This is a genomic window from Ruegeria denitrificans (assembly GCF_001458295.1).
In the GTDB taxonomy this organism is placed as follows: Bacteria; Pseudomonadota; Alphaproteobacteria; order Rhodobacterales; family Rhodobacteraceae; genus Ruegeria; species Ruegeria denitrificans.
Genome location: NZ_CYUD01000004.1, coordinates 280,275 through 336,807 on the forward strand (window position 1 = coordinate 280,275; position 56,533 = coordinate 336,807).

Consider the following 56,533-nt stretch of genomic DNA (forward strand, 5'->3'; position numbering starts at 1 on the left):
CGCTCAGCAGGTTACCGGAATACAGCGCCAGACGCAGCTCGGCCCGGTTACGGGTCGACTCGGTGAACCTGTCAGTCAGCAACCGGTTTGTGACCCAGATGGTCGCGACGGCAGCCACCAGCAGGGCGATGACAGCCAAACGCAGGCGCCACCCAAGGGGCGCGCCGCGAAAAGGTTTTGTCAGAATGGACCAGCCAGAGCGAACATCAGAACTCATCCCGGGAAATTACGCGGGCTTGATCGCAACCTCAAGTCACGCAGGAGCGAGAACGCCCGACAATGCGCGGAACAATGCCGTTCCGTCCGTGCCGCCATGACCTTCATCCGCTGCCCGTTCAGGGTGTGGCATCATGCCCAGCACCCGACGGTTTTCCGACAGGATACCAGCAATATCGCCAACTGAGCCGTTTGGATTCTCGGTATAGGTGAACGCGATCCGGTCCTGATCCCGTAACGCAGCCAGTGTGGCGTCATCCGCGAAATAGTTGCCATCGTGGTGTGCAATCGGAATACCGATCACGTCACCGGCGTTATAGCCTTGGGTAAAGGCGCTATCGCTGGTTTCCACCTTAAGGCCCACGGTCTTGCAGATGTATTTCAGCCCTGCATTGCGCAGCAGCGCGCCCGGAAGAACGCCGGTTTCGGTCAGGATCTGGAAGCCGTTGCAGACGCCTACGGCATAGCCACCACGATTTGCATGCTCGACAACCGCTTTGCAGATCGGCGATTGCGCGGCGATCGCACCGCAACGCAAGTAGTCACCATAGGAAAACCCGCCGGGGACGCCGACGATGTCTATGCCCTCGGGCAGCGCGGCATCCTTGTGCCAGACCATGTCGACCTGAAACCCCGCCTGTTCAAAAGCGACGGCAAGGTCCCGGTCACAGTTGGACCCTGGGAATACGATAACAGCAGCGCGCATGGCGAGGCCTCCGGAAAAAAGGGTCAGACCAGTTCGATTTCGTAGCGTTCGATGACCGTGTTGGCCAACAGCTTTTCGCACATATCGGTGATGTCCGCCTCGGTCGCGCCTGCGGCCAGTTCAAGGTCGATCACCTTGCCCTGACGCACGCCTTCGACCTGATCGAAGCCCATCGCGCCCAATGCGTGCCGCACTGCCTCACCCTGCGGGTCGAGGACCCCGTTCTTCAGCATCACATGCACCCGTGCTTTCATTCCTGCAACTCCAGCTGAGGGCCGTGGTTTCGGGCCCGTTCCGTTGCGCGGGGGATAACGTGCTTGTCGGCTTTGGACAACCCTTGTTGGAGCTCAGTTTGCCCTAACATCCTGAGTTTCAACTGCCCCCGCCCGCGCTTAGGCCGGGATAGCGCGCATCAATTGCATCGAAGGCACCGGTAAAGATCATCTCAACTGCAACGGCCACCAAAATAATGCCCATAATCCGGGTCAGCACGTTGATCATCGTGGCCCCAAGAAACCGAGAGATTGGAACCGCGAACAGCAACCCTACGCCAATGAGTGCGCAAGCGATCAGAATGGCAGATCCCAAAGTTACAATTTCGGCTCCATCAGACAGTGTGTGTGCGAAAACGATGGTGGTGGCAATGGTCGCCGGTCCGAAGGTCAACGGTATCGACAACGGAACTACGGCAATGTTTGCCTTTTTCTTATGGCCTTCTTCTGCAGCCTGTTGATCGCCCTGCGGACGGTTCGAGCTGTTCAGCATTGTCATGCCGATACCAAGGATAATCAGCCCTCCGGCAATACGGAAGGATGGGATATCGATGCCGAAGATGGCCAAAACTTCCTCGCCGACCAATACGACAACCATCGACAAAATGACGACCGACCCCGTGACGATCAGCGCAACGCGCTTACGCTCCGCATTCGTATAGCCTTCGGTCATACTCAGGAAAATTGGAATGCCGTAGAGTGGATTAAAAATCGCCATTAAGGCTGCAAAGAACTTTAAAAAAACGGCGTGATCGAACAGTTCGGCCATGGGATTAAATCACCTTGGTTGCAGGTCAGGCCGACAATGCGGGACAACGGCCCATTCTGTCAAACCACCAATTTCTAAGCAAAAAGCGCCACGTCTTTTCGACGCAGCGCTTTTACTCAGATTTTAGGTCATCAGTACGATCAGTTGATCAGCGTGGGTTTGGCCACATTGCTTTGCGGCAGAACGCCCAAGCGTCGCGCAACTTCGGAATAGGCATCGGTCAGACTGCCCAGATCGCGGCGGAACACGTCTTTGTCCAGTTTTTGGCCGGTTTCGATATCCCACAGGCGGCAGCTGTCCGGGCTGATCTCATCCGCGATGATCAGACGCTGGTAATCACCGTCATATACTCGACCGATCTCGATCTTGAAGTCGACCAGGCGGATACCCACTGCCAGCATTACGCCGCTGAGGAAATCATTTACGCGCAGCGCCAAACTCAGAATATCTTCCATGTCCTGTTGGCTGGCCCAGCCAAAGGCGGCAATGTGCTCCTCGGTCACCAGAGGATCACCCAGTGAATCATCCTTATAGCAATACTCCACAATCGGCCGCGGCAATTGCGTGCCCTCAGCGATGCCAAGACGTTTCGACATGGTCCCAGCGGCATAGTTGCGCACGATCACTTCCAACGGAACGATCTCGCAGCTGCGCACCAGTTGTTCGCGCATATTCAGACGGCGGATAAAGTGGGTCGGCACACCGATCTGGGCCAGACCGTTCATAAAGAACTCGCTCAGGCGGTTGTTGAGCACGCCCTTGCCATCGATCACGTCTTTTTTCTCGGCGTTGAACGCGGTGGCGTCGTCCTTGAAATACTGCACGATGGTTCCCGGTTCCGGGCCTTCGTACAAAATCTTGGCTTTACCTTCGTAAATTTTCTTGCGACGCGCCATCGTGGCCCCTTCCATATCGGCAAAACGCGATTACCGCGTTGTTGCCGCCCTCATAGTGCAAGCCCCCCGTTCCCGCAAGTTCACAGACCCGAGGGGCTTTGACGCAGCGCAAATAGCTTGCGCCCATACGTTGGTATAGTCATATCATAAGGAAAGAAGTTTCAATCCAAGAGGTCCCCAAACAATGACCACATTCGACGAACGTGAAGCCGCGTTTGAAAACAAGTTCGCGCATGATGAAAAAATGCAGTTCATTGCCCGCATGCGCCGCAACCGTTTCATGGCTGTCTGGGCCTCGACCCTGAAGGGTGAGACGGTCGAAAAAGCACGGGCTTACGGCCAGGAACTAGTACATACGGACCTTCAGAATGTAAGCGAAGATGACGTCGTCGAAGCCGTAAAAGGATATTTGGGCAATTTGGCCGATGAGGCAAAAATTCGCGAAAAGATGTCCGAACTTCTGATCGAAGCAAAAGAACAGGTAATGGCAGAGGCCGAAATTTAAGGTTTAAACTGCAAATCTCATGATCTTCATGAGAATTATGAGTTTGATTTGGCGTCCCTGTCATGAGACACGGGGCGCCTCTCTTATTATCAGGCCAATTGGGCCTTTTCCCGGATTACTCCAATGACAAATGCACTGACCCAGCTTCTCAAAACCACCGATGCCATTCTGGCAGATGGTGCAACGGGTACCAACCTGTTCAACATGGGTTTGCAATCAGGTGATGCGCCCGAGTTGTGGAACGTAGAAGCGCCGGACAAAATCCGCGCGTTGTATCAGGGTTCGGTCGATGCGGGCAGCGATCTGTTTCTGACCAACACTTTTGGCGGCACCTCGGCGCGGCTGAAACTGCACGATGCGCAAAACCGTGTCGCCGAATTGAACCGGATCGGTGCTGAACTGGGGCGTGAGGTTGCGGACAAAGCTGGACGTACGGTTGTCGTGGCCGGATCGGTCGGTCCGACCGGCGAGATTCTAGAGCCCGTCGGCAGCTTGACCCACGCCGAAGCCGTTGAGATGTTTCATGAACAGGCCGATGCGCTCAAGGCCGGTGGTGCCGATGTTCTGTGGCTGGAAACCATCAGCGCCCCCGAAGAATTCCGCGCCGCTGCTGAGGCGTTCGCCCTGGCTAATATGCCCTGGTGCGGAACCATGAGCTTTGACACGGCCGGACGTACCATGATGGGGGTCACCTCGTCCGACTTGGCGCAGCTGGTTGAAACCCTGCCTAACCCACCGATCGCCTTCGGGGCCAACTGTGGCACCGGCGCGTCGGATATCCTTCGCACCGTGCTGGGCTTTGCCGCGCAAGGCACCGAACGCCCCGTGATCTCGAAGGGCAATGCCGGTATTCCGAAATACGTCGACGGTCACATTCACTATGACGGAACGCCTGAGTTGATGGGTGAATACGCCGCCATGGCACGAGATTCCGGAGCTACAATCATCGGTGGTTGCTGCGGTACAATGCCAGATCACTTGCGTAAGATGCGCGAAGCCCTGGACACCCGGTCGCGCGGATCTCGCCCGACATTGGATCAGATCACCGATGCGTTAGGGCCGTTTTCCTCGGCTTCGGACGGCACCGGAGACGATGCCGCCGCACCCGAGCGGCGCACACGCCGCCGCCGCCGCGCCTGAACGGTTCAGCGCCCTTCAAATTTCGGGGGGCGTTTTTCCATAAAGGCCACGACACCTTCGGCAAAATCGCGGCTGCGCCCGCATTCACCCTGCAAATGCGCCTCTGACGCCAATTGCTGTGGCAAGGTATTCTCATACGTTCCGCGGATGGCCTGTTTGATCGCACCAAACCCTGCTGTGGGGCCATTCGCCAGATAGGCCGCACACTTGCGCCAATGGGCATCGAAATCGGCGTCGGGAACAGCCTCCCAGATCAGCCCCCACTCATCGGCCTGCCGCGCGCTGATCTTGTCGGCGAACAAGGCCGCCCCCATAGCCTTGGCAAACCCCATTTGACGCGGCATGAACCACGTGCCACCGGCGTCCGGCAACAGCCCGATCCGTGCAAAAGCCTGCAGGAAATAGGCGCTTTCCGTAGCAATCACCACATCAGCGCACAGCGCAAGGTTTGCCCCTGCCCCCGCCGCAGGACCGTTCACAGCCGCAATGGTGGGCACCGGGCAATCATAAATCGTTTCAAGCATCGGTTCGTATTCATCACGCAGCGTGCGTTCCAGATCGACCTTGCCTGTGCTGGACGCATCACCAAGATCCTGACCTGAACAAAAGGCACCCCCTGCCCCGGTCAGAACGATCGCTCGTGCATGACGCGCGGCATGCTTCATAGCGTGCGTGACCTCGGCCCGCATTTGCGCCGTCATCGCGTTCATCTTTTCGGGCCGGTTCAGGGTGACAACCGCTAAATCGTCCGTGATGTCCAACAGGATCGTTTCGTATTCCATGAACCTTCCCCCAATTCCAAGCTTTTCTGAACCCTGACCCAAATGGAGGGGAAGGAAAAGATGAACGCGGGGTCAGTCTTCAAGAATCTGGCGCAAACGCTCTTTCTCAGCCTCGCTGAGCGTACCCTTTTCGGCCTCGACCTGAACCTGAGACCGTTTGCGTAGAAAACTCCAGCCCATGACGGCGGCGATCAACAGCATAATCGGCCCGGCCAGCCACAGCATCAGGTTCGATCCCGAAGTTGTTGGCTTCAGCAGCACATATTCGCCATAGCGGTCGACGATGAACGCAATGGCCTCGTCATCTGTATCCCCGGCCACAAGCCGTTCACGCAGCAACAGACGCAGATCACGCGCCAGTTCAGCGTTGCTTTCGTCGATGCTTTCGTTGCGGCAAACCAGACAACGCAGACCAGTACTGAGGTCCCGCGCCCGCTGTTCCAACGCTGGGTCGTCCAGTACTTCGTCCGGCTGCACGGCAAACAGAGGCGACGCAATCAGCGTCAGGATCAGGATCAGACGTTTCATTCTGCAGGTACTCCGCCCGTTGGGGCCTTGCGCGCACCTGCCGCCACACGGAACCGGCGGTCCGACAGGCTGAGCAAACCGCCCAGAGCCATCAGGATACATCCACCCCAGATCCAGTTGGCCAGCGGCTTGATATAGGTCCGCATGACCCAGCCTCCATCCGCCTGCTGATCACCGATAACCACGTAGAGATCCCCCAGGAACCGGTAATCAATTGCAGCTTCGGTCGTGGGCATCCGTGCCACCGGGTAATCGCGCTTTTCAGGATGCAATGTTCCCATAGGCCATCCATGCTTTTCGATCCGAACGTCAGCAGTGGTCGAGAAATAGTTTGGCCCTTCAACAAGCCGGACGTCTTCCAAGGTCAGAGTAAACTGTCCCACCTCGAACGGTTGACCGGGTTGTGCAACGCGAATGTCCTCAACCTCCCACGCGGTTAGCCCGGCGATGGCAAACATAGTGACGCCCATACCTGTATGGGCCACGGCTTTGCCCCAATCCGCCCCCGGCAGACGGAACAGACGTTTCAGATTGCCTTTGCGGCCCGTACGGCTCCACAAATCAACTGCCGCGCCAAAGGTGATCCATGCGCCAAGGAACAGCCCAACCGGACCCAGTGCACTGCGCCCCGTCTGCATTGCCCAAACCAGCAACGCCAACGCAACAGCCAGCACAAAGGCATAGCGCAGCGAATAGGCGGTTTTCCCAAGCTTGCCGCGCTTCCAAGGCAACATCGCGCCCACTGGCAATGCGATCCCAAGCGCAACCATGAATGGCGTAAACGCCGAGTTGAAGAACGGTGCCCCAACCGAGAGTTTGCGGTCAAAGGCCATCTCAGCCACCATCGGCCACATTGTCCCGACGAAAACGACGAAACAGCTGACCGCCAACAGAATATTGTTCAGTATCAGCGCGCTTTCACGGCTGACCATGCCAAAGACGCCCTTGGCCTCCATCGCCTGTGCCCGCGCGGCAAACAGGGTCAGCGCGCCGCCGATGAAGATCACCAGAATAATCAGGATGAACACCCCACGCTCGGGGTCATTGGCGAACGCATGGACCGAGGTCAACAGACCCGAGCGCACGATGAACGTTCCGATCAGCGAGAAACCAAATGCAATAATCGCCAGCAGGATCGTCCAGCTTTTCAACGACTCGCGTTTCTCCACAACAATGGCCGAATGCAGCAACGCTGCGGCCAGCAGCCAGGGCATGAACGAGGCATTTTCAACCGGGTCCCAAAACCAGAACCCGCCCCAACCAAGCTCATAGTAGGCCCACCAGGAACCCAGTGCGATACCGATGGTTAGAAACACCCAGGCCGCCAGCGTCCAGGGCCGCACCCATCGGCCCCATGCGGCATCCACGCGCCCCTCGATCAAGGCAGCGACTGCAAAGCTGAACGCCATGCTTAGCCCTACATAGCCCAGATACAGAAACGGTGGATGAAAAGCCAAACCGGGGTCTTGCAGCAACGGGTTCAAATCGCGCCCGTCAAAGGGCGCCACGATAAGCCGGTCGAACGGGTTTGAGGTGAACAGGATAAACGCAAAGAACGCCACTCCGATTGCGCCCTGCACCGCCAATACGCGGGCCTTGAGTGTCGGCGGCAAGCCTCCCCCAAAAAACGCTGCCATGGCTCCAAACAGGGACACGATGAGAACCCACAACAGCATTGAGCCTTCGTGGTTACCCCATGTTCCGCTGATCTTGTACAGCATCGGCTTGGCCGAGTGGCTGTTTTCCACCACGATCCTCAGTGAAAAATCCGACGTCACAAACGCCCAAACCAGCGCCCCGAACGAAAATGCGACCATTGAGAACTGAATGATGGCTGCCGGTTCGGCAAAATTCATCCAACTGGGCCAGCGTTTGGCGGCACCTATCAGCGGAACCACCGACTGTACGATGGCAACCAAAAAAGCGAGGATCAGGGCAAAGTGGCCGAGTTCAGTAATCATGGCCCCGGGTATATTCCTGTTCCGGGGCGAGCACCAACCACTTTCGCCCCTTTGGGGCGAGCATAGTGTCGCGGGTCAAGCGACCCGTTTGCGCCGCCAATCCTCAAGCGCCGGATTCGCATCCGGGTGACCCGCTTTTTCCGCCAACACGGCGTTTGTCCCCGGATCAGCCACTCCGACGACGTCGCTGCGCAGCGCCTTCAGGGTCTGCAGATTTTCAACGACCTGAGGCGTGCGACTCATCGTGGCGGTGATCTCGCGTTGCAGGTCTTGCACCTTTGCCTGATGGCGCGCCCCGAAATAAAAAGACACGATCACCCCTAACAGCCACCACAAAGGTTCAGGAACCAGAGCAATCCCTTGCATGCGGGCCGCGAACCAAACCGGATCAACCATCGCCGCAACAAACAATCCCAATGTGCCCAATGCCATCGCCGGCCGAGGCAGACGGTTAAGCCCATCCATGACCCGATCGAACGCGCCCTTGTGCAGGGCTTTGAATTCATCGCCAAACTGAACCATCGCCTGCTGACGCAAAACCAACCCGCGCTCTGCCCCATTTTCCGCGTTTTCTCGAAATATTTCAGCGGTTTCGCGCAGGGCATTGCGACTACCACCAAACAAAAACGCCAATACGTCCGAAATCAAACCCATCCAGCAACCCTCGCTTGAAACTCTGCGTCACTTAGGTGGTAATTTGGCGAAAGGAACTCCTCGGCCCGGCGAATCCAGCCGCCTTTACCGCCTGCCCGGGTGCGGGCATATTTGCGGGATGCAGGGCGGTGATCGGCCATTCGAAAATAGTAGTTCCGCCGCGCAACGCCATACGCATCCCTGAGTGCATTCGGTTCTGGGTCAGCAGCATTGCGGCAGGCTTGCGCAGTTTTAGGACCAACAACCCCATCAACCACGACGGCAAACCCCATATCGCGCAGCAGACGTTGCAGGATTTTGACAGCGTTGCTCCCCGCGTTGACATACATGTCGAAAACCGAAGCCTGCAGTTCACGCGGCAACAAGTCCAACCGAGGTTGTTCAAAATAATGCTGCTCGAATATGTCTACGGCTTGAGACTTGCTCAGCATCCGCACATCCACACTATTGATCACTCCATCGCACGACAGATCAAGCCCAAGGCGACGCATCGTATGAATGGTCACCCCGTATTTAGTCGCTCCGCCGGGATCATCCGGATCATCAACGAAACCGCCTTCGCGCGCCACGATCTCAGTTGCAATCTGTCGCACCGTCTGCATTGGACCCTCCGCTTGTCGTTGAACAAACGCTGAGGCAATCCGGTTAAATCCAAACAACGAAAAAGGGCGCTGCTTGCGCAACGCCCGTCAATTTTGTCCTGCTAGCCGGCGACGATTAGCTTTCGCCAGCCTCTTTGTACACTCCCTGTTTTTTCAGTGCGTCGACCACCTCTTTCGGCATGTATGTTTCATCATGTTTTGCTAGAATTTCAGTGGCTTCGAACACACCGTTCACGTAAGAACCGGTCCCCACCATGCCTTGGTTTTCCGCGAACAGATCCGGCAGAACCCCGGTAAACGCCACTGGCACGCTTTCACCGCCATCGGTTACGACGAAACGCACAGTCTTACCCTGTCCGCGAATGATCGAGCCTTCTTCGACCAAACCTCCAATGCGAAACACTTCGGTCGGTTTCGGAGGTTCAGCAATCACCTGACTGGGTGAGCGGAAAAAGTTGATGCCGTCACGCATCGCAAACCCAATCAACCCCGTCGCCAAGACCAAAGCCACGACGGCCAGAAGAATGACTTGAACACGACGACGTTTCTTGAGCGTTTTCATACCGTCCTCACGGGAATAGTGGGGCCATCATCAGCCCCCGGGTTTCATCTTCACCTAACATCAGGTTGGCGTTCTGCAAGGCTTGGCCGCTGCTACCTTTTGTCAGGTTATCCAAAGCGCCGACTACGATAGCGCGGCGTTCTATCCGGTCGCCGACAACTCCGATATGGCAGAAATTCGAACCGCGCACATGGTGGGTCGAAGGTGTTTCGCCGAACGGCAATATCTGGACAAAGGGTTCATCTTCATAGGCTTTGGCAAGCGTCTCATATACGCTGGCCGGGTCACCCTTAACGTACGTCGTCGCCAGAATACCCCGGTTAGCCGGGACCAGATGCGGCGTAAACTGAACATGCACGGTACGTCCGGCCAGTGCCGAGAACTCCTGATCGAACTCGCCCAGATGACGGTGTGTTCCACCCACGGCATAGGCATTATAGCCCTCGCTAAGCTCTGCGTGCAGCAGGTTTTCCTTCAGCGACCGTCCTGCGCCCGATACGGCACATTTCAGATCCAGCACGATGTCGTCGAGATCAATAACTCCTGCCGAGATCAGCGGACGCAGCACATACTGACCCGTCGCCGCATTACAACCAGTGCCCGCCACCAGCCGCGCGTTGCGGATGTCATCCCGGTAGAATTCGGTCAGGCCATAGACGGCCTCTTCCTGCTGTTGTAGCGCCACGTGCGGGTTGCCGTACCACTTTTCGTATTCGTCCGGGTCCCGCAGACGGAAATCCGCGGACAGATCGACAATCTTCAGGTTTTTCGGCAGGTCACGAATGACCTCCTGGCTGGTTTTGTGCGGCAAGGCGCAGAAACACAGGTCGACCGCAGAAAAGTCGATCTCAGAGATTTTGCACAGGTCCGGTAAATCCATATGGCGCAGATGTGGAAAGACCTGCGCCATTGACATGCCTGCTTTCCGCTCGGCTGCCAGGGCGGTGATTTCCAGATTCGGGTGCTCGGCGATCAGCCGCACCAATTCGGCGCCGGTATAACCGGATGCGCCCAGAATTGCGATTTTATGGGTCATGTCAGACCTCTTGTTCCAGTGTGTCACATATCACGACCGCCGATGTGACGGTCTTCGAATAAAGGAGAGTGCGCAGCAGCGTCCTTGACCTAAGTCAGGCGGCCTCGAACGAAATTTGTCGTCGGAGGAACTGCGTTGCCCGGTTGCTTACGAAATCCGGCTTACCGGTGGTCAGAAATCCGCCCTTAGCATCGCCCTGCATATTCGGGTGGCGTTGCAAGTAATCCGCAAGGCTTTCGGCCACCAAGGCGCCCTGGCTGAATACCTGAACGTCCGGACCCAAAGCGGTTTGAAATGTTTCGGCCATCAAGGGATAATGCGTGCAGCCCAGAATGGCTGCCTGCGGTTCGGGCATTTTCCGTTTCAGCGCATCGACATGGCTGCGCACCAGTGCTTCGGCCAGTATCAGGTCGCCGTCTTCGATGGCATCGACCACTCCGCCACAGGCCTGCGCCTCGACATCCACTCCAATGGCGCGGAATGCCAGTTCTCGTTGGAAGGCACGGCTGGACACCGTTGCAGGCGTGGCAAATAGGGCCACGTGCTTGACGGCAACCTCGCGCGGGGGGCTGTTGTCGCCCCACTGCCGCTCGGTCAGTGCTTCGATCAAGGGCACAAAAACTCCCAGAACGCGCTTGCCCGCTGGCACACCCTCTTCCTGGATCCGACGCAGCGCGGCGGCACTGGCTGTATTGCAGGCCAGAATCACAAGATCACACCCACGGTCCCACAGGTTGCCAACAGCGTGCCGCGTCAGATCATAGATATTCTCGGCGTCGCGCACGCCATAAGGCGCATGCGCACTGTCCGCGTAATACAGAAAATTCACGTCCGGCAGACGTTTCTGCGCGGCGTCCAGAACGGTCAAACCGCCCAAACCAGAATCAAAAATGCCTACTGCCATTTGCCCCTTTAGGCGCGATGCCGTTCCTCGAATTCATAGCCGTAGTCATAAGACTTCAACGGCGTCGGAGACAGCTCATACGTGGCTTTGCGCAAGAAATCCATCATCTTGCGCGTATCCGTGGCCAATGGGTCCAGAACGTCGCGACCAATTGGCTCTCCGATGACGACTTTGACAGGCGTATCCACACGTTTTTTGAACTCTTTGATCAGCAGGCCCATACGCAATGTATTGTGCAAATGGCTGGCGATCTGGAACAAGCGCGACGTGTGCCCGTCAAAGAAAACCGGCACCACTGTGGCGTTGGATTTAGCCACCATCCGCGCCGTAAAACCTCGCCAACCCGGATCCATCGGGTGTGAGAATGGCTTTAGTCCGGTACTAACCGTGCCGCCCGGAAATATCCCGATGGCTCCTCCCTCACCCAGATAGCGCAACGCAGCTTTGCGTGTCTCAATGTTCTGTTTCATCGCATCTTTTGTTTCATCGAACGAAATCGGTAGGATGATATTGTTCAGATCCTCGGCCTTGCGAAACACGTGATTGGCCAGAATACGGAAATCGCCACGTGTCTGTGACAGGATGTGGCCCATCATCAACCCATCCAGGATGCCGTAAGGATGATTGGCAATCAGAATCACGGGCCCGTTCTTTGGGACATTCGTCAACGAACCGCCGACAATATCCAGCGACAGACCATAGCGGTCCACCATGACTGACCAAAAGTCACGACCTTTGGCGACTTCATTCTCATACCCGTCCGCACGCTTGATCAGGCGCATCCGGCCCGTGGTGTTCTCCATCAGTTTGATCACCATCCGTCCGCCCTTGGTTGAGGCGGAATAGGAATAGGAAATGTCACGAACAACATGGTGGCGCGAGGGCATACAACTCTCCAAGCTTTGCGGCCTGCAAGATAAGTATAAGCGGCAATCTTGCCTAGGTTTCGTGACAATCCCGTTACAGATTATTCGGCGGCGGCGCGCAGCTCTGGTCCTCCGTTCCGTATCGTGGCCAGCAATTCCTCACGGCGTTTGGCGGCCAGGGCCTCGTTGGCCTGCAACACAGGACCGAACCCGCGAATGTCCAACGGCAATTGCGCCAGCGCAATCACTGCGTCACGTGTTTGCGGTGTAACAAGAAGCTCTACCTCTTTGATATCAGTTTCATATTGCTTGATCAGAGCGCGTTCCATTCGCCGTTCAGCGCTGTAGCCAAAAATATCCAAAAGCGTTCCCCGCAGAGATTTCAATCGTGTGAGCAGCTTCATCGGCTTCAAAATCCACTCGCCGAATGAACGCTTACGCGGACGTCCGTCAGCGCCGGTTCCGCCAAGGATGGGCGGGGCCAGATGAAAGGACATTTTGAAATCTCCGTCAAACTCGGCCACCGCTTTTTCACGGCTGTCCAACATCAACCGGGCAACCTCGTATTCATCCTTATAGGACAACAGCTTATGATAGCCTTTTGCCACAGCTTCGCTGATGGTTTCATCTTCAAACTTATCCACCAGTTTGCGATAGCGTTTGGCCAAACGACCACTTTGATACGCGGTCAGATGCTGTGCCCGATAGTCGATTATCTGCTCCAGAGATTTCGGCATTTCAGCCACGTTAGGCTCCAGAATATCCGCTACTTCTTCCGGATGCAGAACCGCCCAACGGCCGATATCAAAGGCGCGTTTGTTGCGTTCGACTGCTGTGCCGTTCAGCTCAATAGCTCGCACAACGGCGTCATGGCTGATGGGCAGCAAACCCCGCTGCCACGCCGCACCAAAGACCATCATGTTGGAATAGATCGAGTCACCCATCACCGCGCGCGCCAATTCGGTCGCGTCAAACAGCGAAACGTCGTCCTTCAACCGCGCCTGCAGGGCCAGTTCAAGCCGGTCGCCCGGTATGCGGAAATCGGTATCGCGGGTGAAATCTCCGGTCACTGTCTCATGATTGTTGATCACGGCCCCGGTTTGACCGGCGCGGGTCAACCCAAGCGTCTTGGCCCCGGCAGATACCACCAGATCGCCGCCGATCAACGCGTGTGCCTCACCCGTTGCTACGCGAATAGCGCTGATATCCTCAGGCCGGTTGGCCAGCCGACAATGGATATGAACGGCACCGCCTTTTTGAGCAAGGCCAGCCATCTCCATCATTCCGGCGCCTTTGCCGTCGATCTGCGCCGCCTGCGCCAGGATCGCACCCAGTGTCACCACACCCGTGCCCCCGACCCCGGTAATCACCACGTTGTGCGTGCCCTTGATTTCGGGCAGAACAGGTTCAGGTAAGTCCGGCAGGTCGATATCGGTGGTCGCTTCCTTACGGATCTTGGCGCCTTCCAACGTTACGAATGACGGGCAAAACCCATTGAAACAGGAGAAATCCTTGTTGCAGCTTGACTGATCAATCGCCCGTTTGCGGCCCAGTTCCGTTTCTTTGGGCACAATCGAGACACAGTTCGACTGCACTCCGCAATCGCCACAACCCTCGCAGATATCGGTGTTGATAAAGACGCGCTTGTCCGGATCGGGAAACTCACCCCGCTTGCGCCGACGCCGTTTTTCGGCTGCACAGGTTTGGATGTAGACAATGACAGAAACACCCTCGGTCTCGCGGAACTGTTCCTGAACCCGCATCAACTCTACGCGTTCAAAGGTATCCACGCCAGCAGGCATTGCCTTGAAGTTCACATCTTCTTTTTCATCATAGACGACGGCCACGTTCTGAACGCCCATGGCTTTGACCTCGGCCACGATCCGTTCTGCTGACAGCCCGCCCTCGTTTTCCTGGCCACCGGTCATGGCCACGGCATCATTGAACAGGATTTTGAAGGTGATGTTGGTGCCCGCTGCCAACGCCGCGCGGATCGCCTGCACACCCGAGTGGTTATACGTCCCATCGCCAAGATTCTGGAATACGTGTTTGGTGGTCGAAAATGGCGCTTCGCCGATCCAATTCGCGCCTTCACCACCCATCTGCGTGAAACCTGTTGTTTCGCGGTCCATCCATTGCACCATGTAGTGGCAGCCGATCCCCGCATAGGCGCGGCTGCCGTCGGGCAACCGGGTGGAACTGTTGTGCGGACAGCCCGAGCAGAAATACGGTAGACGAGTCGCGATTTCCTCGGCGTTATCGGCCCGCCGTGCCTCAGAAAGTTTGGCCAGACCGGCGCGAACGCCTTCTGTGTCGTGGCCCTCTTCAATCAGAATCTCACCCAGCTTCTCGGCGATCATGTTGGGATCAAGCGCACCGCGGGTTGGAAACAGTTCCTCGCGGTGCAAGGTTCCAGCCCCGCCTTTGTACCAGCCGTAAACACGGCGACCCCGGCGGTCATCAAAGATAGCCTCTTTGACCTGAACCTCGATCAACTTGCGCTTTTCTTCAACGATAACAATCAGGTCCAACCCTTCGGCCCAGTCGTGGAACCCGGTCATGTTCAGCGGGAAGGTCTGACCAATCTTATAGGTCGTGATCCCCAGCCGTTCGGCCTCCTCCGCGTCGATGTTCAGCAGTGACATGGCATGGGCAAGGTCCAGCCAGTTCTTACCCGCCGCAACAAACCCGATCTTTGCACCGGGTTTACCCCACACGCGCCTGTCCATCTTGTTCGCGTGCGAGAACATCTCGGCCGCGAAACGTTTATGGTCGATGATCCGCCCCTCTTGCAGGTGCGGCGTGTCGCCCAGACGGATGTTCAACCCGCCCTCGGGCATGTCGAACTCGGGCACGACCAAGTTCATTCGGTCTGCACTGCCATCGACGACTGACGTGACCTCGATCGTGTCCTTCATCGTCTTCAGGCCAACCCAAAGCCCCGAGAAACGGCTGAGTGCGAACCCGTATACGCCATAGTCCAAAATCTCCTGCACGCCGGCAGGGCTGACAATCGGCATATACATATCAACCAGAGACCATTCAGACTGATGCAGCACGGTTGAGCTTTCCCCGGTGTGGTCATCGCCCATCGCCACCAGCACGCCACCATGCTTGGCCGTACCCGCCATATTGGCGTGGCGCATCACATCGCCGGACCGGTCCACGCCGGGCCCTTTGCCGTACCAAAGGCCAAACACGCCATCGAACCGCCCGTCCCCGCGCAGCCCGGCCTGCTGGCTGCCCCATAGGGCCGTCGCAGCCAGATCTTCGTTCAGCCCGTACTGGAAAGTGATGTCGCTTTCGGTCAGCGGTTTCTGTGCTCGCGTCATCTGCAAGTCCACTGCACCCAGCGGTGAGCCGCGATACCCAGTCACCAGACCTGCGGTATCCAGGCCCGCCCGTTTATCACGCGCCTTTTGCATCAGCATCAAGCGCACCAGCGCTTGCGTGCCGTTCAATAGAATTGGGTTCTTATCCAGATCGAAACGATCATTCAGCGATATTTGCGGCTGACTCATCAAACGCCTCCCCTCGTCAGATCAGTGTGCAACATATATCCACATTTTAGGTCATAATTTCTGACCTGTATAGAGTTTATCCCCTGAAAATTAAGGATTTCACCGTTTGAATGTGGAAGTTACTACCTATTTCATATAGGCAGTCTGAAAGATAACGAAAGTTGCGGCAATGGATTGGGACAAGCTTAGGATATTTCACGCAGTTGCGGATGCAGGCAGCCTGACTCATGCGGGTGACAAGCTGAATCTGTCGCAATCGGCCGTTAGTCGGCAGATCAGAGCGCTGGAAGAGTCGCTTGATTCGACTCTGTTCCACCGTCACGCGCGCGGGCTGATCCTGACCGAACAGGGTGAATTGCTGTTCGATGCAACCTCGGCCATGACGAAACGTCTGGATGCCGCCGCCGCCCGCATTCGTGACAGCGAGGAAGAAGTGTTCGGTGTCTTGCGTGTCACCACCACCTATGGTTTTGGCACGCTGTGGCTGGCCCCTCGCCTGCCGAAACTGTACGAACAGTACCCCGATCTCAATATCGATTTGATGCTGGAAGAGCGCGTGCTTGACCTGCCCATGCGCGAGGCCGACGTGGCCATCCGCATGAAAGAGCCCAGCCAGGCCGATCTGGTCCGCAAGCGTCTGATGACCGTGCAAATGCAGCTTTTTGCGACGCAGGAATATATTGATACCCACGGTGGTATGTTAACGTCGCTAGACGAAATCAAAAACCACCGGCTGATCTGTCAGACACCCTCGGCCCCGCAAGTTGGTGCGGGTGCTGCTATGGTGCGTCACCTGATGACGTACAATCCGGGTTCGCTGCTGACCGTAAACAACTATTTTGGTGTGCTACAGGGTGTGCTGCACAATTTGGGTATCGGTGTCTTGCCCGACTATGTGACCCAAGGACTTCCCAATGTGACACCGATCCTGTCGGATATCGAAAGCGCAGATGTTCCTGTTTACCTCGCCTATCCCGAAGAACTGCGCCATTCCAAGCGCGTCGGAGCTTTCCGCGACTTTGTTCAGGATGAGATCATTTCGCAACGTAAACAATTGAAGCAGATGGGAAAACTCTAGCTATGCACTATCAGCATAGCGGGATTGACCAGCAATCATTCTGAAATCTCTTGATCGTTCACGAACTGATCCCTAAATGAACTCTCGAAGGCGGTGATGCTGTAACGCTCATCATCTTCATACCTCCCTGTTGGACTATGGCCGAGCTTAGTGCTCGGCCTTTTTTTTTGGCCGTTTGGCAACGTGAATTTTGATCGGTTGGCAAAACATCTGGGAAACTCGGGCACTTAGACCTATGATCACGAAAAAATCACGAAGACTTGTGTTCGAGGACAGATTCGATGTTTCATCCCCTTCGCTTTTTATTGGCGATATTTTCCGTCATTTGCCTTTCCGGGCCGGTTCTTGCGCAGGATAGCGGCACAACCGGTTCCTCAACCACAATCAGCATTCCAGATGACCTGACACCCGAACAGGTGGACGATCTGGTTGCGCGTATGTCCGACGATCAGGTTCGCGCCATCTTGCTGGAACGATTGGATGCGGTCGCCGAACAACGCGCCGTCGAAGCTGAGGATCGAGAAGACCCGATCACCGAGTTAAATGAAATATGGGCCGAAATGGTGGCCTCGTGGACACATGTCGCTGTCACCTTGCCCAGAATTTTCAGCGTGCAGGTAGAGGCGGTCAAAAACTTTGTTGGCACGTTTGGAACAACCGGCACCTTTAGCCTGATGGGGCTGGTTCTCAGCGTTCTGGTCGTGGGTTTCATAGCAGAAAAACTGTTCGGGCTGCTTACCCGTAAATGGCACAACCAGACTGAACCCGCAGATGAAAACGATTTGTGGGGGGCTGTGAGCTATCTGTTCCGCCGTTTTTGTCACGAAATCGCTGGCCTGGTGGTGTTCTACGTCGTCATTCGCGCCTTCGGGCGCGGCCTTCTGACCCCTGAGCAGCTGACATATGCAGCACCCTTTGTTTTCTATCTGATCTGGATTCCCCGATTGGGTGCAGCGACATCTCGGTTCATTCTGGCACCGAACAAGCCGCACTTTCGTTTGGTGAACATTGAAGATCACTGGGCGAAATACCTGCACCGCAATCTGATCGGCCTTTTAATTCTGATCGGCTTTACGCTGTTCATTATCCATTTCAATGCTTTGAACGGCATTACTGGCGGTGAAACACGTATCGGTTTCTGGCTGAACGCAGCGATCCACATCTATATCGGCGTAATCGCCTGGAAAGCTCGCGAGGGTCTTTCACAGATGATGTTGGGAACAGATCCCGATCACACCAAATTCGATGAAGAAGTCGCACACTACTACCCGTATTTCGCCATCGGAGTTTCGGCGGTTATCTGGCTGCTGGTCGAATTCCTGTCGGCGCAGCGTGATCCGGTATATCGGGCTCTGCTACTGCAGGGCGCTCATTTCACTACCATGTTCTGGCTGCTCATCGCCCCTGCGTTGGACACGCTGATACGCGGCCTGGTTCGCCATTTGCAACCGCCCATGCAGGGCGAAGGCGCAGTGGCTGAGAAAGCCTACAAATCCACGAAACGCAGCTATATTCGTATCGGACGAGTATTGGCCGGCATTCTGATCATTCTGATGATTGCCAATGCGTGGGATCTTGACCTTCGCGAAATTGCGGGCGGTGGTGATGAATCCGGCAGCAAGCTGATCCAGTTCTTTATCATTATCGCGGTTGGTTACATCCTCAACGAACTTGTGTCGCTTTGGATCAACCGTCGCCTGGCCAAAGAGCAGGCAACAGATCAAAGCCCGGATGAAGAGGCCGGCGAAGGTGGCGGTGCTGGTGGATCCCGTCTGGCCACTGTCCTGCCGCTGCTGCGTGTAACCGCTCAGGTCGCTATCGCGGTCATCTTTGTACTGCTGGCGCTTGGGGCGCTGGGGATCAATATCACCCCCCTATTGGCCGGTGCTGGTGTTCTGGGTCTGGCCATTGGCTTTGGCGCGCAGAAACTGGTGGCAGATATCGTGGGCGGGATATTCTTCTTGGTCGATGATGCCTTCCGCGTCGGAGAATACGTCGATGTGGGAGGAACGACGGGAACGGTCGAGAAAATCTCGATCCGTTCGATGCAATTGCGTCACCACCGTGGACCGGTCCATACCATTCCATACGGCGAGATTCAGAAGCTGACCAATTATAGCCGCGACTGGGTTATCATGAAGCTGAAGTTCACCGTGCCGTTCGACACCGATCCCAACAAGGTCAAGAAAATCTTTAAAAAGATCGGTGCTGCGATGATGGAGGATGAGATTCACAAGGACGGCTTCCTGCAACCCTTCAAGTCGCAGGGCGTGTTTGATTTTGACGACGTTGGCATGATCATCCGCGGCAAGTTCATGGCCAAGCCGGGCAAGCAGTTCACCCTGCGCAAGGAAATCTTCAACCGAGTGAAGGCCGCGTTCAAAGAAAATGGCATTGACTTTGCCCGCCGCGAGGTACGCGTTGCGATCCCCGGTCTGGATGACGCGGACAATCTGAGCGAAGAACAAAAGGCCGCTATTGGCGCAGCTGCCGGAGAGGCCGCCAACCAACAAGCGGAACAGCAAGGTCAGAAACCGGGTTCCGAACACGGTGCTCCGAAATAGCGCTCTGACACTGCAAACAGCACAAAGGCCGCCCTCGAGGCGGCCTTTTTTGATCGGATCGCCAAGCGAAACCCGCCAACCCCGGTCTTAACCCTTTCCACCGACGCGCCCTTGCCCTAAAAGGCGCGCAATCTCGGCCACCTTGAGAACAGGACAGACGATGCAAGAGCCCGCCATCACACCGGATCTGATTGCCGCCCACGGACTGAAGCCCGACGAATACGACATGATCCTTGAGATCATCGGTCGCGAGCCGACCTTCACCGAACTGGGCATCTTTTCCGCCATGTGGAATGAGCATTGCTCGTACAAATCCTCGAAAAAGTGGCTGCGCACCCTGCCTACTTCGGGCCCTCAGGTGATCTGTGGTCCGGGTGAAAATGCTGGGGTCGTTGATATCGGCGACGGGCAAGCTGTTGTTTTCAAAATGGAAAGCCACAATCACCCGTCATACATCGAACCCTATCAGGGTGCTGCGACTGGTGTTGGCGGCATCCTGCGCGATGTCTTCACCATGGGCGCGCGGCCCATTGCGTCAATGAATGCGCTGTCCTTTGGCGAACCCGGCCATCACAAGACCCGTCAGCTGGTCAATGGCGTCGTCGAAGGCATTGGCGGTTACGGTAACTGCTTTGGTGTTCCCTGCGTCGGCGGCGAAGTGCGATTCCATCCCGCCTATAATGGCAACTGTCTTGTGAACGCCTTTGCCGCAGGTTTGGCTGACAGCGACAAAATTTTCTACTCGGCAGCGTCCGGTGTTGGCATGCCCGTCGTCTATCTGGGTGCCAAAACCGGCCGTGACGGCGTTGGCGGTGCAACTATGGCCTCGGCCGAATTTGACGACACAATCGAAGAAAAACGTCCCACCGTTCAGGTTGGCGACCCCTTCACCGAAAAGCGCCTGATGGAGGCGACGCTAGAACTGATGCAAACCGGCGCTGTGATCTCGATCCAGGATATGGGCGCAGCTGGCTTGACCTGTTCCGCCGTTGAAATGGGCGACAAAGGCGGCCTTGGTGTGCGCCTCGATCTAGAGAACGTCCCTCAGCGCGAAGAGGACATGACCGCATACGAGATGATGCTGTCTGAATCACAGGAACGGATGCTGATGGTCCTCAAGCCTGAGCTTGAGGCGGAGGCCCGCGCTGTGTTCGAAAAATGGGACCTCGACTTTGCCATCGTCGGCGAAACCATCGCCGAAGACCGGTTCCTGATTGTCCATAACGGTGAGGTCAAAGCCGATCTGGTGCTGTCGAAACTGTCCTCGACCGCGCCGGAATATGACCGCCCTTGGGTGGCGACACCTGAAGCTGAAGTCCTGGCCGAAGTCCCTCAGATTGACCCGATCGACGGTCTGCGCGCCCTGCTCGCTTCGCCAAATTATGCGGGCAAGCAATGGGTGTACGAACAATATGACACGATGGTCATGGCTGACACCGCCCGCACGCCGGGTTTGGGTGCGGGCATGGTCCGCGTGCATGGCACTGACAAGGCACTGGCCTTCACCAGCGATGTCACCCCCCGCTATGTCCGCGCCAACCCGATTGAAGGCGGCAAGCAGGCTGTGGCCGAAGCTTACCGCAACCTGACCGCCGTGGGTGCCAAACCACTGGCCACCACCGACAACCTGAATTTCGGCAACCCCGAAAAGCCCGAGATCATGGGCCAGTTCGTGGGCGCAATTCAGGGCATCGGTGCCGCAGTCGCCGCGCTGGACATGCCCATCGTGTCAGGCAACGTATCGCTTTATAATGAGACCGACGGTCAGGCGATCCTGCCCACCCCGACCATTGGCGCGGTGGGTCTTTTGAACCACACCGACGAAATCATCGGCAACGAGGTCCGCGAAGGCCACGTCGCGCTGGTCATCGGCGAAACCAATGGGCATCTGGGTCAGTCGGCCTTGCTGGCCGAAGTGTTCAACCGCGAAGACGGCGATGCGCCGCATGTCGATCTGGATGCGGAAAAGCGCAACGGTGAATTCATCCGAGCCAATCGCGAGATGATCAAAGCCTGCACCGATCTGGGTGACGGCGGTCTGGCGCTTGCCGCTTTTGAACTGGCCGAAGCCGCCGGCGTTGGCGTTCACCTCGACGAAGCCTCGACCGAGTTCCTGTTCGGCGAAGATCAAGCCCGCTATCTGGTCGCTTGCAACTTTGACCAGGCCGAGGCGCTGATGATCGCCGCCGGTCAGGCCGGGGTTCCCTTGGTCTCGGTGGGTCGCTTCACAAGTGACGTGGTCAAGGTCGGCAATTCCGAAGCTCCACTTGCCGAGTTGTCAGACACATTCCGCGGCAGCTTCGCCGCCGCCGTGGCCTGATCTCTTAATCCGTCCGACTTAAGAAACCTGCGCCCTTTCCGGCGCAGGTTTTGTCGTTTCAAGCCATTCATCACACCCTTGCGCCCCCTGTCCGGGCGCTCTACATCTTGGGAAAGACCTTCAGGAGTTACCTACATGCCGATGAGCGCCAATGATATCGAACACCTGCTGCGCGAAGCCTTTCCCGATGCGGAAATTCAGGTCGGCGGGCATGACGGTGTACATATGTCAGCTATGGTCGTGGACGAAAGCTTTCGCGGGAAAAACCGGGTTCAGCAGCAACGCGCGGTCTATGCTGCGTTGAAAGGTAAAATGGACGGCCCGGATGGAGAACTGCACGCGCTGGCGTTGACGACGAAAGTGCCTGAATAGTGGATGAACCGATCGGATGGGTTCTGCTACGGCTGACTTATTTGGTCTTTGATCTTATCAACTTCATAGTGATCTTGTTTTGTGATCTGCCAATGCTCTTGAAATACGGACCCAGATATTGGCGGGTCACAAGAAAGATGAGACACCGCGACTACGAACGTCGCCAAAGCTGAGTGACAAAAATGAACAGCTGGCTCTTCTGGATAGGTGTAATCGCAGCATTGATAGTTGCCGCCGCGCTGCTCGAAGCCTATGTGAAGCGCAACCGGAAACGTAACCTCGCCGATATGCGTCCGGACCCGGACAAGATCAGCAAGATCGGCGGCATTGAAAGATATGGGCTGGATCCGCTGGCTTTGGCCCAGGCCGAACATCGGCGGCTAGAAGAAGAAGGATGGGGGCCCGACCCGTCACAGGATGAAACGACTGCCCCGGATGCGGGTGAAAAGGACAAGCAAGATGAGCGACGTTAAAACCCAGATCGACGAAACCGTCAAAGCCAACGATGTGGTGCTGTACATGAAAGGCACCAAGGAAATGCCGCAATGCGGGTTCTCAAGCCGTGTGGCCGGTGTTCTGAACTATATGGGCGTTGAATATGCCGACGTGAATGTTCTGGCTGATGACGCAGTGCGTCAGGGTATCAAGGACTATTCCGACTGGCCGACCGTTCCGCAGCTATATGTCAAAGGCGAGTTCGTCGGTGGTTGCGACATCATCACTGAGATGACCCTTTCGGGTGAGCTGGACACGCTGTTCGACGACAACGGTGTCGGCTACAACAAAGACGCCGCCGACAAGATCCGCGAAGCGAACGCCTGATCAGCGGCTGACACAGTTTTCCAGAATGACCTGCTCACTGGCGGCATCCGTACCTGTCGCCAGATAGCTTACCGTTGCGTCCCACCCTTTTGAGCGCAGGATGTATGTCCCTGCCCCTCCGTCAGATTCGTAGCGAATTCCGGAACCGCTTTGAACCTGACGCATTGTGACCAATTGATTATCCACCATCATTGCCGCCGCGCTGGACCCGTCCGGCGCATTGAAATAGGCAACTTGCAGCGGCACGCCGTTCAGGCAGGTGAATGTTACCGGCAGAATATCAATCTCGGCCCAAGCCAAGCCACCGGGCAATGCCATTGCCGCGGCGCAGACAACCGTCTTCAAAGAGTTCATCCCGCTGATCTCTCCTCGATCACCGAAGCCAGCGCTTCGGCACGTGCAGCCAGCTCTGCCAGAGTATCCGTCACCGACGGAGGAACCACAGCCACCTCGATCCGTTCGGGCTCGGGTTGTGGCATGTTCCTGAGGGTTCGAAGTTCGGACTCAACCTCGGCCAGCTTGGCCTCAAGCGCTTTGATCTTATCATCGGTTCCAGCAGCTTTGTCGGCCAGCATCAGTCCGGCCATCAGCAACATCCGCGATTCCGGCATGCGCCCGATCTGGTCAGAGAGAACCTGCGCCTCATCGTCCAGCAACTTGGCCGCGGAATGCAGAAACGGCTCTTCCCCCTCCTGGCACGAGACATCAAAGCCGCGCCCACCGATTTGAATGGTCACTTCGGGCATTACTCAACCTCTCCTTCCGCCAGTTTCGCCTTCGACAGCAGCGGTTCCAGCCGGGCCAGAACCGCATGCGCTTCTGCTGCATCAGTTGCTTGCGCGGCGCGCGTCGCCTCAAGCTCGGCCACTGTTGCGCGGTTGAGCAGAGCGGCATCAGGAACGCCACCTTCGGTGGCAGCACGCAGCTCATCCACCGATTGCCGCAACTGTTCATTCGCTTTACGCATGCGCTGCAGATCGTCATCCAAACGGGACATCGCCGCCCCGTGACTGGCGCGTTCTGCACGTAGCATATCCAACTCAGAACTCAGTTCGGCAACGCGCTCGCTATCGGCCAGTTCTGACCGCAGGCGCCCATTTTCAGCTTCGATTTCCTGCGCCGCTTCAAGTGCGATTTTCAATTCTGCGTTTTCTGATTTCAGCGCATCAAGCTCGTCCTGACTTTCTAACGCAGCCTTTGCATCAGCCAACTCGGCCCGAGCTGCCTCGACCGAGGCCAGCCTGGCGGTCGCTTCGGTCAATTGCTCGCGAAGCGCTGCTTTCTCCGGATCGTCCACCGGTGCCGTTCGCAAGCTTTCCATGTCGGCGCGCATGGCGTCGACTTCCTGTTCGTGACGTTCCTTCAGGGATTTCAGACGTTCTTCCAGCTGCGCATTGGCAACACGCTCATCGTCCAGCGCCGCGCGAAGGGTGTCGTCTGCGCCTCCGCCAACCGGTGCTGTGTCCCGCAGCGCATCGACGCCGGTTCCAATCCGATCCATCGCGGCAACAATACGGCGGTGTAATTCTTCGATCTGGCTCATGCCCCTACCACCTCTTAACCAAGGTTCCTTAGTAATCGCGGACGTATCCGAATCAACATCATCTACGTCTTGCTCTAGTCTAACCTAACGGGGCGGAAAATACCCACTGTTTGCTTTCAACAACTTGGGCTGCATTCTTGAACCACATCTCTAACTGAACACCCAGTTCTACTTGCACTTTGGAAGGTGGATGGTATTGAGCGCCCATCTGCCTGTAATCCAAAGGAACAACGCCCGTGGACCTGACTGCGCTGCGCAATGCCAACCCCGAACACTGGGACAAAGCTGCGGCCATCCGCACCCTGACCCTTGACGCCGTCGCCGCCGCCAATTCCGGCCATTCCGGCATGCCGATGGGCATGGCCGACGTTGCGACCGTGCTGTTCGAAAAGCACCTGAAATTTGACGCCTCGGCCCCGAACTGGCCTGACCGCGATCGGTTTATCCTGTCGGCAGGTCACGGCTCGATGCTGATCTATTCGCTACTGTACCTGACCGGTCATGGCGACGTGACGCTGGACGAGATCAAGAACTTCCGCCAGTTGGGCGCTAAAACCGCGGGCCACCCGGAAAACTTCCTGGTCGAAGGCATCGAGACCACCACCGGCCCGCTGGGTCAGGGCATTTCGAACGCTGTGGGCTTTGCCATGGCCGAGGAAATCCAGCGCGCCCATTACGGTAAAAAGGTCGTGGATCACTATACCTACGTGATCGCGGGCGACGGCTGCCTCATGGAAGGCGTGAGCCAAGAGGCGATCACACTTGCGGGCCGTCATGAGCTGAGCAAGCTTATCGTCTTCTGGGACAACAACAACATCACCATCGACGGCACTGTCGACATGGCCGACCGCACCGATCAGGTTCGCCGTTTCGCGGCCTCGGGTTGGCACGTGATTGAGATTGACGGCCATGACCCGCAAGCTATCGACACAGCTATCGTTCAGGCAAAAAAGTCGAACAAACCGACAATGATTGCTTGCGAAAGCCATATCGCATTGGGTCACGCTGCTCAGGACACCTCGAAAGGTCACGGTGCGCTGACCGATCAGGAACAACTGAAAGCCGCGAAAGAAGGTTATGGCTGGCCGCATGACGCGTTCGAAATCCCAGCGAATGTCAAATCCGCTTGGGAATCAATCGGATCGCGTGGTGCTGCCGAACGCGCTGCGTGGGAAGAACGTTTCGCACAGATTTCCGAGCGCAAACAGGCCGAATTCAACCGCGCCTATGCGTTCGAGGCTCCTAAGAAACTGGCTGGTGCCATCCGCGCTTTCAAAAAACAGATTTCGGAAGATCAGCCGAAACTGGCCACCCGCGCATCGTCCGAGAAGGTTCTGAATGTTGTGAACCCGATCATGACCGAAACCGTCGGTGGTTCAGCTGACCTGACCGGATCAAACAACACCAAGTCGGCTGATATGGGCGTGTTCCTTCCGGAAAACCGCAAAGGCCGTTACATCCACTACGGTATCCGCGAACACGGCATGGCTGCAGCAATGAACGGTATGGCGCTGCATGGCGGTATTCGCCCCTATGGCGGCACGTTCATGGCCTTCACTGACTATGCCCGCCCGTCTATGCGCCTTGCTGCGCTCATGAAGGTGCCCAGCGTTTTTGTGATGACCCACGACTCGATCGGTCTGGGCGAAGACGGCCCGACCCACCAGCCGGTCGAGCATCTGGCGATATCACGCGCGACGCCGAACACCTATGTTTTCCGCCCCGCCGATTCCGTTGAAACCGCCGAAGCATGGGAGTTGGCGCTGACCTTCAAGGACAGCCCCTCGGTTCTGTCGCTGACCCGTCAGGGCGTGCCGACCGTGCGTACGGATCACAAGGCCAAGAACCTCACCTCTCAGGGTGCATATGTTCTGGCTGATGCCGAGGGCAAACGTCAGGCCATCCTGATCGCTACAGGTTCCGAGGTTTCGCTGGCGATGGAAGCCAAGGCGATGCTCGAGGCCCAAGGCATCGGCACCCGTGTCGTTTCCATGCCCTGCATGGAACTGTTTGCCGAGCAGGACGAAGCCTATCGCAAACGCGTTCTGCCCGGTGGACCCGTTCGTGTCGGGATCGAGGCCGCCGTTCGCGCTGGAGGTTGGGATCGCTGGCTGCTGGGCGAGCGCGGCCGCGAAGCCAAGGCTGGTTTCATCGGAATGTCGAGCTTTGGCGCGTCAGCTCCGGCAAATGAGCTGTACAAGCATTTTGGCATCACTGCCGAGGCGACCGTTGCCAAGGTCAAGGAATTGCTGGGACTGTAAGCCAGTACACAAAGAATAAAGCAAAGGGCGGCTTAGGCCGCCCTTTTCAATTTGCTTTCAGTGCGATGGGGCCTTCTTTGATAGCAAGGGCCCAATCACCTTGGTGGCTACAGGGATCAGAACAAATCCCCAGGCCAAACCAAACACGCCATCCATGGCCGCTTTAGAAATCCATTCGGCGGCCCCTGCCCAGCCCTCAGAAACGGAATGCCCAATCGCATAGGCCCAGTCGTGGATGTGATGGCCCAGCCAGCCAAAGCCCAGAACTTCCATCCCGTGAATGATGATCGACCCGCCGACCCACAGCATCGCCGCGGTTCCAACAATTGACAGGGTCTTCATCACGCCGGGCATTGCCTTGACCAACCCGCGTCCCAACCCGCGCCCAACAGGCGTCGGCGCGTTTTGGGCCAGAAACAGCCCGACATCATCCATTTTCACGATCAGCGCGACCGAGCCATAGACGGCCACCGTCACCCCAATCCCCACAACCGCAAGAGTCGCCGCCTGCATCCAAAGATTCGGTGCTTCGATTGCCGCTAGTGCGATAGTCATGATCTCGGCCGAAAGGATGAAATCCGTCTTGATGGCGCCCTTGACCTTCTGCTCTTCAAGATGGCCCGGATCACGCACATTCATGTCTTCTTCGATGGCGTGACTGCCATGAGGAAACAGAACGTGAAATATCTTTTCAGCTCCTTCGAAACAAAGATATGACCCACCTATCATCAGCAGCGGTGTAATCAGCCAGGGCGCAAAATTGGCCAGCAAAAGGGCCACCGGCAGCAGCAGAATAATCTTGTTGAACATCGACCCTCGGGCAATCCGCCAGATGATCGGCAACTCACGCGCAGGTGCAAAACCCTGAACGTACTTCGGAGTGACCGCCGCATCGTCGATAATCACTCCCGCCGTCTTGGCCCCGGCCTTACCCGCCGCCGCAACGACATCGTCCACAGAAGATGCCGCGACCTTAGCGATCCCTGCCACGTCATCCAAAAGAGCCAACAGACCGCTCATTGCGCTACCTTTCCTGTCACCTGCCGCAACAGGACCCTACTTGATCTCACGGCTAGCGCAAGCGTTAGCGCAATCGCGTTAGGTTTGCGCTAACACATTAAAAATATGCCGCTTTTACTCTTTTGAGATTTACCAATCACCGCTATATGGCCTGCAACGCAAGCGCATTTGGAGACGTCACATGACCATCAAGGTCGGCATCAATGGTTTTGGCCGCATCGGCCGTTGCACCCTGTCGCACATCGCCGCGTCAGGCCGGAACGATATCGAAGTCATCAAGGTCAATGCGACCGGACCGCTAGAAACCTCGGCGCATCTGCTGAAGTATGACAGCGTCCACGGACGTTTCCCGCGCGACATCGCCATCAACGGCAACACCATGGATCTAGGCCGAGGCCCGATGGAGATGTTTTCGACCTACGACATGAACGAACTGGACTGGGAAGGCTGCGACGTCGTTCTGGAATGCACCGGCAAATTCAATGACGGCACCAAGGCAAAAACGCACCTTGAGCGTGGCGCCGGCAAAGTTCTGTTGTCCGCGCCGGGCAAAAACGTCGACAAAACCATCGTATTCGGTGTGAACCACAACACGCTGACCGCGAACGACAACATGGTTTCCAATGGTTCGTGCACAACGAACTGCCTTGCTCCGCTTGCCAAGGTTCTGGACGAAGGTGTCGGCATCGAAAACGGGATCATGACCACGATCCACGCCTATACTGGAGACCAGCCGACCCTGGACCGCCGTCACAGCGATCTGTATCGCGCCCGCGCTGCCGCAATGTCGATGATCCCGACATCAACCGGTGCCGCGAAAGCGCTGGGTGAGGTTCTGCCGAACCTGAAAGGCCGTCTGGATGGCTCTGCCATTCGCGTGCCGACCCCGAACGTCTCGGCAGTTGACCTGACCTTCCGTGCCTCGCGCGACGTGTCTGTCGAAGAAGTTAATGAAATCGTCCGTGAAGCCGCACAAGGTTCGATGCAGCGCGTTCTGGGTTATGAGCCTGCACCGCTGGTCTCGACCGATTTCAACCACACTGAGGAAAGCTCGATCTTCGCACCGGAACAAACCCGCGTCGTTGATGGCCGCTTGGTACGCGTTCTGGCCTGGTATGACAACGAATGGGGCTTCTCGGTTCGCATGGCCGATGTCGCCGTTGCCATGGGTCGCCTTAACTAAGACTGGTTTGAAATCTTGAACCTTTTTGCCCGCTCAGGTTATCTGGGCGGGCATTTTCGTTCGGGGCCGCTATGACCAACCAAATCGCAATCTGGCTTGGCTTATTGATCCTTGGCGGGTTCATTCTGGATTACGCCATCTTTGGGCCCGAGCATTTGGTTTTCCTCGGGAAAAAGCTCTACGCCTTTTTGGATTGGCTGGCTTTCTGGCGCTAACAGAGGTTTTGCTTGACTTTTTCGCCTATCTGGCTTTGTTAGCGCTAACTTTACAAAGCCGATATTCGGACGGAGCAGAACATGGCACTCAAACTGGCAATAAACGGATTTGGTCGGATCGGACGCGGAGTTCTGCGCGCGGTGATGGAATCAGGTCGTACAGATGTGGAAATCGTGGCTATCAACGATCTGGCCAAACCCGAAATGAACGCGCATCTGTTCGAGTTTGACAGCGTGCATGGTCGTTATCCCAACAAAGTGACACTAACTGAGGCTGGCCTTGATGTGGGCGCGGGCCCCATTCGTCTGTCCAGCGAGCGCGACCCTGAGGCGTTGGATTGGTCCGATATCGACGTGGTTCTGGAATGTACTGGCGTCTTCCGCACCCGCGAAGCCGCCGAGCGTCATCTAAAAAACGGTAGCAAGAAGGTCCTTATCTCGGCGCCTGCACGTGGCGATGGCGCAGTGAAAACAATTGTCTTCGGCGTCAACGAACATGAACTAACGGCCGAAGACACCGTTGTTTCGAATGCCTCATGCACCACAAACTGCCTGTCACCCGTTGCGGCCGCGCTGGATGCGGGGCTTGGCATTGTCCACGGCAACATGACTACTGTTCACGCTTATACCGCCAGTCAGCCTGTCCATGATGCTGCGGGTAAAGACCCATACCTGTCGCGCGCCGCGGCTTTGTCGATGATCCCGACCACCACGGGCGCTGCAGCAGCTGTAGGTCTGGTTCTGCCGCAACTGGCTGGCAAACTGACCGGTCAGGCTATCCGCGTGCCCACTCCGAACGTCTCCGTCGTGGATCTGGTGGCCGAGGTATCGCGCCTTACATCCGAAGACGAGGTGAACGCCCTGTTCACCGAGGCCGCCGCCAGGATCCCCGGCGTTCTGGCCGCCGAAAGCCGCCCGCTGGTGTCGGTGGATTTCAACCACGATTCCCATAGCTCGACCGTTTCACTGGCAGAAACCAAAGTCACCGACGGCACATTGGTGCGCGTTCTGGCCTGGTATGACAATGAATGGGGCTTTTCGAACCGAATGCTGGACACAGCCGCCGCGATGGGCGTTTTAGCCTAACCTCTCGCGCAGAGCCGTATGAACGCGGGGCGTCACGAATTTCGACACGTCCCCGTTCAGGCGCGCGATCTCTTTCACTAGTTTCGATGCGATAGCCTGATGCCGCGCTTCGGCCATCAGAAATACGGTTTCAATTGAATCATCCAAAGCTCGGTTCATACCGACCATCTGGAATTCGTACTCGAAATCCGCAACGGCCCGCAGTCCACGCACGATGATTTGCGCACCGACATCGCGAGCACAGTCGATCAGCAGGTTTTCGAATGGATGGGCGACAATCTCGGTTCCGGTTTGTTCTGACAAAAGCGCGCATTCCGCCTCGATCATGACCACGCGCTCTTCCAGCGAAAACAACGGCCCCTTGTCCCGGTTGATGGCTACGCCGATCACTAGCTTGTCCACCAAAGCCGAGGCACGCCGGATGATGTCAATATGGCCCAGAGTAATCGGATCAAAAGTTCCGGGGTAAAGACCAACCCGCATCACGCCCTCCTGCGTTCCGGAATTTCTGCGTCAGCAAACACAACTTTGCTGCCGGTGCAAGAGGTTGCCATCGCAACCAGCCCCGTCAGTGACCCATAATCATGCCTTGAAGGGCATCTTTTTCCATCGCCAGTTCGGTCAACTGTGCTTTGACCACGTCGCCAATTGTCACGATTCCAATGAGCTTGCCCTCTTCAACCACGGGCATGTGGCGAAAACGGCCCTCGGTCATGCGGGTCATGATATCCTGCACAGTTTCCTGCCGCGTTGCTGTAACCAGCTCCCGAGTCATATAGGTTTCAACCGTTTGATCCAGGCAACTACTGCCGCTAACGGCCAACTCGCGTACGATGTCCCTTTCGGACAGGATACCAATCGCGGTGCTCCCTCCGTCTTCGGACACGATCACCGTACCAATCCGCTTTTCTGCAAGAATCTTCGCTGCTTCTGATACAGTTGAAGAAGGTTCAACCGTCACCACGCTGTCTGTCGCTTTGGATTTCAGAATGGCCTGAACGAGCATGAAGAGCACCTCCGGAATAATGAACTTATCCAAAGCGTTGCGCGATTGTGGCGACCTGTCAAGCGTTGGCATCGGCTTCAAGCCGCGCAACTTCGTCACGGATGCCATGCGAGAGCGCCTCGGCAAAGCGGTTCAACCGTTCGTTGCGTTGGTCACCTTGATGCCGGACAAGATAGAAACTTCGCGTCAAACCCACTTGATCCGTCAAGATTTTCCGCAAGTTGGGATGGAAGGGCAACGTAAAGTCATGGGCCACACAAACCCCTGTACCCAGCGACACCTGCCGCAATTGAACTGAGACCGAATTCGATGCAAGCGCGACACGGTCAACGCCGATGTCGTTGAGATAATCCAGCTCTCGGTCAAAGATCATATCCGGGATGTAACCAATCAGGCGATGTCCCTTAAGATCGTTGACGGAACATATAGGTGGATGCCTATCTAAATAAGTCTGCGTTGCGACCATATGAAGTTTATAATCGCTGATTTTCTTGACCAGCAGCCTTCCTGCCGTGGGTGCACTGACAGTCACGGCCATGTCGGCCTCGCGCCGGGATAGGTTGATGATCCGTGGCAGGGCCAGGATCTGGATATCCAAATCGGGGTTGGCGTCACTGATTTTTGCACACACTTGCGGCAACAGATAGTTGGCACTGCCATCCGGAGCACCGATCCGGATTTGACCGCTGAGGGATTTGGTCGATCCCGTAACAACACCCGCCGCCGCGCGCATCGCCTCTTCCGCTTGTAAACCGTGATCCAACAAGCGTTCACCAGCAGCGGTCAGAATGTAACCCTGCTGCGATTTCGTAAACAACTGCGCGTCCAATGTGGCCTCAAGCCGCGCAATACGCCGCCCAACCGTAGCAGGGTCAATTTTGAGGATTCGGCCCGCTGACGACAGGCTTTCCTCGCGCGCGACGGCCAGAAAAACCCGCATATCATCCCAATTCGGAGTCATGTTTCACCTTTTGCATTTTTGCAAAGCTCTTTTGAAACATTGCCTCTGTTCACCGAATTTCTGCAAGTTTATTTTGCCGGCAGATCTACCCGGAGGAATTTGTCATGCAGAACCTGACCCACTATATCAACGGCGAAAATGTAGAAGGTACATCGGGCCGTTTCGCCGACGTATTCAACCCCGCCACCGGCGAGGTTCAGGCCCATTGCCCGATGGCCAGCGTTGCCGAAACCGAAGCTGCGATTGCCGATGCTGCCGCAGCGCAGCCTAAATGGGGTGCAACGAACCCCCAGAAACGTGCCCGCGTCATGATGGCCATGGTTGGCCTGATGAACCGCGACATGGACAAACTGGCCGAAGCGTTGAGCCGGGAACATGGCAAGACCATCCCCGATGCCAAGGGCGACCTTCAGCGCGGTCTGGAAGTTATCGAATACTGCATCGGCGCACCACAGATGCTGAAGGGTGAGTTTACCGACAGCGCAGGCCCCGGCATTGACATGTATTCGATGCGCCAGCCACTGGGTGTTGTCGCCTCGATCATGCCGTTCAACTTCCCGGCCATGATGCCTCTGTGGCATGTCGGCCCGGCTTTGGCCTGCGGCAACGCAGTGGTACTGAAACCGTCCGAGCGCGATCCTTCCGTGCCGCTAATGCTGGCAGAACTGTTCGTCGAAGCTGGCCTTCCCAAGGGCGTATTCCAGGTCGTAAACGGCGATAAGGAAGCGGTCGACACTCTGCTTGACAGCGAAATCATTCAAGGCGTCAGCTTTGTCGGATCGACCCCGATCGCGCACTATATCTATTCCCGCGCAACTGCGAACGGGAAGCGTGCACAATGCTTTGGCGGTGCGAAGAACCACATGATCATCATGCCGGATGCCGATCTGGACCAAGCCGCTGACGCGCTGGTCGGAGCTGGTTTCGGAGCAGCTGGCGAACGCTGCATGGCAATTTCGGTTGCTGTACCCGTAGGCGAAGAGACAGCCGACGCGTTGATCGAGAAACTGATCCCGCGTGTCGAAAAACTGAAGGTTGGCCCCTACACCGCCGGGGACGATGTTGATATGGGCCCGGTCATAACCGGTGCCGCCAAAGAGCGTATTCTTGGCCTGATTAACTCGGGTGTTGAACAAGGTGCAAAGCTGGTCGTCGACAACCGCGATTTCAGCTTGCAGGGATATGAAGACGGCTTCTTTGTTGGCCCGCACCTCTTCGACAATGTCACACCCGACATGGACATATACACCCAGGAAATCTTTGGCCCAGTTCTGTCCACCGTTCGCGCAGGTTCGTATGAAGAAGCGCTTAAGCTGGCGATGGACCATGAATATGGCAATGGCACCGCGATCTACACCCGCGATGGCGATACCGCACGTGACTTTGCGAGCCGCGTCAACATCGGCATGGTCGGCGTCAATGTTCCGATCCCGGTTCCGCTGGCCTATCACACCTTTGGTGGTTGGAAAAAGTCCATGTTTGGTGACCTGAACCAGCACGGCCCGGACAGCTTCAAGTTCTACACCCGCACCAAAACCGTGACCTCGCGCTGGCCGTCGGGCATCAAAGAAGGTGGCGAATTCAACTTCAAAGCGATGGACTGATTTGCATCCGCAAAACTGCCTACCACCAATACCGGCCCCTATCGGGCCGGTATTTTTTGGCGAAGTATTGCCACAATGGATAAGAAAATCCGGGCTTCACGATAAATTCACAGCTCTGACACTGGAAAAGCAACTACTGCGACAATAGTTTGTTGCCAATTTCCTAGTTTCGAGCAGTACGAATACCGGAGGCCGCTTTGTCAAATCCCTACATGACCCGCCGCTCTGCCCTGTTGGGCGCAGCTTCTCTTTTGGCGACACCGGCCTTGGTGCGCGCGCAAAGCATTGATGCATTCCCGCCGGATGAAGAGGCAATCAGCACACAATTGCCGGTTCGCCGCAATGTGTCCTCGTTCTCGCAGCAGAACTGGCAGGACCATTTTGATGAGCTGGGTGTTGGTTGTTTGTTAGCTGATATCACCAGCCGCGCTGTACATTACTGGGGTCAGGACGGGACATATAAACTGTATCCCAGCTCGGTCCCGATGAGCGAAGAGCTCACCAAGCGCGGTTATACTGAAATTAAGCGTAAAACCGAACATCCAAGCTGGACCCCAACCGCATCCATGCGTGAGCGTGATCCATCCCTACCCGTGCGCATGGAAGGTGGCGATCCAGGAAACCCGCTGGGAACGCGCGCCATGTATCTGGGCTGGCCGGCTTATCTGGTGCACGGCACCCACGATACGCGCAAGATTGGCCGTCAAAGCTCATCAGGTTGTATCGGTCTTTACAATCAGCACGTTGAAGAACTGTATCCATTGGTTCAAATTGGAACCAAGGTCAGACTGGTTTGACGACAAAGCCCCGGCCATCTGGACCGGGGCTTTCTTCTTCGTGGGGGTCGGCGTTATTCCGGCAAAATCACTGCATCGACCACATGGATCACGCCATTGCTGGCTTCAATATCAGCCTGCACAACCTTGGCATCATTGACCTTTACGCCATTTTTAGCGTTCACGTTCAGGCGATCACCCTGTACCGTCAGCACTTTGGCGCGTTTGCCAGCGATATCACCAGACATCACCTTGGCCGGGACCACGTGATAAGTCAGAATCTCGACCAGTTGGTCCTTGTTTTCAGGCAGCAGCAGCGTTTCGACGGTGCCCTCGGGCAGCGCGGCAAACGCTTCGTCGGTGGGGGCAAACACGGTGAACGGACCTTCGCTTTTCAACGTATCAACCAGATCAGCGGCCTGAACGGCAGCGACCAGAGTGTTGAACGATCCGGCAGAAACGGCGGTGTCAACGATATCGGCAGCTTGTGCTTTGACAGGTAGTGCAAGTGCAAATGCGGCGGCGGCGCCCATGAAAGTACGGCGAAACATGGCTGTTGTCTCCTCTCCAGCTTGTTATGGAAAGAGGTACGGAGGCTCAGCCAGCCCGGATCACTTTTCCTTGACCTGAACCCAAATACTCTGAGCGCGCCCGTCCCTTAAGAAAGGCAAAGCCTCGACCGCATCAGGGCGATCCTTTTGCAGGAAGTACCCCGGCCAAAGCATTGAAAACGCTCCGGATTGTAACAAGGCGTGCAGAATATACTGCTCGCCCCAACCCGGACAATCATAGAAGAACCGCTTGGGGTATTCGTAGGGCAGAAAAACATCATGCACGTGAATCACCACACCCGGCTTTAGCGTGGGAATGATGCGACAGAACAGATGCGCCACGTCGTTACTCATCCGAACCACGTGGCTGGAATCGATGAAAAGTACGTCGCCTGGTTCAAGCTGATCGAACAGCTCAGGGTCGACCTCCTCCAGCCGTTTCTGTTCAAAGTGATCGACAACATGCGCGATATCCGCTCGTGGGTATGGGTCAATCGCTGTGATCTGTGTATCCAGACCACCATCGATGACGGCCTGCCGGGTCACGCGGGTTGAATTGCCACAACCGATCTCGATCACGCGATTGGGTGCGAACCGCCGGATCATCAGATACAAGGCATCGGCATCCGGACTGTCGTAATACCCATTACCAAGGCGATAGCCGGTCTGATTGCGCGCGGGGTCTTTCAGCGCCTCCAACGCGTCGGCGTGCTGACCATATCCAGCCACCAGTTCGCCGATATCAAACCCCTCCATCCCGGGTGACAACGCATAGGCCGGGCGGGTCAGCCCGCCTGCCCGCTCAAACGCCTCAAGCCGGGCGCGCTCGTCCTGCTCCGAGACTTTGTCGACCAGCTTTACCCCCAACTCATCAAGGGCTGCATTGATCTGCGGGAATTTTCTGGGTTTCACAGGCGGCTCCAATTTCCGGTTCGCATGTTCCATACCTTTGCTGGCCGGGCTTCTGCAAGATGAGCCGCTCCAAACGCTTGGCAAAACAGAAATTTCCGTATTCACTGGACGGAATAATAGTACGAGGGCCGCCATGCAGCAGGAATTTACGCTGGGCATAGAAGAAGAGTATCTGCTGGTTGATCGCGACAGCCTGCAACTTGCCGAGGCACCCGCCGCCCTGATGGAGGCCTGCCAATCGGCCTTCGAAGGTCAGGTCAGCCCTGAATTCCTGCAATGCCAAATTGAGGTCGGTACCCGTGTTCACACAACGGTCAAATCGGCCCGAGAGGATCTGAAACGCCTACGTTCTTGCGTGGCAGATCAGGCGGCAGAATATAACCTAGCGCCAATCGCCGTGTCCTGCCATCCGTTTGCCGACTGGAAAAAACAGACGCACACCCGCAAGGATCGCTATGACGCATTGCAACATGCACTGGGCGGCGTGGCAAGGCGCATGCTGATCTGCGGAATGCATGTGCATGTGGGCGTAGAAGATCCGGCTATGCGCGCCGATCTGATGCCCCAGCTGTCCTATTTCCTGCCGCATCTGCTGGCGTTGTCGACCTCGTCCCCCTACTGGAACGGAGAGGATACGGGCCTGTCCTCCTATCGCCTGACCGTGTTTGACAATCTGCCACGCACGGGGTTGCCGCCGGTTCTTGCCAGCTGGTCGGATTATGAGCGCACCACCGGTATTCTGGTCGAACTGGGCGTGATCGAGGACACGACAAAAATCTGGTGGGATCTGCGTCCTTCTCATCGGTTTCCCACGCTTGAAACGCGGATCATGGATGTACAACCACGGTTAGAGCACACTTTGTCGCTGGCAGCTTTGGTCCAGGCCCTGACCCGTATGTTGTGTCGCCTGAAAGATCGGAACCTGCGCTGGCGACATTACGACCAGTTCCTGATCAGCGAAAATCGTTGGCGTGCGCAGCGGTACGGCGTGGGCGAAGGGCTGATTGATTTTGGTGACCGATCCATCAAGCCAATGCCCGAGTTGATGGGTGAACTGATGGGAATGCTTGCCGAAGACGCCGAGGCATTGGGCACCATGACGGAATTGGCGCGCCTGCAACAAATCGCACAGACCGGCACCTCGGCCACCCGTCAACGCCGAGTATACGCCGAGGCCGCCGCTCGCGATGATGATCCCGGTAAGGCCGTGGTACAGCATCTGATCGACGAATATCACCACGATCTTTAATACCCCCTGCCAATGATTGCTGCTCGTGCAAAATTTCTGTAAGAATTCGGAAATAAACAGTCGTTCAATTCATTCGGCAGCGTGGGAGGCAAGCCTTGGATTTTGCACTAACAGAAGAGCAAACCGCGATCTTCGACATGGCGTATGATTTCGGACAGGACAACATCGCCCCAAATGCCCGCCAATGGGAGGCCGACGGCACCATCCCCAAGGACCTCTGGCCGCGGATTGGTGAACTGGGGTTCGGCAGCCTCTATGTCTCGGAAGACAGCGGAGGCTCGGGTCTTACCCGACTGGATGCGACATTGGTGTTCGAGGCGTTGTCGATGGCCTGCCCCTCGGTCGCGGCGTTTCTGTCGATCCACAATATGTGCGCCAAGATGTTGGACAGTTTCGCCAGCGACGATCTGAAATCCCGCATCATGCCGGATGTGCTGAGCCTGAACACAATCCTCAGCTATTGCCTGACGGAACCTGGGTCCGGTTCGGACGCAGCTGCGCTAAAAACCCGCGCAGAACGCACGAACGAGGGCTACGTGCTGAACGGCACCAAAGCCTTTATCTCGGGCGGCGGTTATTCCGACGCCTATGTTTGCATGGTGCGCACCGGACAAGACGGGCCCAAGGGTATTTCAACAGTCTATGTCGAGGACGGCACTCCGGGTCTAAGCTTTGGTGCGCTGGAACAGAAGATGGGTTGGAAAAGCCAACCGACAGCGCAGGTTCAGTTTGACGATTGTCACATCCCGGCAGGAAACCTTGTGGGCACCGAAGGGGACGGGTTCAAATATGCGATGAAGGGTCTAGATGGCGGGCGATTGAACATCGCCTCCTGTTCCTTGGGGGCGGCTCAGTCCGGGCTGAACATGACGTTGCAGTACATGTCCGAACGCAAGGCTTTCGGCCGGTCGATCGACCAGTTTCAAGCGTTACAATTCCGGCTGGCCGATATGGAGATCGAATTGCAAGCCGCCCGTACCTTTCTGCGTCAGGCCGCCTGGAAGCTGGATCAGGGCACGCCAGACGCAACCAAGTTCTGCGCTATGGCCAAGAAATTCGTGACCGAAACCGGATCGAAAGTGGTCGACCAATGCCTGCAACTGCATGGCGGTTATGGTTATCTTGCCGATTACGGAATCGAGAAACTGGTGCGCGATCTGCGCGTTCACCAGATTTTGGAAGGCACCAATGAAATCATGCGGGTGATCGTGGCCCGCCAAATGCTTGCCGAAAGCTGAGGAATACATGCCAGACATCGACATCCGCGTCACAGGGCGCGCCGGGCGCATCACCCTGACCCGTCCAAAAGCGTTGAACGCGATGACATATGATATGTGCATGGCTATCGACGCAGCTCTGCGTAACTGGCGCGAGGATGACGCGGTGGATCTGGTCATCATGGATGCAGAAGGCGACAAAGCCTTTTGCGCGGGGGGTGACATCGCCGATCTTTACGCGACGGGTATCAAGGGTGATTTCGAGTACGGACGCATATTCTGGCGCGACGAATACCGGCTGAATGCGCTGATCTTCGAATACCCCAAGCCGGTCGTCAGCTTTCTTCAAGGGTTTACCATGGGTGGCGGCGTTGGCATCGGGTGCCACGGCAGTCACCGCATTGTCGGAGAAACATCGAAAATTGCTTTGCCTGAATGTTCGATTGGGTTGATCCCGGATGTCGGCAGCACGCTGATGCTGGCGCTGGCACCCGGTCGTTTGGGCGAATACCTGGGTACAACCGGGCATCGCATGGGTCCCTCAGATGCGATCTTTGCCGGATTCGCCGATCATTATATCCCCATCGCAGACTGGGCTGCTCTGATCGAGATGCTCGAGGCTTCGGGTAATGCTAAGATCATCGAAAAACACGCGACCACACCGCCTGAAAGCACTCTGGAACAACAACAAACGGTTATTGATGCCCTTTTCGCCGGGGAAAGCCTGGGTGATATTCTGAACACATTGACCCGTTCGGATGACGCAATGGCGAATGAGGCACTTACGCTGATGGGCCGCAATTCGCCGCTTTCGATGGCCTGCACGGTGGAAGCCCTGCACCGACTCCGCGGTCCCAGCCTGACGCTGCGCAAGGCGTTGGAGTTGGAATACCGCTATACGTACCGCGCGATGGAGCACGGAGATTTTCTGGAAGGAATCCGCGCCCAGATCATCGAAAAAGACCGTAACCCCCGATGGCTTCACGCTGATCAGGCCGTGCCCGCAGTGGCGGTGTCGAAAATGTTGCAGCCGTTGGGTAAAAACACGCTGACATTTGAGGAGACTACAGGGATGAAAATCGGGTTTATCGGTTTAGGTAACATGGGCAATCCTATGGCGGCTAATCTGGCCAAAGCCGGGCATGAGGTGACAGGTTTTGACATGGCCGACGTCAGCGTTGCGGGGCTCACCATGGCCGGTTCAGGTGCCGAGGCTGCCGCCAATGCTGATATTGTCATCACCATGCTGCCGAACGGGAAAATCCTGCGTGCGGTTGGGGATGAAATCATCCCTACGATGCAGCCTGGTGCGGTGTGGGTTGACTGTTCGACCGTCGATGTCGACAGTGCCCGCGCCGTCGCGGATCAGGCAAAAGAGGCTGGAATCCTTGCCGTTGACGCCCCCGTTTCAGGCGGGATTGGCGGTGCGGCGGCGGGAACCCTGACCTTCATGGCCGGTGGCAGTGACACTGCTTTTGCCAAGGCTGCACCGCTGTTCGACATCATGGGTCAAAAAGCCGTGCATTGCGGTGATTCCGGTGCTGGTCAGGCCGCCAAGATCTGCAACAATATGATCCTTGGCGTCACCATGATTGCCACCTGCGAAGCCTTTGCGCTTGCCGATAAACTGGGCCTGGACCGGCAAAAGATGTTTGATGTGGTCAGCACGTCCTCGGGTTATAGCTGGACGATGAACGCCTATTGCCCCGCCCCCGGCGTAGGCCCCGAGAGCCCGGCGGATAACAATTATCAGCCCGGCTTCGCTGCTGAATTGATGCTGAAGGACTTGCGTCTTAGCCAGCAGGCCGCTGAAAGTTCGGACGCTGATACGCCGATGGGTCAAGCCGCAACCGCGCTTTATGAGCAATTCGTTGAATCCGAAGGCGGGTTGGGCATGGACTTTTCCGCCATGCTACCACGGTTCGAAAAACGCGGACGGGGCTAAGCGATCTGCGTGGGCGGCTTCCTGCCCACAGGGTTGACCAAACAGGAAACTACCGCCATCTGTCTATAGCTACGACGTTCTTGCGGAGGGAAGTTAGATGTCGCGTGTATTGACCATTTCCACGGCAATTCTGGCGCTCGCGCTGAGTTCTGGCGCTGCCATGGCCGGAAACGGCAATGGGAAAGCCGGGCACTGCCCTCCGGGGCTGGCTAAGAAGGCTGTACCATGCGTGCCGCCTGGCCAGGTTAAAAACCTGTATCGCTCGGGTGATTACATCAACAGCGACTATCGCTGGATCAATGATCCGTATCGCTATGGCCTGAACCGTGGCAGCTACATCCGTGCCGGCGACTACGTTTATCGTGTCGATCCCGATACGCGAAAAGTGCTGAATCTGATCGGAGCAGTGGCTGACATCCTCAACTGAGGATCCCCCCTATTCCGCGGCGACCCGTGCACCCTCAAGCATCTGTTTCAGGTAACGGCCGGTATGGCTGCGTTCCACCGCCGCCACATCTTCGGGCGTGCCAGCCGCCACGATTTCCCCCCCGCCGTCGCCGCCCTCGGGACCGATATCAATGATATGGTCCGCGGTTTTCACGACATCCAGATTGTGTTCGATCACCACAACCGTATTACCCTGATCGACCAGTTCATGCAGCACTTCCAACAACTTACGGACGTCCTCGAAATGAAGGCCGGTGGTCGGCTCATCCAGAATATACAAAGTCCGCCCTGTTGAACGTTTCGACAGTTCCTTTGACAACTTTACCCGCTGCGCCTCACCACCTGAAAGTGTGGTCGCTTGCTGTCCAACCTTGATATAGCCAAGCCCGACCCGCGCCAACGCATCCATTTTGTCGCGGATCGAGGGCACGGCCTTAAAGAACTCCTGAGCGTCCTCTACTGTCATATTAAGGACATCAGCGATGGACTTACCCTTGAACTTGATCTCAAGCGTTTCGCGGTTGTAACGCGCACCCTTGCAGGTTTCGCAGGTGACGTAGACATCGGGCAGAAAGTGCATCTCGATCTTGATTACGCCGTCACCCTGACAGGCCTCGCACCGGCCACCTTTGACGTTAAAGCTGAATCGCCCGGGCTTGTATCCGCGCGCTTTCGCTTCGGGCAAACCGGCAAACCAGTCACGAATCGGCGTGAAAGCACCGGTGTAAGTCGCTGGATTCGAACGCGGAGTTCGTCCGATGGGGCGCTGGTCAATGTCGATGACTTTGTCCAGATGCTCCAAACCTTTAATCGTCTCACAAGGTGCCGGGGTCTGGCGCGCGCCATTCAGACGCATGGAGGCGGTTTTGAACAGCGTCTCAATTGTCAATGTCGACTTGCCGCCGCCGGACACGCCCGTCACGCAGACAAACTTGCCCAGCGGAAAATTTGCAGTGACGTTCTTCAGGTTGTTGCCCGTCGCCTTGACGACCGAAACTTTTTTCTTGTTCCCCTTGCGCCGTTTCGTCGGAACAGCGATTTCCCGAGTACCCGCCAGATACTGACCAGTCATCGAGGCCGCATCCGCTGCGACCTGTTCAGGCGTTCCCTTGCTGACCACCTGCCCGCCATGCACTCCGGCGCCCGGGCCAATATCGAACACATAGTCCGCCTCGCGGATCGCCTCTTCGTCATGTTCGACGACAATCACCGTATTGCCCTGATCTCGCAGGTTCTTGAGCGTTCCCAACAGGCGGTCATTGTCCCGCTGGTGCAGTCCGATGGAGGGTTCGTCGAGCACGTACAGAACCCCGGTCAAACCCGAGCCAATCTGGCTGGCCAAACGAATTCTCTGGCTCTCGCCCCCAGATAGAGTACCACTTGAGCGAGACAACGTAAGATATTCCAAACCAACGTTATTCAGGAACCCAAGCCGTTCACGAATCTCTTTGAGGATCGCCCGAGCGATCTCATTCTTCTGTACGCTCAGATGGCTCGGCGCGCCCTCGACCCAGGCCAGAGCCTCTCTGATCGACATCTGAACAACCTGCCCCACATGCAGGCCAGCGATCTTGACGGCCAGCGCCTCAGGGCGCAGGCGGTAACCATGGCAAGCACCGCAAGGCCGGTTGTTCTGATACCGCTCAAACTCTTCGCGTATCCACGCGCTGTCGGTTTCGCGATAGCGGCGTTCCATATTGGGAATCACGCCCTCAAAGCTGCGGGTAACCTGATAGACTCGCCCGCCTTCGTCATAGCGGAACTGGATTTCCTCATCGCCGGAACCGCGCAGAAACACCTGCTGTACCTTTTCCGGCAGATTTTTCCACGGGGTGTTCTTGTCGAATTCGTAATGGCGCGCGATCGCCTCGATCGTCTGCAGGAAATAGGGCGACTTGCCTTTGCGCCACGGGGCCAGTGCTCCGTCGTAAAGCTTCAGCGTTTGGTCCGGCACCACAAGGCGTTCGTCAAAGAACAGTTCTACCCCTAGCCCGTCGCAATCGGGGCAAGCGCCAAAAGGTGCGTTGAATGAAAACAGGCGCGGTTCAATCTCGGGGATCGTGAAACCGCTGACCGGGCAGGCAAAATTTTCGCTGAATGTTGTGCGTTCAGGATCACCTTCGCGCGGGGCAGTTTCCAGAATCGCGATTCCGTCTGCCAGGTCCAGCGCTGTACGCAGACTGTCGGCCAGTCGTGTTTCCATCCCCTCGCGTACAACCAGACGGTCGACCACGACATCAATGTCGTGGCGGAATTTCTTGTCCAGTGCGGGCGGCTCGTCCAGTTCGTAGAACTCACCATCCACCTTGACGCGCTGAAACCCTTGCTTGCGCAATTCGAGGAATTCCTTTTTGTATTCCCCCTTGCGGTCCCGCACGATGGGCGCCAGCAGATAGCCGCGCGTGCCCTCCTCCATCGTCATAATGCGGTCGACCATGTCCTGAACCTGCTGTGCCTCGATAGGTTGTCCAGTGGCTGGGCTATAAGGCGTACCTGCACGTGCGAACAACAGACGCATATAGTCGTAAATCTCAGTAACCGTCCCAACGGTTGAACGCGGATTTTTCGACGTGGTTTTCTGTTCAATCGAAATCGCCGGGGACAGACCGCTGATATGGTCTACATCCGGCTTTTCCATCATGTCCAGGAACTGACGCGCATAGGCCGACAGGCTTTCGACATAGCGGCGCTGGCCTTCGGCATAAATCGTATCAAACGCCAAAGACGATTTGCCCGAGCCCGACAGCCCGGTGATCACCACCAGCTGATCACGCGGGATATCCACGTCGATGTTCTTGAGGTTATGTTCGCGCGCGCCGCGCACCTCGATATTCTTCAGCTCAGCCATTTTGGCCCCCAACACACAAGTGTCTTAGAAATAGGCGACCGGCACCGAGTCTCCAACAGAAAAGTTAGAACAAAGTGTGAACAATCGGATTATTGCCGACATCTCCTGACAGTATGACCCCGATCCGATGTGTGCCCCGGAAGGGGTTGATTGTATTTTCGGTATTTCAGGAAAATGGCGCGGTTGACGGGGCTCGAACCCGCGACCCCCGGCGTGACAGGCCGGTACTCTAACCAACTGAGCTACAACCGCCCGCTGCCCGTTCGTTGCTGAACGTTGGGGTGTATTATGGCCACGCCCCGACATCGTCAAGCGGGGTTTTGAAGTTTTTTTGAAGAACGCAAAAATTGTTTCCCGACTTTGCTGCCTGCCAACATTGGTAACGGCCCGGTTTTTAAGCGGCTATGCGATTCAAGCCATTCGCAGTGGTTGGCGAATCCTTTCTCAGAAAAAGAAGGCGTGCGCGTTGAAACTCCAGATCGAACGAGCCACCTGCAAACCCCGGAATAAGATTGCACATGAAAAAACCGAACATAACCTCTGATAGAACTACATTTTATTAAATACCTTTATGCGGAAAACCATGTCCCGCCGTTATTCCGCCACATTGCGTGTGCAACAGGCGACAGTGCCCGGAAAAATTAAAAATTTGCGGGGCGACAAACTTGCTCAGGGAAGTCTCGAAGTGGATTATCCAAACGGATAAGAAAATCCCGTTTAACGGGGTCGAACGGAAGTCTAACGCAATCAAAAAACACGATTTTTGAAGGTAATTCGATTGCGTAGTTAAATGGAAGTAGCGGAATGTCAGTTGCAAACAACTTTTACCCAGGCGCCAGTTTTACTGGCCACGAATATGTAGATGGATTGATTTGGGGAACCTCGTGGAACCTCGGCACAAGCGTTGGGGGACCGTCAGGAACGATTACTTATTCCTTCGCAGATTCATCGGTTTCTGGCTTTGTAGATTTTTTTGACCATGAAAAACAGGCCTTCCGCGATGCGCTGGCCGTGATCGAACAATACATCCCGATTAATTTTGTCGAGGTCAATTTCCTCGCCCCTCAGGGAACCCCTTATTACGAGAATATTTCGTGGGGTCTTGTGCCTTCAGAGGATATTGGTGGCGCGTTGGGTTTTCATCAAGTACCCGGCGACACACCGCCATACGAACAGGATTTTGGCATCAGCACTCTGTTTGGGCTTTTTGCCTACGATACGCCCTTGTTCAGTCCGTCGGCGCTGGCCAAAGGGGGCGAAGGATTTGCAACCATCCTGCATGAAATCATGCATGGCCTTGGCCTGGCGCACCCGCACGACGAGGGCGGCAGTTCCACGATCTTCGACGGTGTGACCCAAGAGTTCGATGACTATGGAATCGATGGTCAGAATCAGGCCGTCTATACGATTATGTCCTACAATTCCGGCTATCCGGAGGTTGTACCACTTCCGTCTTTCAACTTCGGCGGCGTGGCCTCGCCCATGGCGCTGGATATTGCAGCACTACAGGCAATATATGGCACCACGTCAAACAAAGCCGGGCACAGCGTGTATTCCTTGAAAGGCACCAATGCCCCCGGCACTTATTGGGAAGCCATCTGGGACACAGGTGGTACAGATGCAATTACTGCCGCTGGCTTGGGGAAAAGCGTAAGAATTAGTCTGAAGGCGGCCGATCTCGAAGGCAAGGACGCCGGCGGGACCCCCTCGCATGCATCCGGCGTCAGCGGCGGCTATACGATCGCGAACGGAGTTATTATCGAAAACGCCTTTGGTGGGAACGCAAGCGACTTTCTATATGGCAACGAGGTTGCAAATCTCATGGTCGGCAATGGCGGCCATGACTTTATTGCTTCCGGAGCTGGCAACGATACCATCAAGGGCAGCACCGGAAATGACATTCTGGTCGGTGGTCAGGGCAGCGATACTATCAACGGCGGCAAGGGACACGATAATTTCGTCGTCAAAGACAATGATGGTAACGATACCATCACCGGCGGCACAGGTATCGACACGCTTGCGTTCAATGGTTCGTCCGCCGCAACCGTGAACCTTTCGGTTACGACTGCTCAGAACACCGGGTACGGCTCGGACACGATCAGCCTGGTAGAAAATGCCATCGGGACTGACCAGGACGATCAATTTACCGGTAACGATCAGGCAAATACCCTTGTCGGCAATGATGGAAACGATTCCCTTGACGGTCAATTGGGAGCGGATTTGCTAAGGGGTGGCTTTGGCAAGGACACAATCAACGGCGGCAATGGCCACGATACGCTCAAGGGTGGCAACGGTGCCGATATCGTCGATGGTGGAATCGGCAACGATACGATCTTTGGTGGCAAAGGGACCGACTCGATCACTGGTGGCGCTGGCGTAGACACAATGACAGGTGGCGAGAAGGCGGATACGTTTGTCTTCAACGACATAACCGACAGTGGCGACACAGAGGCCTTGGCCGATCAGATCACGGACTTCACTCAAGGCGAAGACAAGATCGATTTGAGTGCGATCGACGCAAGCACGGTTCTGGCTGGTGATGAGTCTTTCGTCTTCAATGGTGAGACACCGATCGGTACTGCAGACGAAGGTGAGATTTATTTCGTCAAGCAAGACAACGCAGGCACAGAAAATGATCAAACGCTGATATATGTTGACATAGACAATGACAGCGACGCTGAGATGGTCATCAAGCTGACCGGTTTGCACGACCTGACAGCCAACGATTTCATCCTGTAAACCAGCATTTGAGAATGACAGGCAGCAGTTTTCTGCTGCCTGTTTTTTTACACCAGAAATAACAAAATTTACGCCATAAGCGCCCTTGAAAGCCTGCAGAACACATTATATGAGGCGTCTTTATGGGTGATTAGCTCAGTGGTAGAGCGCTTCGTTCACATCGAAGATGTCAGGAGTTCAAATCTCTTATCACCCACCATTTTCTCGCCAGCTGGCGCCCGACCCACGATGTGTTCTTTGATCGTGCAAACGTTATACCTGAACTACTTTGATACAGGGTATTTAGCCCCTTCGACCAACGCGAATACATCGAATAGCCGACCCAGTTCGACAATCTGGTGCCATCACCCCAGTATTCAGTTCCCTGATCCCTGGGGTAATTTGCTTCTCAACAAAAAATATACGCGACAAAGTCGAGCTTGCGCGCAAAATCACTTTTAGCCTTGGTGGTAACACTAAATTCAGTCTTCGTTCGACCGCGACACAAGACGTTTCTTGCCGCAATTATTCCTGCAAACGATCGGCTGTTTGTCCTGCCACCTTGGGTTCAGATGTATTAAGAACTCGTCAAGCGCAGCCCTTGCTGTACTGTAACCGGACCTTCCGACATTCAAGCGTTCATGGTCAAAAGTATCAAAAATATCGCCCATCCAAGGGTCTTTGTCGCTGAAAGCACCTTGTTCATGCATGTAAATCCTGCGACCCACGTGGCAGCAGGGTGTCAAATACCCAAGAAAATCAACGAATGCAGACGCGTTTTTCAAAGCTTCACATTCGATAACAACCTCGGTCTCCTGCGGCTGTTGGCCTTCAGATTTATGCGTTGAATCCGGTTTTGGAGGCAATTTTACGGTAGCAGGTGCGAGACGATGTTCTTCACCTTTGTGAGTATAGGATATTGGCTCTGACCCAAAAAAACGATTGGACGGATACGCCATAAACTTAGCAAATCCCCGATCGCGCGCCAAAGCCTCGGCTATTTGAGTTTCGTTTTCATTATGAAGAAACACAAGCATACGCCATTCAGCTTGCCCACCTGCCTCGATGAAGGCCGCCGTATTTTCCATTATTCTGTCGAAATTGGTACGCACGCGATAGCGGCTGTTTGTTTCCTGGCTTGCCCCATCAATTCCCGCGATCAGCCGAAAATTCCTGTCCTTGGCCAGCATACCAAGCGCATGCCACCAATCGGTTGAGTGTACAGAACAATTGCTGAACAGCTTTATACGCAAGTTGGGGTTCACGTCCCAACACCACTTCAGAATATCCAGAATTTCAGGCACAACAGCGGGATCACCGAAATTGCCGCAGAAATCTGCCGATTCAATCTCTCTTAATAGGTCTTCAGAACAATAGTTCTGAAAGTCTGCCAGTGAGATGGCATCCTGTTTAAGCCAGGACTTGGGCAGGCATCCATTGGGGTCGGTTCGCGCACATTGAGGGCAACCCGCGTTGCAAAGGTCGGTTACATCAAAATGGACGTTCTTAATACGCATCTGATCCTTTAACTTATCACTAATTTCTGACGCACTTTGGTCGGCGTACATAATATTGTCCGCCCCCCAATGGGAGTCATACCTATCTTAACAGAAGCGATTGGTTTTTGGTCGGAAAGTATGACGCCTGACAGCGAATTGCCGATTAACAACATCCATCACGATTAGGATATGGCTGTGGGCTGGGTATGTGACGTAGACCAGATCAGATCTACTTCTTGTCAGAATACCAGGTACTTGTGTGCTCCGCTTAAAACAGCAATTGACATCAGGATGACCGCTCCCGAAGCGTAGTCGCTCAGTTTACGCCTACGCTTCTTTGGCTTCATACTCCATTCAGACCATTTATCTTGGCCGTCATCATTTTTGGAAATTATACCCTTATCCATGACATCGCACTTTCAACAGGTCGGCTTAAATTATGAAGGATTGGAAACAGTTTATCCGATCAGAGGTGAATTCAGCATGAACGTGCGATCTCTTCCCTCTCAATCTACTTGCAAAACTAAAATTCCCAGGCTCTCTTCATCGGGTCCAAACCTTTGTAAAAAACAGTCATCGACCTATAACGCACTGCACACATTGAAAAATGAATTACGTCGGCTATCCGGGACCAACCTAGCCTCCGGACAAATTAACACTGGCGCGCTAAACCAATTCTCGTCACACGAGCGGCGTTTTGGGCTCATACTCTAACATCATAGAAACTTGGGTATGACAGTTCGGCGGCGTTGCAAAAAATATGGATCATGGGGGTCCGCTCGCTCAAAACCCTTCTTTGAACTGAAAAAAGGCGGGGTCACCCCCGCCTTTTTTGATTAATGCGCTGTTGCCGATGGGCTGGTGCCTTCGGTCGCCTTGGCGGCAGCAGCTGCTGCCTCTTCCGCAGCTTCATCCCATTCAATGGGCTCGGGCTCGCGGATCAGCGCCTGTTTCAGCACTTCCGAGACGTGCGTGACCGGGATGATCTCCAGCCCTTCTTTCACGTTGTCCGGAATTTCCGCCAGATCCTTTTCGTTTTCTTCCGGTATCAGAACCGTCTTGATGCCACCACGCAGGGCCGCCAGCAGTTTTTCCTTTAGACCACCAATCGGCATCGCGTTACCGCGCAACGACACCTCACCCGTCATCGCAATATCCTTGCGCACCGGGATGCCGGTCAGCACGGACACGATCGAAGTCACCATCGCCAGACCAGCGCTTGGACCATCTTTTGGCGTGGCACCATCCGGCACGTGGACGTGTATATCCAGCGTGTCGAATTTCGGCGGCTTCACTCCGATCTGAGGCGAGATTGACCGCACATAGGACGAGGCCGCGTCGATGGATTCCTTCATCACATCGCCCAGCTTCCCGGTGGTCTTCATCCGCCCCTTGCCGGGCAGTTTCAGCGCTTCGATATGCAGCAGGTCGCCGCCGACGGACGTCCATGCCAGACCAGTGACGACACCGACCTGATCATCCTGTTCGGCCAGGCCATAACGGAATTTGGGAACACCCAGGAATTCATCTAGATTTTCGGGCGTTACAGTAACTTCTTCCGCCTCTTTCTTGATGATCTTGGTCAGCGATTTCCGCGCCACCTTGGCAATTTCACGCTCAAGGTTCCGCACGCCGGCCTCGCGGGTATAAGTGCGGATCATCTTTTGCAGCGCCTCATCGGTCAGCTCAAACTCCTTGGCCTTCAGACCATGGTTCTTGACCTGCTTGCCAATCAGGTGCTGTTTGGCAATCTCGCTCTTTTCCTCTTCGGTGTAGCCGGCCAGCGGGATGATCTCCATCCGGTCTAGCAGAGGTCCGGGCATGTTGTAGCTGTTCGACGTGGTCAGGAACATGACGTTGGACAGGTCATATTCAACCTCCAAGTAATGATCCATGAACGTGTTGTTCTGTTCCGGATCCAACACCTCCAGCATGGCCGAGGCCGGATCCCCACGGAAGTCCTGCCCCATCTTGTCGATTTCGTCGAGCAGGATCAGCGGATTCGTGGTTTTCGCCTTTTTCAGTGCCTGGATAATCTTACCCGGCATCGAGCCGATATAGGTCCGACGGTGGCCGCGGATTTCGGACTCGTCACGCACGCCACCCAGCGAGATGCGAATAAACTCGCGCCCCGTGGCTTTGGCGACGGACTTACCAAGCGAGGTCTTACCCACGCCCGGAGGGCCAACAAGACACAGGATCGGGCCTTTCAGCTTTTTCGACCGCTGCTGAACCGCCAGATACTCAACGATCCGCTCCTTGACCTTCTCCAGGCCATAGTGGTCGTCATCCAGAATTTCCTGCGCCCGACCCAGATCCTTTTTGACGCGGGATTTGGTGCCCCACGGTAGCGACAGAATCCAGTCAAGATAGTTACGCACGACGGTCGCCTCGGCGGACATCGGACTCATGTTGCGCAGCTTCTTCAGCTCGCCCTCGGCCTTTTCACGCGCCTCTTGCGACAGCTTTGTCTCGTTGATCTTGGCTTCCAGTTCGGCAACCTCATTGCTGCCATCCTCACCATCGCCAAGTTCCTTCTGAATGGCCTTCATCTGCTCATTCAGATAGTACTCGCGCTGCGTCTTCTCCATCTGGGTTTTGACGCGCGTCTTGATCTTTTTCTCGACCTGCAGAACCGACATTTCTCCCTGCATCAGGCCATAGACTTTCTCAAGCCGCTCGCTGACGGAAAGCGTTTCCAGCAGCTCCTGCTTTTGCTCGACCTCGATACCCAGATGGCCCGACACAAGATCGGCCAGCTTGGCGGGCTCGGTGGTTTCACCTACGGCGGTCAATGCTTCTTCGGGGATATTCTTGCGCACCTTAGCGTAACGCTCAAACTCATCCCCGACGGTGCGCAGCAGCGCCTCGGTCGTGGTCACATCGCCCGGAATTTCGGTCAAATATTCGGCACGGGCTTCGAAAAATTCTTCATTTTCAAGAAACTCGGTGATCTGCACGCGTGCCTGCCCCTCGACCAGCACTTTCACAGTACCATCGGGCAACTTCAGTAATTGCAGAACGTTGGCCAGAACGCCCGAGCGGTAAATTCCGTCTTCGGCCGGGTCGTCCTCGCCCGGATCAATCTGGCTGGACAGCAAAATCTGCTTGTCGTCCTGCATCACTTCTTCCAGTGCGCGGACCGATTTATCCCGACCCACAAACAGCGGCACGATCATATGCGGGAACACCACAATATCGCGCAGCGGAAGTACGGGGTATGAGGAATTAAGGGGCTCTTGCATGCTCAATCCTTATCATTGGCAAGACGGCTCCGGTCCCTGTTCAGGCAACGCTCGGCCATCTCCTGTCTTGGACGATAAAGGTGGGGCCTCATCGCCCTTTTTCAACCTTACCGCCTGTATCGCGATTCAGAATGACCCGAGGCTTTGCGGACTGCAAGGCGTCCCGCAAACATATCCACCGAATTTAACAAAACAGACCAACAGGACTGCAAATCACACGCTAAAGCGGTTCGATATCGCCTTGCGCCCGCTGAGCGTGAAACTCTGCCTGCCATGCCGCGAACGTGCCGGCAGCAATGGCGTCCCGCATGCCCTGCATGATTTCCTGGAAATAATGCAGGTTGTGCCAGGTCAGCAGCATGCCCGAGATCATCTCGTTCGACCGGAACACGTGGTGCAGATAAGCCCGCGAATAGTTCAAACAAGCCGGGCATGAACATGCTTCATCCAGCGGTCGCGGGTCATCGGCGTGGCGGGCGTTTTTAATGTTCACAACGCCATAACGAGTGAACACCTGACCCGTACGCCCCGAACGCGAGGGCAAAACACAATCCATCATGTCGATGCCACGCGCAACCGCACCAACAATATCGTCCGGCTTGCCAACGCCCATCAGGTAACGCGGTGTGTCTGTTGGCAAGAAGTCGGGCGCGTAATCGAGACAATCGAACATGGCCTCCTGCCCCTCGCCCACAGCCAGACCACCGACAGCGTACCCTTCGAACCCAATGGCCTTCAGCGCCTCGGCGCTTTCTTCGCGCAAGTCCTGCTCTAGACCGCCTTGCATGATGCCGAACAGCGCATGGCCCGGGCGATCCCCAAATGCCTCGCGCGAACGTTCGGCCCACCGCATCGACAGACGCATCGACTCGGCGATGCGGTCGCGGTCTGCAGGCAAGGCCGGGCATTCATCGAAACACATGACAATGTCAGACCCAAGCAATCGCTGGATTTCCATCGACCGCTCCGGCGTCAGCTCGTGTTTTGATCCGTCGACGTGAGATTTGAACGTCACACCCTTTTCGGTCAGCTTGCGTAACCCGGCCAGCGACATAACCTGAAACCCACCCGAGTCCGTCAGAATAGGTCGGTCCCAATTCATGAACTTGTGCAACCCGCCTAGCCGATCAATGCGTTCCGCCGTGGGGCGCAGCATCAGGTGATAGGTGTTGCCAAGCAGAATATCCGCCCCGGTCGCACGCACGCTTTCCGGCATCATTGCCTTGACCGTTGCTGCAGTGCCCACAGGCATAAAGGCCGGCGTGCGCACCTCGCCCCGCGGCGTGCTGATCACGCCGGTTCTGGCCTTGCCATCGGTGGCTTTCAGGTCAAATGAAAAACGCTCGGTCATGGGGGGCCTCGGGGTTTTTGAACCGCGCAGCATTTGCCCGATCTGTCGGGTCATTGCAACCCATCAAGGCAGCGAGGCAACGCGTTCGGTAAAAAGATGGACGACCCCTGCCCCATCCACATCCCGGCACACACGGACCGGTGGCCGCGATGGATCGGGACGGGTCGCGCCAATCTCAGGTCCTTCGGTCGCCACGCGCAACCCGGTTTCGACAATGTCGAACATCGGTTCATGCGTGCAGGCGATCACGGCGGTGGAATCATGAAGACCACAGCCCTCAAGACCGCCAACCTCTTTGTAGAACTTCAAATAAAACCTTGAGATATCACGCAGAAACCCACCCATATCCGATGACCGTTCTGCTAACGCCTCGAAATCGGCAGTTTCGTAGAGGGTTTTCAACGTCACATCCAAACCCACCAACACGGTCTGTGGCGGTGCGGCAAAGACCTCATCTGCGGCCTGGACGTCGTGATAGATGTTTGCCTCGGCGTGAGGCGTTATGTTTCCCGGGCAGTAAACCGCCCCGCCCATGATCACCAAACGTTTGATATTGGCCGAGAACTGTGGGTCCAGACGCATCGCAGCAGCGATATTCGTCAGCGGGCCAACAGCACAAACCACCAATTCACCCTTATGTTCGCGCGCCATGTCGACCAGAAATTCAGCCGCAGACAAAGCGTGATTGGTGCCAATCTCCGGAATCTCGGTTACATCACCAAACCCTTCAGCCCCGTGCACATGGTCCGACGGGTCGTGGCGATCCCGCCCAAAGGCATAAGCGGCACCTTCGGCCACTGGCGCATCCAACCCCAGTTTATGCAGCAAAAACCGCGCATTCCGACTGGATTGATAAATATGCGTGTTGCCGAAAACCGCGGTCAAGCCAATTAGTTCAATCTCGGGCGCGGCAGCGGCATAAGCAATGGCCATTGCATCGTCGATGCCGGGATCTGTGTCGATGATTAATTTCATAGCGTCCGATACCTCAAACAGGACGGGATGCAAAGCAGTCACATATCTGAATTTCTGCCCTGCATCCGCACCTTCAAAGATTTGCATCCGCGCCTGATCACCCCATACCAGAGTTGAAATCGGGCGACTCAATTCCCATATGTATACTATAGTACACAATAAAAGAGGACAGATATGACCGAAGACCAGATTATTGGATTGCTGACGTCCAACATCATTTACGTGCTGGCGGCAGTTTTGATCGTCGTTGTCATTTTCAAGGGCATAAAAATTGTACCCCAATCGGAAAAATACGTGGTTGAACGGTTCGGACGCTTACATTCCGTGCTTGGCCCCGGGATCAACTTTATCGTTCCTTTTCTGGATGTTGCGCGCCACAAGATATCCATTCTGGAACGTCAACTTCCCAACGCAACGCAAGACGCGATCACCAAGGACAACGTTCTTGTACAGATCGACACCTCGGTGTTTTACCGCATTCTCGAACCGGAAAAGACGGTGTATCGTATCCGTGACGTAGACGGTGCGATTGCAACAACTGTGGCTGGTATCGTGCGGGCGGAAATCGGTAAAATGGATCTGGATGAGGTCCAGTCCAACCGTGCGCAATTGATCGAACGTATTCAGGAAAGCGTCGAAACCGCCGTTGATGACTGGGGCATCGAAGTGACACGCGCCGAGATTCTGGACGTGAACCTGGATCAGGCCACCCGCGACGCCATGCTGCAACAGTTGAACGCCGAACGCGCACGTCGTGCGCAGGTGACCGAAGCCGAAGGTCAAAAACGTTCGGTCGAATTGAACGCGGACGCCGAGTTGTACGCCGCCGAACAAACCGCCAAGGCGCGCCGTATTCAGGCCGAAGCCGAAGCCTATGCAACCGGCGTGGTCGCCAAGGCCATTCAAGATAACGGCATCGAGGCCGCGCAATATCAGGTTGCCCTAAAACAGGTCGAGGCGCTGAATACTCTTGGTAGTGGCAGCGGTTCGCAAACCATCGTTGTGCCCGCCAACGCGTTGGAAGCCTTTGGCGATGCCTTCAAGATGCTGAAAGGAGGAAAGTAATGGCTGATCCCTTCTGGCTGACCTGGTGGCTCTGGCTGGCCTGGGCGCTGGCCTTGGGAATCCTAGAGATCGTTCTGCCCGGTTTTATCTTTCTGGGCTTTGCGATAGGGGCCGCCGTCACCGGGCTACTGCTGATCATTCCCGGCATCACACCTTCGCTGCCGATCCTTCTGCTAATCTTCGCAGCTTTGTCCCTTATTGCGTGGCTGGTTTTACGGCGAGTGTATTCCCTGCCCCACGGTCAGGTGAAAACCTTTCGGCACGACATTAACGATTAAAAATGCAAGGCGCCCCTTTGGGGGCGTCATTGCGCCTCTGGACGCTGGCTTAGGCTTTCCCTATATAATTGCTCAGGTAACAGACCCGAGGCACGAATGACTCATCCGAGCGAACAGTTAGAAGGTTCCCCGCTGATTGCACCTTCAAGCGTTGAGCACCCCCTTTATGACACCGTGGTGGAAGCCTGCCGCTCGGTCTTTGACCCTGAGATTCCGGTTAATATCTATGACCTTGGTCTGATCTACACGATCGATATCAATCAGGAAAACGCGGTGAAGATCATCATGACGCTGACCGCGCCCGGTTGTCCTGTCGCCGGTGAAATGCCCGGCTGGATCGTTGAGGCTGTCGAACCCGTCGCGGGTATCAAAGAGGTGGACGTCGAACTGACATGGGAACCCCCCTGGGGCATGGAGATGATGTCGGACGAGGCGCGGCTTGAACTTGGCTTCATGTAAGCCAAAAAATTAACCCCTTGTAGTAAAAGCTTTATAATTATGTCATCGGTACGTTGGAAAACCGTTACCGAAATCAGGAATTGTATCGACGTGCTAGTATCCCACTAAGCACACGCCTGACGACCCGAATAGAAGGCCGCTCTTGCCCGAGGGCGGTCTTTTTTATTGGCGCGCAACTTATTGCACGCCACATTTCGACTTTATCTCCGCAGCCCGATCATCCAGAGCCTTTACATAGTCTCCTGCCAACATGGACAATCGTTTATTTTCTGTTCCAGTCACCAAACCCAACAGCGCTCCGGCCGGTAAAATGGATATGACACTTTCCACCTGCTGATCTTGGGCATGCTTTTTCTCAGCCGCTATCGCGCGCAGGTCGCCTTCGGCAGTGGCACAGTTGACCGGATGCCTTTTTTGTTCTGCTTCAGCCAAAGCTACATCTGAAGTTATCAAAGACAGCCCAACAACTGACGCTAATGTCATGATATTGCATGAAAATTTTATATTGACCATTTTCTTAACCCTGTATCGTTCTGCCGGAAATCATCTGTGCTCAGCTAAGGTCAGCTTGTTTCAAAAGGCAAGTATTATCCCGAAATGCCTGAAAAGTTAGGTAAGAATGGCTGCTATGTCTTGAGCCATTGCCCCGTCGGCACTAAATTAAAGCCTACGCGCGACAACGGAGATCACAATGTTCGGCATTCCCGGCAAACAGGCCGTGACCATGACGCCTAAGGCGGCAGAGCAGATTGCCCGCCTGATGGAAACAGGCGGCCATGCAGGCCTGCGCATCGGCATCAAAAAAGGTGGCTGTGCCGGCATGGAGTACACGATGGACTATGTCGATCAGCCTGACACAAACGACGAGGTCGTGGAACAGGACGGCGCGCGGATCATGATTGCCCCAATGGCACAGATGTTCCTGTTCGGAACCGAGATCGACTATGAAGTCTCTTTGCTCGAATCAGGGTTCAAGTTCCGCAATCCCAACGTCGTTGACGCCTGTGGCTGCGGCGAATCGATCAAATTCGACGAAAAGCTGT

At 55.9% G+C, this 56,533-nt stretch carries 53 protein-coding genes, 2 tRNA genes and 1 pseudogene (2 of these 56 only partly in view); 25 read left to right on the top strand and 31 right to left on the bottom strand.

Features of this window, described 5'->3' with window-relative positions; genetic code table 11:
- The 5 genes from RUE5091_RS08035 to purC form a co-directional block, all read right to left on the bottom strand.
- A protein-coding gene (locus tag RUE5091_RS08035; RefSeq protein ID WP_058281372.1) for a sensor histidine kinase crosses the window boundary here: on the bottom strand, positions 1 to 217 show its 5' end (the start). Its footprint begins 1,562 nt before the window's first position; the window shows 217 of its 1,779 coding nt (coding positions 1-217); it begins with the start codon at positions 215 to 217; its stop codon lies off the left edge, out of view.
- 36 nt (positions 218 to 253) lie between these two features.
- Complete coding sequence (gene purQ / locus RUE5091_RS08040; RefSeq protein WP_058281373.1) at positions 254 to 922, bottom strand: phosphoribosylformylglycinamidine synthase subunit PurQ; 669 nt, start codon at positions 920 to 922, stop codon at positions 254 to 256.
- 23 nt (positions 923 to 945) lie between these two features.
- On the bottom strand, positions 946 to 1,176 hold the full coding sequence (gene purS, locus RUE5091_RS08045) for a phosphoribosylformylglycinamidine synthase subunit PurS (RefSeq protein WP_058281374.1): 231 nt from the start codon (positions 1,174 to 1,176) through the stop codon (positions 946 to 948).
- A 118-nt stretch (positions 1,177 to 1,294) separates the two neighbouring features.
- Positions 1,295 to 1,963 carry a MarC family protein gene (locus RUE5091_RS08050; protein ID WP_058281375.1) on the bottom strand — a complete coding sequence of 223 codons (669 nt, stop codon included), beginning with the start codon at positions 1,961 to 1,963 and terminating at the stop codon, positions 1,295 to 1,297.
- Between the two features lie 140 nt (positions 1,964 to 2,103).
- Complete coding sequence (gene purC / locus RUE5091_RS08055; RefSeq protein WP_058281473.1) at positions 2,104 to 2,859, bottom strand: phosphoribosylaminoimidazolesuccinocarboxamide synthase; 756 nt, start codon at positions 2,857 to 2,859, stop codon at positions 2,104 to 2,106.
- A 184-nt stretch (positions 2,860 to 3,043) separates the two neighbouring features.
- On the opposite strand from purC, the gene RUE5091_RS08060 reads away from it, so the two are divergent.
- Positions 3,044 to 3,364, top strand: a complete 321-nt coding sequence (locus tag RUE5091_RS08060; RefSeq protein WP_058281376.1) for a DUF1476 domain-containing protein — start codon at positions 3,044 to 3,046, stop codon at positions 3,362 to 3,364.
- Positions 3,365 to 3,487: 123 nt separating this feature from the next.
- The gene (gene bmt / locus RUE5091_RS08065) at positions 3,488 to 4,504 is read left to right on the top strand and encodes a betaine--homocysteine S-methyltransferase (protein WP_058281377.1); all 1,017 of its coding nucleotides are present in this window, start codon (positions 3,488 to 3,490) and stop codon (positions 4,502 to 4,504) included.
- 5 nt (positions 4,505 to 4,509) lie between these two features.
- Here bmt and RUE5091_RS08070 read toward each other — a convergent pair whose 3' ends face one another.
- The 10 genes from RUE5091_RS08070 to RUE5091_RS08115 form a co-directional block, all read right to left on the bottom strand.
- A complete protein-coding gene (locus tag RUE5091_RS08070; RefSeq protein ID WP_058281378.1) occupies positions 4,510 to 5,286 on the bottom strand; it encodes an enoyl-CoA hydratase-related protein in 777 nt (258 codons plus the stop codon).
- 72 nt (positions 5,287 to 5,358) lie between these two features.
- A complete protein-coding gene (locus RUE5091_RS08075) occupies positions 5,359 to 5,814 on the bottom strand; it encodes a cytochrome c-type biogenesis protein (protein ID WP_058281379.1) in 456 nt (151 codons plus the stop codon).
- A complete protein-coding gene (locus tag RUE5091_RS08080) occupies positions 5,811 to 7,775 on the bottom strand; it encodes a heme lyase CcmF/NrfE family subunit (RefSeq protein WP_058281380.1) in 1,965 nt (654 codons plus the stop codon). The genes RUE5091_RS08075 and RUE5091_RS08080 overlap by 4 nt, the downstream gene beginning before the upstream one ends.
- Before the next feature lie 75 nt (positions 7,776 to 7,850).
- The gene (locus RUE5091_RS08085; RefSeq protein WP_058281381.1) at positions 7,851 to 8,429 is read right to left on the bottom strand and encodes a holin family protein; all 579 of its coding nucleotides are present in this window, start codon (positions 8,427 to 8,429) and stop codon (positions 7,851 to 7,853) included.
- Positions 8,420 to 9,031 (bottom strand): holin-associated N-acetylmuramidase, encoded by a 612-nt coding sequence (locus tag RUE5091_RS08090; RefSeq protein ID WP_058281382.1) that lies wholly within the window; start codon positions 9,029 to 9,031, stop codon positions 8,420 to 8,422. Before RUE5091_RS08090 ends, RUE5091_RS08085 begins: the two co-directional genes overlap by 10 nt.
- Before the next feature lie 115 nt (positions 9,032 to 9,146).
- Positions 9,147 to 9,593 (bottom strand): cytochrome c maturation protein CcmE, encoded by a 447-nt coding sequence (gene ccmE, locus RUE5091_RS08095; RefSeq protein WP_058281383.1) that lies wholly within the window; start codon positions 9,591 to 9,593, stop codon positions 9,147 to 9,149.
- 7 nt (positions 9,594 to 9,600) lie between these two features.
- Positions 9,601 to 10,629, bottom strand: coding sequence for an N-acetyl-gamma-glutamyl-phosphate reductase (gene argC / locus RUE5091_RS08100; RefSeq protein WP_058281384.1), 1,029 nt, complete (start codon positions 10,627 to 10,629; stop codon positions 9,601 to 9,603).
- 94 nt (positions 10,630 to 10,723) lie between these two features.
- Complete coding sequence (gene murI / locus RUE5091_RS08105) at positions 10,724 to 11,533, bottom strand: glutamate racemase (RefSeq protein WP_058281385.1); 810 nt, start codon at positions 11,531 to 11,533, stop codon at positions 10,724 to 10,726.
- Positions 11,534 to 11,541: 8 nt separating this feature from the next.
- Positions 11,542 to 12,420, bottom strand: coding sequence for a lysophospholipid acyltransferase family protein (locus tag RUE5091_RS08110; RefSeq protein WP_058281386.1), 879 nt, complete (start codon positions 12,418 to 12,420; stop codon positions 11,542 to 11,544).
- An 80-nt stretch (positions 12,421 to 12,500) separates the two neighbouring features.
- Positions 12,501 to 15,920 carry an indolepyruvate ferredoxin oxidoreductase family protein gene (locus RUE5091_RS08115; RefSeq protein WP_058281387.1) on the bottom strand — a complete coding sequence of 1,140 codons (3,420 nt, stop codon included), beginning with the start codon at positions 15,918 to 15,920 and terminating at the stop codon, positions 12,501 to 12,503.
- A 169-nt stretch (positions 15,921 to 16,089) separates the two neighbouring features.
- Here RUE5091_RS08115 and RUE5091_RS08120 point away from each other — a divergent pair, with 169 nt between their 5' ends.
- The 6 genes from RUE5091_RS08120 (at position 16,090) to grxD (ending at position 23,076) form a co-directional block, all read left to right on the top strand.
- Positions 16,090 to 16,998 (top strand): LysR family transcriptional regulator, encoded by a 909-nt coding sequence (locus tag RUE5091_RS08120; RefSeq protein WP_058281388.1) that lies wholly within the window; start codon positions 16,090 to 16,092, stop codon positions 16,996 to 16,998.
- Positions 16,999 to 17,279: 281 nt separating this feature from the next.
- On the top strand, positions 17,280 to 19,562 hold the full coding sequence (locus RUE5091_RS08125) for a mechanosensitive ion channel family protein (protein WP_058281389.1): 2,283 nt from the start codon (positions 17,280 to 17,282) through the stop codon (positions 19,560 to 19,562).
- Positions 19,563 to 19,722: 160 nt separating this feature from the next.
- Complete coding sequence (gene purL / locus RUE5091_RS08130; RefSeq protein ID WP_058281390.1) at positions 19,723 to 21,882, top strand: phosphoribosylformylglycinamidine synthase subunit PurL; 2,160 nt, start codon at positions 19,723 to 19,725, stop codon at positions 21,880 to 21,882.
- Between the two features lie 135 nt (positions 21,883 to 22,017).
- Positions 22,018 to 22,254, top strand: a complete 237-nt coding sequence (locus RUE5091_RS08135; protein WP_058281391.1) for a BolA family protein — start codon at positions 22,018 to 22,020, stop codon at positions 22,252 to 22,254.
- A gap of 182 nt (positions 22,255 to 22,436) precedes the next feature.
- A complete protein-coding gene (locus tag RUE5091_RS08140; RefSeq protein WP_058281392.1) occupies positions 22,437 to 22,727 on the top strand; it encodes a hypothetical protein in 291 nt (96 codons plus the stop codon).
- On the top strand, positions 22,714 to 23,076 hold the full coding sequence (gene grxD, locus RUE5091_RS08145) for a Grx4 family monothiol glutaredoxin (RefSeq protein ID WP_058281393.1): 363 nt from the start codon (positions 22,714 to 22,716) through the stop codon (positions 23,074 to 23,076). Before RUE5091_RS08140 ends, grxD begins: the two co-directional genes overlap by 14 nt.
- Here the strand turns inward: grxD and RUE5091_RS08150 are convergent, their stop codons facing one another.
- From RUE5091_RS08150 to RUE5091_RS08160, 3 genes are read right to left on the bottom strand one after another with little or no spacing between them, the layout of a single operon-like run.
- Positions 23,077 to 23,430, bottom strand: coding sequence for an MliC family protein (locus RUE5091_RS08150; RefSeq protein ID WP_058281394.1), 354 nt, complete (start codon positions 23,428 to 23,430; stop codon positions 23,077 to 23,079).
- Complete coding sequence (locus RUE5091_RS08155) at positions 23,427 to 23,822, bottom strand: cell division protein ZapA (RefSeq protein ID WP_058281395.1); 396 nt, start codon at positions 23,820 to 23,822, stop codon at positions 23,427 to 23,429. The genes RUE5091_RS08150 and RUE5091_RS08155 overlap by 4 nt, the downstream gene beginning before the upstream one ends.
- Positions 23,822 to 24,619, bottom strand: a complete 798-nt coding sequence (locus RUE5091_RS08160; protein ID WP_058281396.1) for a hypothetical protein — start codon at positions 24,617 to 24,619, stop codon at positions 23,822 to 23,824. The genes RUE5091_RS08155 and RUE5091_RS08160 overlap by 1 nt, the downstream gene beginning before the upstream one ends.
- A gap of 236 nt (positions 24,620 to 24,855) precedes the next feature.
- Here RUE5091_RS08160 and tkt point away from each other — a divergent pair, with 236 nt between their 5' ends.
- Positions 24,856 to 26,880 (top strand): transketolase, encoded by a 2,025-nt coding sequence (gene tkt / locus RUE5091_RS08165; protein WP_058281397.1) that lies wholly within the window; start codon positions 24,856 to 24,858, stop codon positions 26,878 to 26,880.
- A gap of 57 nt (positions 26,881 to 26,937) precedes the next feature.
- On the opposite strand, the gene RUE5091_RS08170 is transcribed toward tkt, so the two are convergent.
- A complete protein-coding gene (locus tag RUE5091_RS08170) occupies positions 26,938 to 27,900 on the bottom strand; it encodes a DUF808 domain-containing protein (protein ID WP_058281398.1) in 963 nt (320 codons plus the stop codon).
- A gap of 181 nt (positions 27,901 to 28,081) precedes the next feature.
- Between RUE5091_RS08170 and gap (RUE5091_RS08175) the strand changes: the two genes are divergently transcribed.
- From gap (RUE5091_RS08175) to gap (RUE5091_RS08185), 3 genes are all read left to right on the top strand, one after another.
- Positions 28,082 to 29,083, top strand: a complete 1,002-nt coding sequence (gap, locus tag RUE5091_RS08175; protein ID WP_058281399.1) for a type I glyceraldehyde-3-phosphate dehydrogenase — start codon at positions 28,082 to 28,084, stop codon at positions 29,081 to 29,083.
- 71 nt (positions 29,084 to 29,154) lie between these two features.
- Positions 29,155 to 29,298, top strand: coding sequence for a hypothetical protein (locus tag RUE5091_RS23240; RefSeq protein ID WP_058281400.1), 144 nt, complete (start codon positions 29,155 to 29,157; stop codon positions 29,296 to 29,298).
- Between the two features lie 81 nt (positions 29,299 to 29,379).
- The gene (gene gap / locus RUE5091_RS08185; RefSeq protein ID WP_058281401.1) at positions 29,380 to 30,384 is read left to right on the top strand and encodes a type I glyceraldehyde-3-phosphate dehydrogenase; all 1,005 of its coding nucleotides are present in this window, start codon (positions 29,380 to 29,382) and stop codon (positions 30,382 to 30,384) included.
- On the opposite strand, the gene coaD is transcribed toward gap (RUE5091_RS08185), so the two are convergent.
- The 3 genes from coaD to RUE5091_RS08200 form a co-directional block, all read right to left on the bottom strand.
- The gene (gene coaD / locus RUE5091_RS08190; RefSeq protein WP_058281402.1) at positions 30,376 to 30,867 is read right to left on the bottom strand and encodes a pantetheine-phosphate adenylyltransferase; all 492 of its coding nucleotides are present in this window, start codon (positions 30,865 to 30,867) and stop codon (positions 30,376 to 30,378) included. The genes gap (RUE5091_RS08185) and coaD overlap by 9 nt on opposite strands.
- Before the next feature lie 85 nt (positions 30,868 to 30,952).
- On the bottom strand, positions 30,953 to 31,390 hold the full coding sequence (locus tag RUE5091_RS08195; RefSeq protein WP_058281474.1) for a CBS domain-containing protein: 438 nt from the start codon (positions 31,388 to 31,390) through the stop codon (positions 30,953 to 30,955).
- Between the two features lie 58 nt (positions 31,391 to 31,448).
- On the bottom strand, positions 31,449 to 32,351 hold the full coding sequence (locus tag RUE5091_RS08200; RefSeq protein WP_058281403.1) for a LysR family transcriptional regulator: 903 nt from the start codon (positions 32,349 to 32,351) through the stop codon (positions 31,449 to 31,451).
- A 104-nt stretch (positions 32,352 to 32,455) separates the two neighbouring features.
- Here RUE5091_RS08200 and RUE5091_RS08205 point away from each other — a divergent pair, with 104 nt between their 5' ends.
- Together RUE5091_RS08205 and RUE5091_RS08210 are read left to right on the top strand one after the other, a co-directional pair.
- Entirely contained in the window at positions 32,456 to 33,955 is a 1,500-nt protein-coding gene (locus tag RUE5091_RS08205; protein ID WP_058281404.1) for a CoA-acylating methylmalonate-semialdehyde dehydrogenase, read from the top strand.
- A gap of 212 nt (positions 33,956 to 34,167) precedes the next feature.
- Positions 34,168 to 34,752: a L,D-transpeptidase gene (locus RUE5091_RS08210; RefSeq protein WP_207383723.1), complete on the top strand. Its 585-nt coding sequence runs from the start codon at positions 34,168 to 34,170 to the stop codon at positions 34,750 to 34,752.
- Between the two features lie 53 nt (positions 34,753 to 34,805).
- On the opposite strand, the gene RUE5091_RS08215 is transcribed toward RUE5091_RS08210, so the two are convergent.
- Both RUE5091_RS08215 and RUE5091_RS08220 read right to left on the bottom strand, forming a co-directional pair.
- On the bottom strand, positions 34,806 to 35,282 hold the full coding sequence (locus RUE5091_RS08215) for a fasciclin domain-containing protein (RefSeq protein WP_058281406.1): 477 nt from the start codon (positions 35,280 to 35,282) through the stop codon (positions 34,806 to 34,808).
- A 60-nt stretch (positions 35,283 to 35,342) separates the two neighbouring features.
- Positions 35,343 to 36,194 carry a class I SAM-dependent methyltransferase gene (locus tag RUE5091_RS08220; protein ID WP_058281475.1) on the bottom strand — a complete coding sequence of 284 codons (852 nt, stop codon included), beginning with the start codon at positions 36,192 to 36,194 and terminating at the stop codon, positions 35,343 to 35,345.
- A 133-nt stretch (positions 36,195 to 36,327) separates the two neighbouring features.
- Here RUE5091_RS08220 and RUE5091_RS08225 point away from each other — a divergent pair, with 133 nt between their 5' ends.
- The 5 genes and pseudogenes from RUE5091_RS08225 to RUE5091_RS08245 all read left to right on the top strand — a co-directional run bounded on the left by RUE5091_RS08225 (position 36,328) and on the right by RUE5091_RS08245 (position 41,032).
- Positions 36,328 to 37,443 (top strand): carboxylate-amine ligase, encoded by a 1,116-nt coding sequence (locus RUE5091_RS08225; RefSeq protein WP_058281407.1) that lies wholly within the window; start codon positions 36,328 to 36,330, stop codon positions 37,441 to 37,443.
- A 95-nt stretch (positions 37,444 to 37,538) separates the two neighbouring features.
- Complete coding sequence (locus tag RUE5091_RS08230; protein WP_058281408.1) at positions 37,539 to 38,681, top strand: acyl-CoA dehydrogenase family protein; 1,143 nt, start codon at positions 37,539 to 37,541, stop codon at positions 38,679 to 38,681.
- Positions 38,682 to 38,688: 7 nt separating this feature from the next.
- Positions 38,689 to 39,702: pseudogene (locus tag RUE5091_RS23800) on the top strand (enoyl-CoA hydratase/isomerase family protein); the annotation flags it as partial.
- Entirely contained in the window at positions 39,682 to 40,605 is a 924-nt protein-coding gene (gene mmsB, locus RUE5091_RS23805) for a 3-hydroxyisobutyrate dehydrogenase (protein ID WP_306346992.1), read from the top strand. The pseudogene RUE5091_RS23800 and the gene mmsB, both read left to right, overlap by 21 nt.
- 97 nt (positions 40,606 to 40,702) lie before the next feature.
- Positions 40,703 to 41,032: a hypothetical protein gene (locus tag RUE5091_RS08245; protein WP_058281409.1), complete on the top strand. Its 330-nt coding sequence runs from the start codon at positions 40,703 to 40,705 to the stop codon at positions 41,030 to 41,032.
- Between the two features lie 9 nt (positions 41,033 to 41,041).
- Here the strand turns inward: RUE5091_RS08245 and uvrA are convergent, their stop codons facing one another.
- A complete protein-coding gene (uvrA, locus tag RUE5091_RS08250; protein WP_058281410.1) occupies positions 41,042 to 43,900 on the bottom strand; it encodes an excinuclease ABC subunit UvrA in 2,859 nt (952 codons plus the stop codon).
- 175 nt (positions 43,901 to 44,075) lie between these two features.
- Positions 44,076 to 44,152: transfer RNA gene (locus RUE5091_RS08255), tRNA-Asp, on the bottom strand.
- Between the two features lie 552 nt (positions 44,153 to 44,704).
- Between RUE5091_RS08255 and RUE5091_RS08260 the strand changes: the two genes are divergently transcribed.
- Together RUE5091_RS08260 and RUE5091_RS08265 are read left to right on the top strand one after the other, a co-directional pair.
- Positions 44,705 to 46,639 carry a M10 family metallopeptidase gene (locus RUE5091_RS08260; RefSeq protein WP_058281411.1) on the top strand — a complete coding sequence of 645 codons (1,935 nt, stop codon included), beginning with the start codon at positions 44,705 to 44,707 and terminating at the stop codon, positions 46,637 to 46,639.
- Positions 46,640 to 46,763: 124 nt separating this feature from the next.
- A tRNA-Val gene (locus tag RUE5091_RS08265) sits at positions 46,764 to 46,838 on the top strand.
- Positions 46,839 to 47,100: 262 nt separating this feature from the next.
- Here RUE5091_RS08265 and RUE5091_RS08270 read toward each other — a convergent pair.
- From RUE5091_RS08270 to RUE5091_RS08285, 4 genes are all read right to left on the bottom strand, one after another.
- A complete protein-coding gene (locus RUE5091_RS08270; protein WP_058281412.1) occupies positions 47,101 to 48,186 on the bottom strand; it encodes a radical SAM family protein in 1,086 nt (361 codons plus the stop codon).
- 767 nt (positions 48,187 to 48,953) lie between these two features.
- Positions 48,954 to 51,362 (bottom strand): endopeptidase La, encoded by a 2,409-nt coding sequence (lon, locus tag RUE5091_RS08275; RefSeq protein WP_058281413.1) that lies wholly within the window; start codon positions 51,360 to 51,362, stop codon positions 48,954 to 48,956.
- A gap of 220 nt (positions 51,363 to 51,582) precedes the next feature.
- On the bottom strand, positions 51,583 to 52,713 hold the full coding sequence (tgt, locus tag RUE5091_RS08280; protein WP_058281414.1) for a tRNA guanosine(34) transglycosylase Tgt: 1,131 nt from the start codon (positions 52,711 to 52,713) through the stop codon (positions 51,583 to 51,585).
- A gap of 63 nt (positions 52,714 to 52,776) precedes the next feature.
- Positions 52,777 to 53,688 carry a nucleoside hydrolase gene (locus tag RUE5091_RS08285; protein WP_058281477.1) on the bottom strand — a complete coding sequence of 304 codons (912 nt, stop codon included), beginning with the start codon at positions 53,686 to 53,688 and terminating at the stop codon, positions 52,777 to 52,779.
- 174 nt (positions 53,689 to 53,862) lie between these two features.
- Between RUE5091_RS08285 and RUE5091_RS08290 the strand changes: the two genes are divergently transcribed.
- From RUE5091_RS08290 to RUE5091_RS08300, 3 genes are all read left to right on the top strand, one after another.
- A complete protein-coding gene (locus RUE5091_RS08290) occupies positions 53,863 to 54,753 on the top strand; it encodes an SPFH domain-containing protein (RefSeq protein WP_058281415.1) in 891 nt (296 codons plus the stop codon).
- Positions 54,753 to 55,031 (top strand): NfeD family protein, encoded by a 279-nt coding sequence (locus RUE5091_RS08295; protein ID WP_058281416.1) that lies wholly within the window; start codon positions 54,753 to 54,755, stop codon positions 55,029 to 55,031. Before RUE5091_RS08290 ends, RUE5091_RS08295 begins: the two co-directional genes overlap by 1 nt.
- 96 nt (positions 55,032 to 55,127) lie before the next feature.
- Positions 55,128 to 55,490, top strand: a complete 363-nt coding sequence (locus RUE5091_RS08300; protein WP_058281417.1) for an SUF system Fe-S cluster assembly protein — start codon at positions 55,128 to 55,130, stop codon at positions 55,488 to 55,490.
- Positions 55,491 to 55,667: 177 nt separating this feature from the next.
- On the opposite strand, the gene RUE5091_RS08305 is transcribed toward RUE5091_RS08300, so the two are convergent.
- Positions 55,668 to 56,003, bottom strand: coding sequence for a hypothetical protein (locus tag RUE5091_RS08305; protein WP_112297153.1), 336 nt, complete (start codon positions 56,001 to 56,003; stop codon positions 55,668 to 55,670).
- Between the two features lie 178 nt (positions 56,004 to 56,181).
- Here RUE5091_RS08305 and RUE5091_RS08310 point away from each other — a divergent pair, with 178 nt between their 5' ends.
- Positions 56,182 to 56,533: the 5' portion of a HesB/IscA family protein gene (locus RUE5091_RS08310; RefSeq protein ID WP_058281418.1), read on the top strand. The gene runs 14 nt beyond the window's last position; 352 of the gene's 366 nt are visible here — the first part of the coding sequence; its start codon is at positions 56,182 to 56,184; its stop codon lies beyond the right edge, outside the window.

Bases quoted from the DNA above. Each gene is read 5' to 3' on its own strand.
- RUE5091_RS08155 (WP_058281395.1), bottom strand. From the start codon at position 23,822: ATGCCCGAAGTGACCATTCAAATCGGTGGGCGCGGCTTTGATGTCTCG.
- bmt (WP_058281377.1), top strand. From the start codon at position 3,488: ATGACAAATGCACTGACCCAGCTTCTCAAAACCACCGATGCCATTCTG.
- purQ (WP_058281373.1), bottom strand. From the start codon at position 922: ATGCGCGCTGCTGTTATCGTATTCCCAGGGTCCAACTGTGACCGGGAC.
- tgt (WP_058281414.1), bottom strand. From the start codon at position 52,713: ATGACCGAGCGTTTTTCATTTGACCTGAAAGCCACCGATGGCAAGGCC.
- RUE5091_RS08195 (WP_058281474.1), bottom strand. From the start codon at position 31,390: ATGCTCGTTCAGGCCATTCTGAAATCCAAAGCGACAGACAGCGTGGTG.
- grxD (WP_058281393.1), top strand. From the start codon at position 22,714: ATGAGCGACGTTAAAACCCAGATCGACGAAACCGTCAAAGCCAACGAT.
- RUE5091_RS08090 (WP_058281382.1), bottom strand. From the start codon at position 9,031: ATGCAGACGGTGCGACAGATTGCAACTGAGATCGTGGCGCGCGAAGGC.
- RUE5091_RS08200 (WP_058281403.1), bottom strand. From the start codon at position 32,351: ATGACTCCGAATTGGGATGATATGCGGGTTTTTCTGGCCGTCGCGCGC.
- RUE5091_RS08125 (WP_058281389.1), top strand. From the start codon at position 17,280: ATGTTTCATCCCCTTCGCTTTTTATTGGCGATATTTTCCGTCATTTGC.
- RUE5091_RS08110 (WP_058281386.1), bottom strand. From the start codon at position 12,420: ATGCCCTCGCGCCACCATGTTGTTCGTGACATTTCCTATTCCTATTCC.
- RUE5091_RS08210 (WP_207383723.1), top strand. From the start codon at position 34,168: ATGACCCGCCGCTCTGCCCTGTTGGGCGCAGCTTCTCTTTTGGCGACA.
- purC (WP_058281473.1), bottom strand. From the start codon at position 2,859: ATGGCGCGTCGCAAGAAAATTTACGAAGGTAAAGCCAAGATTTTGTAC.
- RUE5091_RS08160 (WP_058281396.1), bottom strand. From the start codon at position 24,619: ATGAGCCAGATCGAAGAATTACACCGCCGTATTGTTGCCGCGATGGAT.
- RUE5091_RS08245 (WP_058281409.1), top strand. From the start codon at position 40,703: ATGTCGCGTGTATTGACCATTTCCACGGCAATTCTGGCGCTCGCGCTG.
- RUE5091_RS23240 (WP_058281400.1), top strand. From the start codon at position 29,155: ATGACCAACCAAATCGCAATCTGGCTTGGCTTATTGATCCTTGGCGGG.
- RUE5091_RS08270 (WP_058281412.1), bottom strand. From the start codon at position 48,186: ATGTACGCCGACCAAAGTGCGTCAGAAATTAGTGATAAGTTAAAGGAT.
- RUE5091_RS08115 (WP_058281387.1), bottom strand. From the start codon at position 15,920: ATGAGTCAGCCGCAAATATCGCTGAATGATCGTTTCGATCTGGATAAG.
- RUE5091_RS08140 (WP_058281392.1), top strand. From the start codon at position 22,437: ATGAACAGCTGGCTCTTCTGGATAGGTGTAATCGCAGCATTGATAGTT.
- RUE5091_RS08215 (WP_058281406.1), bottom strand. From the start codon at position 35,282: ATGTTTCGCCGTACTTTCATGGGCGCCGCCGCCGCATTTGCACTTGCA.
- RUE5091_RS08060 (WP_058281376.1), top strand. From the start codon at position 3,044: ATGACCACATTCGACGAACGTGAAGCCGCGTTTGAAAACAAGTTCGCG.
- gap (WP_058281401.1), top strand. From the start codon at position 29,380: ATGGCACTCAAACTGGCAATAAACGGATTTGGTCGGATCGGACGCGGA.
- RUE5091_RS08050 (WP_058281375.1), bottom strand. From the start codon at position 1,963: ATGGCCGAACTGTTCGATCACGCCGTTTTTTTAAAGTTCTTTGCAGCC.
- murI (WP_058281385.1), bottom strand. From the start codon at position 11,533: ATGGCAGTAGGCATTTTTGATTCTGGTTTGGGCGGTTTGACCGTTCTG.
- purS (WP_058281374.1), bottom strand. From the start codon at position 1,176: ATGAAAGCACGGGTGCATGTGATGCTGAAGAACGGGGTCCTCGACCCG.
- gap (WP_058281399.1), top strand. From the start codon at position 28,082: ATGACCATCAAGGTCGGCATCAATGGTTTTGGCCGCATCGGCCGTTGC.
- RUE5091_RS08290 (WP_058281415.1), top strand. From the start codon at position 53,863: ATGACCGAAGACCAGATTATTGGATTGCTGACGTCCAACATCATTTAC.
- mmsB (WP_306346992.1), top strand. From the start codon at position 39,682: ATGTTGCAGCCGTTGGGTAAAAACACGCTGACATTTGAGGAGACTACA.
- ccmE (WP_058281383.1), bottom strand. From the start codon at position 9,593: ATGAAAACGCTCAAGAAACGTCGTCGTGTTCAAGTCATTCTTCTGGCC.
- RUE5091_RS08205 (WP_058281404.1), top strand. From the start codon at position 32,456: ATGCAGAACCTGACCCACTATATCAACGGCGAAAATGTAGAAGGTACA.
- RUE5091_RS08135 (WP_058281391.1), top strand. From the start codon at position 22,018: ATGCCGATGAGCGCCAATGATATCGAACACCTGCTGCGCGAAGCCTTT.
- RUE5091_RS08150 (WP_058281394.1), bottom strand. From the start codon at position 23,430: ATGAACTCTTTGAAGACGGTTGTCTGCGCCGCGGCAATGGCATTGCCC.
- RUE5091_RS08300 (WP_058281417.1), top strand. From the start codon at position 55,128: ATGACTCATCCGAGCGAACAGTTAGAAGGTTCCCCGCTGATTGCACCT.
- uvrA (WP_058281410.1), bottom strand. From the start codon at position 43,900: ATGGCTGAGCTGAAGAATATCGAGGTGCGCGGCGCGCGCGAACATAAC.
- lon (WP_058281413.1), bottom strand. From the start codon at position 51,362: ATGCAAGAGCCCCTTAATTCCTCATACCCCGTACTTCCGCTGCGCGAT.
- RUE5091_RS08170 (WP_058281398.1), bottom strand. From the start codon at position 27,900: ATGAGCGGTCTGTTGGCTCTTTTGGATGACGTGGCAGGGATCGCTAAG.
- RUE5091_RS08305 (WP_112297153.1), bottom strand. From the start codon at position 56,003: ATGGTCAATATAAAATTTTCATGCAATATCATGACATTAGCGTCAGTT.
- coaD (WP_058281402.1), bottom strand. From the start codon at position 30,867: ATGCGGGTTGGTCTTTACCCCGGAACTTTTGATCCGATTACTCTGGGC.
- RUE5091_RS08285 (WP_058281477.1), bottom strand. From the start codon at position 53,688: ATGAAATTAATCATCGACACAGATCCCGGCATCGACGATGCAATGGCC.
- RUE5091_RS08120 (WP_058281388.1), top strand. From the start codon at position 16,090: ATGGATTGGGACAAGCTTAGGATATTTCACGCAGTTGCGGATGCAGGC.
- argC (WP_058281384.1), bottom strand. From the start codon at position 10,629: ATGACCCATAAAATCGCAATTCTGGGCGCATCCGGTTATACCGGCGCC.
- RUE5091_RS08225 (WP_058281407.1), top strand. From the start codon at position 36,328: ATGCAGCAGGAATTTACGCTGGGCATAGAAGAAGAGTATCTGCTGGTT.
- RUE5091_RS08085 (WP_058281381.1), bottom strand. From the start codon at position 8,429: ATGGGTTTGATTTCGGACGTATTGGCGTTTTTGTTTGGTGGTAGTCGC.
- RUE5091_RS08080 (WP_058281380.1), bottom strand. From the start codon at position 7,775: ATGATTACTGAACTCGGCCACTTTGCCCTGATCCTCGCTTTTTTGGTT.
- RUE5091_RS08075 (WP_058281379.1), bottom strand. From the start codon at position 5,814: ATGAAACGTCTGATCCTGATCCTGACGCTGATTGCGTCGCCTCTGTTT.
- RUE5091_RS08070 (WP_058281378.1), bottom strand. From the start codon at position 5,286: ATGGAATACGAAACGATCCTGTTGGACATCACGGACGATTTAGCGGTT.
- RUE5091_RS08260 (WP_058281411.1), top strand. From the start codon at position 44,705: ATGTCAGTTGCAAACAACTTTTACCCAGGCGCCAGTTTTACTGGCCAC.
- purL (WP_058281390.1), top strand. From the start codon at position 19,723: ATGCAAGAGCCCGCCATCACACCGGATCTGATTGCCGCCCACGGACTG.
- RUE5091_RS08295 (WP_058281416.1), top strand. From the start codon at position 54,753: ATGGCTGATCCCTTCTGGCTGACCTGGTGGCTCTGGCTGGCCTGGGCG.